Origin of the sequence: Legionella waltersii (assembly GCF_001468085.1) — a bacterium.
Classification (GTDB): Bacteria; Pseudomonadota; Gammaproteobacteria; order Legionellales; family Legionellaceae; genus Legionella; species Legionella waltersii.
The window spans coordinates 209272-266942 of record NZ_LNZB01000060.1; the positions used below are offsets into that span (position 1 = coordinate 209272).

The following is a 57671-nucleotide window of genomic DNA, read 5'->3' on the forward strand; positions in this document are numbered from 1 at the left end:
GAATCGTTAAGTACCCCACCAGTTCTTAACTGTTGTTTGATCATGTTTGTGCGTGCGTTTTGATTACTCATTTGCTCTACCGTAACAATTATAGTTTATAGGTTAAAACGTTGGGGGAATTTTAGCAAGAATTCAACGCATACGCTATGAATTCACTTGGTTACAATGGTTAAAATTTGGTATTATTTACAACTTTATCCAGAATATTGGGAGAATACTAGTGCTTGAGCGATACAGTGATTTTTTACAAAGTCAGCTTGCAACACTTAAAGAAGAAGGTTTGTACAAATCAGAGAGGGTGATTTCGAGTCAGCAACAAGCCGATGTTATGGTTAATGAAAAAGAGGTCATTAATCTTTGTGCTAATAATTACTTAGGCTTGGCTAATGACCCACAATTAATCAAGGAAGGGCAGGCTGCATTGGCTCAATACGGCTATGGCATGGCCTCAGTGCGATTTATCTGTGGAACACAAACCCCTCATAAACAGCTTGAGAAAAAAATAAGTCAATTTTTAGGTCAAGAAGATACCATTCTTTATTCTTCTTGTTTTGATGCAAATACTGGATTGTTTGAAACCTTATTAGGTGAAGAAGATGCAATTATTAGTGATGCATTAAATCATGCAAGTATTATTGATGGGGTGCGATTATGCAAAGCTGCTAGGTATCGTTATGCCAATAATGACATGAAGGCTTTGGAAGAACAGCTGATTGCCGCTAAAGGCGCTAGATTCCGTTTGATTGCCACTGATGGGGTGTTTTCGATGGATGGCATATTAGCGAATTTGCCTGCAATTTGTGAATTAGCAGATAAATACGATGCTATGGTAATGGTTGATGACTCGCATGCGGTTGGTTTTATGGGAAACACAGGGAGGGGAACGCCGGAGCATTTTGGTGTAAGTGATCGCATAGACATCATTACTGGTACTTTAGGAAAAGCGCTAGGCGGTGCTTCTGGTGGTTACACCTCTTCAAATAGCACTGTAGTAGACTGGCTGCGTCAAAGATCTAGACCCTATTTATTTTCGAACACTTTAGCTCCAGTTATTGCTCATACCTCTTGTGTGGTTTTAGATAAGCTCTCACAAAGCAATGTTTTGGCAGAAAAACTCAAAAGGAACAGCAAATACTTCCGAGAGGGAATGACTAAATTAGGGTTTAAGTTAATCCCAGGTGAACATGCAATTATTCCTGTCATGTTAGGAGATGCAAGCTTAGCAGGTAAAATGGCAAATCGTTTGTTGGAGTTTGGAATTTATGTAGTAGGATTTTCTTATCCTGTTGTACCTAAAGGACTAGCGCGTATTCGCACACAAATGTCTGCTGCTTTAGAAATACATCATCTGGATAAAGCAATCAGTGCTTTTGAAAAAGTGGGTAAGGAATTTTCTGTACTATAAATTTATTTGAGGTAGTGAATGAAATCTTTGGTTAAATCGAAACGTGAACCTGGAATCTGGATGGAAGATGTCCCCATGCCAGACTATGGCGTGAATGATGTGCTCATTAAAGTTAAGAAAACAGCCATCTGTGGAACAGATATTCATATTTATAGTTGGGATGATTGGGCTCAAGCAACTATTCCAGTCCCTATGACCGTTGGCCATGAGTTTTATGGTGAAATTGTTGAGGTAGGTAAAGAGGTTCAAGGTCTTAAAGTAGGTCAAAGAGTATCTGGCGAGGGCCATCTTACTTGCGGATTTTGCAGAAACTGCCGAGCGGGTAAAAGACATTTGTGTCGAAATACACAAGGTGTTGGGGTCAATAGACCAGGTTGCTTTGGTGAGTATTTAGCAATACCTGCAACGAATGTTATTGTATTGCCTGATAATATTTCAGGCGATCAGGCGTCTATTTTAGATCCATTCGGCAACGCGGCTCATTGTGCTTTAGCATTTGATGTCGTTGGTGAGGATGTACTCATCACAGGAGCAGGCCCAATAGGTATTATGGCCGCAGCAATTGTACGTCACATAGGTGCTAGACATGTGGTTATTACTGACATTAACGATCATCGTTTGAACTTGGCAAAACAAATGGGGGTTACTCGAGCCGTTAATGTTAAACATGAAAAACTAAGCGATGTTGCCTCAGAACTAGGGATGATTGAAGGTTTTGATATTGGCTTAGAAATGTCAGGGAATCCATTTGCACTCAATGACATGATGAAAGCAATGAATCATGGAGGGCATGTGGCATTATTAGGTATTCCTCCACACGAAACGGCAATTGATTGGAATCAAGTTATTTTTAAGGGACTAGTTATTAAGGGTATATACGGTCGCGAGATGTTTGAAACCTGGTATAAAATGATTGCTATGTTACAGAGTGGATTAGATATCTCCCCAGTTATTACCCATAGTTTTCCAATTGATGAATATCAAAAGGCTTTTCAAATCATGGCTTCTGGTCAATCTGGAAAGGTAATATTGAACTGGTAACGAGGATGGATTTTTAAGAGGATTGAAGCAGATATGGCACAATACATTTTCACCATGAATAGGGTGAGTAAAATTGTTGAAAATCAACGATTTATTTTAAAAGATATTTCTTTAAGTTTCTACCCAGGCGCAAAAATTGGCGTATTAGGACTTAATGGATCAGGTAAATCTACTCTGCTGAGGATTATGGCAGGGGTAGACAAACAATATGAGGGGGAAGCTAGACCACAACCAGGGATTAAGATTGGTTACCTTGCTCAAGAACCAGAACTGGATTTGAGTAAAACAGTTCGTCAAGTGGTTGAGGAAGGTGTGGGTGAAATTAAAGAGAAATTAAATCGTTTTGATGCCATTAGTATGCGATTTGCTGAGCCCATGTCAGATGATGAAATGAATACCCTATTAGCTGAGCAGGGTGAGTTGCAAAATGAGATTGAGGCTTGTGGTGGATGGGATCTGGATAGAAAATTGGATGTCGCTGCAGATGCCTTAAGGTTGCCTGAGTGGGATGCTGTAATAAGCCAATTGTCTGGAGGAGAGCGTCGACGTGTGGCCTTATGTCGGTTATTACTTTCAAGCCCAGACATGTTGTTACTTGATGAACCAACCAACCACTTAGATGCTGAAAGTGTTGCATGGCTTGAACTTTTCTTGGAGGACTTTCCTGGAACTGTGGTTGCTATTACTCACGATAGATATTTCCTTGATAATGCAGCTGAATGGATTCTAGAACTTGATAGAGGCGAAGGTATTCCCTATAAAGGCAATTACACTTCTTGGTTAGAGCAAAAAGAAGCTCGTTTAACCATGGAGAAAAAACAAGAAGATGCGTTGCAAAGAGCCATCAAAGCTGAATTAGAATGGGTAAGAACAGCACCTAAAGGCAGACATGCTAAAAATAAAGCACGTTTGGCTCGCTTTGAGGAGATGAATTCCAAAGAATTTCAAAAACGTAATGAAACGAATGAAATTTACATTCCACCGGGTGAGCGATTGGGAGATTTAGTCATAGAAGGTGAGAAACTGTGTAAATCCTTCAATGACAGAATATTGATGGATAATTTCGATTTTAAATTACCAAAAGGCGGTGTTCTGGGAATAATTGGTCCTAATGGTGCTGGTAAATCCACTTTCTTAAAAATGTTGACGGGTCAGGAAGAGCCTGACAGTGGGGTTATACGCATTGGGGATACCGTTAAGTTGGCTTATGTTGATCAGATGCGGGATAGCTTAAATCCGAATAATTCAGTATGGCAAGAAATATCCGATGGTCATGATATTATGCAAGTCGGCAGTTTTCAAATGCCTTCGCGGGCTTATGTTGGTCGGTTTAACTTCAAAGGAACTGATCAACAAAAGAAAATCTCTCAGCTATCCGGTGGAGAGCGCAATCGAGTTCATCTAGCGAAGCTACTAAAAAGTGGATGCAATGTTTTGCTACTTGACGAACCCAGTAATGATTTGGACGTTGAGACATTACGCGCATTGGAAGAAGCGATCTTAAACTTCCCAGGCTGCGCTATTGTAATTTCGCATGATCGTTGGTTTTTAGATAGAATCTGTACTCATTTGATGGCTTTCGAGGGGAACTCTCAAATAGCCTATTTTGAAGGAAACTACACCGAATATGAGGAAGACAGAAAGCGTCGCTTAGGTGATGAAGCTACCAGACCATCACGGATTAAATACAGAAAGTTAAGTGATTAAAAATACAATAGGCCTTAGTGGAGATCATAATTAAATGAAAAAAAAATATTGGCTTGGTTTGGTGCTATGCCTTGGTCTGACGTCATGTCTTGACTATGATGAGTCAACCTTAATTACGGATGATGCTGGATATGTGCATCGAACGATTCATTATTTGAAAGACAGAAGAGGGCGTAACTATTTTCCGATGCAAATTAAAGCAACTGGAGAGCGTTTGTTTGTTTTTGATCCTAAAGCATCTGCATGGGCTGCATATGATGAAGAAGGAAATCGCGTTATGACTGGGGCGGCATCAGGTGGAATTGATTTTTGTGAAGAAAATCCAACCCAGTCTTGCAGAACAATTACCGGTACCTTCAGGGTATATAACAAGCATGGAATAGATTGTCATTCCGGAGAATACCCCGTAGATACAAAAGGTGGAGCAAAAATGCCTTATTGTATGTATTTCTATCAAGGGTTTACAGTTCATGCGGCCTATGAAGTTCCAGAACATCCATCTAGCCATGGTTGTGTAAGGGTATTCCCAAGTGCTGCTAAGTGGCTGAATGAAGAATTTATGCGTATTGGTACTAAAGTAATTGTCTTGGCATATCCTGATCAAAATGGGGTCAAAACAATGGCAGCAATGGAACAACCTAAAAACTAAAAAAAAGATCAGCTCCTTTATCGCCAAGGCTCGGTTTTGTCAAGTACAACCGAGCCGAGACCGAAAGGGAGCGGATATTTGATCTAGCCTTCGATCTTAAACTTCAAATCCACAACAGATGCGTTAATAGTAACCTGACCCGTAGTAAATGGAACTGGTCCATTAGCAGTCATAACGCGGTTTTGAATACTGGGATGTGAATAAACCTGTCCAACCAGCAATTCAGTCGATGTGTTCTCAGTAAAATGGTAATCCCCAACGAGCCCTAAAAAGTATTGAGTGTCGGAAGGGAAAACAATGGTACGAAGATGATCATGCTCTGGCCCATCATCAATCATACCAGCAACTGCTATACCTAATTTTTCAGTCCATTGCTTACGTAAAAACACTGAATAGGCATAAGATTTGGAAAAATTCATATCAAAAACAAAATTACTGAATGGAGCAGGGGCTGCTGTATTGAAAAGTCTAGCCTTTTGGTTAGCATTCCATTCACTTTGGAATACTTGCAGGCTAATAAGCCATTTTGGATTAAAGATATGTAAGTAACTCACAATGGTGGTAGCAGGCATGCTAAATCCAAATTGAAAATTACCATTGGCTGTGGTTCCTAAATAACTTACTCCACTGGTATTTTGCTTTATTCTGGAGTAATAAGTGAGGCCAAGAAAGTTAGTTTGGTTAAGGATAAACGTCGCGCCCAAGTTATAACCTACTCCAAAACTATCTGATCGATTGACCAAGTTTGCATAGGTTGTTTGACCAGTAGGAAAAGCCCAATTTACTTCATTTTTTAAAAGGTAATTGAAGTTTATTCCACCACCAATTTGAATTTTCTGGCTTAGTGCAAATGATAATTTTGGACTAAGATCGATATCCGTTAAATAATTTTGTGTGGCGGCATAGTTTGTAAACGCATAAGTTCCCCAGTTTAAATTAGAATTAAACGGTTGGGTTACATCTATTGCAAACACGGCTTTATCATTTAAACGTTTGGCTACACGCCCATAGGGCCAGATGGTTGAGGTTCTTGAGTGATTGGTGCCGGAGCCGTACCCAAATGTGTTAAAATTTAGAACACTTCCTGTGAATTTAAGATCAGCGTAGGACGTTGTTGCACCAAAAATAATCTGGCTTTTTTTAATTTTGAATAATTCTGAAGGATTGTTGTAACTAATTCCTGCGAAATATTGAATCACATTAGCATGGGCATTTAAAGTAAACAAACATACTATACCAGTAGTCCATTTTTTCATGATTTTCCCTATTCATTATAGCGGCACTGAATTAATTCCTTCAATCAAGTGCCGCTTGAAATTATTGTCCTTGAGTTGTTGTATTGGGTGTACCAGAATTAGTGGTGGTGTTTACAGTGGGGTCTGTTGAGCTCGTATTTGTTTGTCCTGTCCCATTTGTAGGAGTATTACTTGGCGTTGCTGTATTCGGTGCTCCACTGGGGTTTCCTGTTGTGTTCTGCTGGGCCGCGCTTGCAGTTCGTGGAGTGGCAATCATTTGATTGATACCTAAGTCACCAGTCTTCTTGCGACCAATGGTAAGGCTTACAGTGAGCAACTGAGTTACTTTTTCTTTATCATTTTGATAAACAACTTGTAAAGGAACATTGACTTTCCATTGACCATCTTGAGAGTCCGTTATTAATGCTTGTCCATCAATTTGGCTGCTTACATGCAGTTTTTGTGTTTTTATGGCTTCAATATTACCCGATTTTTGCAAAGCAGAGTTAAAACCTAACCACCCTTGATCGGTAAAGCAAGCTTGTAATTTTTGCATTTGCGCATCTAGAGAGTCAGGATTAAAGTCGAATGCTTGGGTAGTGGCTGCTTGTGACCAGGTTAAGAGCAGTGTTTGATCAATTGTTTTAGTATCAGCAGGAATTTTATAATTACAATCAATGACTGGTGGTGTTTGTGGAGTAGGTGTTTGAGTAGTAGTTGATTGTGGTGTTGCCTGATTTTGTTGATTAGCTTGGTTCGTGGTAGGTTGTTGTTGATTGGTCGTATTTTGTTGTGCTGTCCCAGTTGTCGTATTGGTATTGGACTGCTGAGTAGATGGTTGCATCTGTTCAGAGTTTGGGTTTTGTTGGGGAGTTGCTGTTGATGGGGTTGTACCAGTAGTAGGGGTTGTGTTTCCCTGGTTGTTATTGCTAGTTGCTGCATCTGGTTGTTGAACAGGGTTAGTCTGTTGAGTTGCATCAGAATGGGCTTGGGTACAGATTAAAGCAATCAAGGTTCCCCACAGCAGTGTTTTCTTCATGAAATTGACTCCTCAATTAGTATCTAGTAATTCTGCGATAATCAGAGCCGCTAGTCTAGCAGTTTTTTGCTCTTGATCTAAGGGTGGTGAAAGTTCTGCCACATCAAAGCTTATTACTTTGCCACTTTGAATAATGTATTTCAACAACGGAAGTGCATGCCAAGGTGTAAGCCCTAATGGTTGTGGCGCACTTACTCCTGGCGCAAAAGCCTCTCCGAAAGCATCAAGGCAAATAGTGAGATAAATATGGTCTAAATTAAGCATAAATTCATCCAGAAAAGCCAATTGCCAGGCCAGACTTTTAGTAAAAATATCTTCTGCTAAAAGGTATTTAACCCTCAGTTCCTTTGCGCGATTAAAAAGAGAAGAGGTATTGCCAAATGCTTGAATCCCAAGACAGCAATAATGAAATGGTAATTTATTGTCTTGGCAGTAGTTTGCTATTTGAGAAAAAGGAGTTCCTGAGTGTCCTAGTTGTCCTTTTTGATAAGGTCTAATATCAAAATGAGCATCTAAATTGATGATACCTACTTTGGGAAATTGTCTGCATAGCCCTTGATAATGGGCCCATGCTATTTCATGTCCACCTCCTAAACCTACTGTTTGATGACCATGATGCTGACAAAACTGGATAGCCTGTGCAAATTGTTGCTGAGCGCTCTCTAAATCATCTTGCTCACAAACTATATTTCCTATATCCACAAATGAACGCTCACTAGAACAAGGTAATTTGGCAATGCATGTTTTGAGTTGATCAGGTCCTAATTTTGCACCAGGTCTTCCTAAGTTTCTAATCACACCGGTATCGCTGGCAAAACCTATAAATACCGTTTTTTTGTCTCCAGACATCAACTCATTTTTGCTTTGAGGGAAACTAATGTTTTGAAAAAAACGCTCACCTGGAGAGGTGTCTTGCCGACCTTGCCAGATTGAGGGGGTGGCTGCTTGGTAGTTACTTAGGTTATTAAACATTAAGATCTCCTATCTACCGATATCATCAAGTCTTTTTGTTGGTCCGTACTTTGTTTAGCCCAATTTACTATGTATATGCTATATCCTAAAAGTTGATCAATTCAAATTTTTTTTCTTATTCAATTGCTGATAGTTCCATGTAGGAGCCAGAGCTATAGAGCAATAAAAACAATGTAAAGAAATAATGTCCAAAAACCATTAAATGCACTCAAAATGGTTCTTGTATAGGCAACAAGTTGTGTATTTTTTATAACCAACGGCATTTTTTGCGACAGAGCTCAAGTTAGTATAAAATCTGTTATCATTTGCTATCCATTATCTTTTGAGCGAGGGCATAGTGCATATCATAACTGGCGGTGGAAGTGGAATTGGCAAAAGTCTAGCATTAGCTTTAGCAGAAAGAGGTGAACAAGTTTGTATTATCGGGCGTCGCGAGAATGTGCTTCAAGAGACTGCTTCTCAATCGACTAAAATAGACTATTTAAGTGCTGACGTCTCAACACCTAATGGAAGAGAATTAATTAAAACTAAATTGTCAGACTTCAAATCCATTAAATCACTCGTGAATAATGCCGGAACTCTGGAGCCTATGGCTCCTATGCAAAGTATAACTCCAGAGGCATGGCACTCTGCAATGAATACAAACATAGATGCGGCGTTATTTTTACCACAACTACTTCAAAATCAGCTAAAAAACGGACGGGTTTTAAATATAGGTTCTGGTGCGGCGTATTTTCCAATTAAAGGTTGGAGTGCTTATTGTGTGAGTAAAGCGGCGCTAGCTATGTTAACTCGTTGTTGGCAATTAGAATCAAATTCCATTGTTTTTGCTAGTGTTAAACCAGGCATTATTGATACTGAAATGCAGGCCATAGCAAGACAAGGAAATAATATGGAACCCTCTCAAACTCATTTTTACAGACGCTTGAAAGAAGCCAAACGCTTAGTTTCACCTGAAACAGTAGCAGAGTTTCTATGCTGGTTGCTATTAGAGGTTAACGAAAAACGCTATGTCTCGCATGAATGGGATATCTATGATACAGCTCACCACACTGAATGGTTGAAGTCACCCCATCAAGTTTTGCATTGGGATTTTTAGCCATGGGATGCGATAAATTATTACTTCATGCAACCACTGTAACTCATGCAGGTGAAGAAGAGCCTAATCAAGCAATAGTTGTTTATAAGGGACAAATTGTTTGGTGCGGTCCTGAATCTATATTGCCCAGACATTACCGCGAAGAGGCTAGATCTATTGAAGATTGCGGTGGGAAATTAGTAAGCCCAGGACTTATCGATTGTCATACACATTTGGTGTATGCAGGCAATCGGGCCAATGAATTCAGACAAAAATTAGAGGGGGCTACCTACGCAGAGATTGCTAAATCTGGAGGAGGGATTTTATCCACGGTTAATTTGACTCGATCTGCTAAAGTAGAGGATTTGTTAGAGCAATCTTTACCAAGAATCTTGGCATTAAAAGGCGAAGGCGTTACAACGATTGAAATTAAATCGGGTTACGGATTAGATTTAGCAACTGAACTTAAAATGTTAAAAGTTGCTAAAGAGCTGGGTAGAGTTTCTGGCATTCGAGTTCAAACAACCTTTTTAGGTGCTCACGCAGTTCCTCCAGAATACCAAGGAAATAGCCAAGCTTATGTGAATTATTTGTGTCAAGAGATGTTGCCTGCGGTTAAAGAGCTCGGGCTTGCTGATGCAGTGGATGTTTTTTGTGAATCGATAGCATTTACTTTGGAGCAAACAGAGCAAATATTTAAACGATCAAGCGAATTAAATCTACCTATTAAATGTCACGCGGAGCAATTGACTAATATGGGTGCTAGCCGACTTGCAGCCGAGTATAAAGCCTTGTCTTGTGATCATCTCGAGTTTTTGGATGAGCAAGGGGCTATGGCTTTATCGAAAGCCAACGCAGTAGCTGTACTATTGCCTGGGGCTTATTATTTCTTGAAAGAGAAACAAAAACCACCCATTGAACTATTGAGGAAAGCGGGTGTGGCTATGGCTATAGCAACGGATTCAAATCCAGGTTCGTCACCAACAACCTCTCTTTGGCTAATGATGAGTATGGCTTGCCAGTTGTTTGGCCTGTCTATCCCTGAGGTTTGGTCCGGGGTTACTTCTCATGCTGCTCGAGCTTTAGGTCTGTCGCATCTGATAGGGAGCATCGAAGTGGGTAAAATGGCAGATTTAGTCTTATGGTCTATAAAAGATAGTGCCGCTTTGTGTTATTATTTTGCATACCCTATTCCGCATAAAACCATGATTGCTGGAGAGTGGGTATCTTGAGACAATTATTTCGGAGAAAAAATGATGAATCAATTGATTAAGCAATTGAGCGCAATCACATTATTGTTGATTGGAACAACTGTTTTTGCTGGAACAATGAGCTCCGAAGTGATTAAGAAGGAAACTGCAGAATATATCTTGGATATTAAATTTCCCCAGGGTTTCCAATCTGATGCAGTGAACAACAGCATTAAAGAATTTATCACCAATACTCAAACTAGTTTCATGAAAGAGCTGTCTCTGGATGCAGATACACCTGCAGATGCTCCAGGAAAAACGGGTTTGAATATTACTTACTCCATTCCTTTTGAGTCTAAAAATGCACTTAGCGTTCAGCTCAATGTTTCCATTTACCATCGCGGAGCAGCACATCCTTCAAATCAGGTAGAAGTCCTAAATTTTATACAGGATAAGCCGGTTAAATTATCCGATTTATTTATTAAAGGTTCTGATTATTTACCAACAATCGCCAAAATCTGCAGTCAAACTATTTCAGCAAAGAAAATCTCCGATGCCGATTGGATTAAAAATGGTACAGAGCCTACTTTAGACAATTATAAGACATGGAGTTTTAGCAAAAAGGGAGTAACTATTCTATTCAATGCCTACCAAGTGGCTGCGTATGTCTATGGTGAACAGAAAGTTGAAATTCCTCTGTCATCCATTTCTACTTTAATAAAGCCAGAAATTTCTAAAGTTGTTTGGAGTAATTAATGTCAGATACGCCTTTTATAGCAGCCAATCAAAATGTACCTGAGTTAAGTCTCAGGGTCATCTTATTGGCTATCTTGCTAACCATTTTATTGGCTATGTCTAATGCGTATTTAGCCCTTAAACTAGGCATATTAACCTCGGCATCAATTCCAGCAGCAATTATTTCCATGGGAATTCTACGATTTTTTAAGAATTCCACGATTTTGGAAAACAATGCGGTACAAACGGCTGCATCTGCGGGTGAGGCCGTTGCTGGTGGTATTGTGTATACCATCCCTGCCTTAGTGATTATTGGATTTTGGAATCATTTTGATTATCTCAATAATTTTCTGATAGCTGCTTGCGGAGGAGTACTAGGAGTTCTTTTTTCTATCCCCTTGCGTCGAATTTTAGTCACGGATAAAGGGTTGAATTTTCCTGAAGGAAGAGCGATTGCGGAGGTGCTTAAAAGTACAGCCAATAAAGTAGGAATAAACGATATCTTTTTAGGAGGAGCAGTAGGGGGTGGGATTGAGTTACTGCAAGTTGGTTTTAAATTAATTGCCAGTAATTGGAGTTATTGGTTTGTTATTAAGCGATCTCTATTCGGTTTAGGTGCTGGCTTTTCTGCAACCATGATAGGGGCAGGATATTTAGTTGGTCATTCCATGGCAATTAGTATATTTCTTGGTGCTGTTATTTTTTGGTTGGTTGCTTTACCCATCGTGAGTCATTTCTATCCTGAGTTTTTAAGTCAGTACCCACCTGAGCAAGCGGCTTCAATGTTGTGGAGCAGTGAGTTACGGTATTTTGGGATAGGTGCAATGCTCTTTGCGGGCGTTTGGACTTTTATCAAGTTAGTAAAACCTTTAACTCACAGTATCAGAGCTTCTTTAGCGACGTTTTCAACCAAAAAAATTTCTGAAAAACAAGTGTTACGAACGGATAGGGATCTTTCCATGGTTTTTATCATTGGTGGAATCGGATTGGTGGCTGGAGTTCTCTTTTTATTTTTTCAATCCATATTTCCTTTGGACCAAGCAGGTTTGGATAATGATTTTTCCCCAACAATTGTGTTCTGTGGAATACTTTATGTATTGGTGATTGGATTTTTGTTTTCAGTCATAACAGCGTATTTTTCTGGGATGGTTGGAGTAACAGCAAGTCCAGGAAGTTCGGTAGTGATTTCAGGAATATTATTCGCAGCGTGGTTACTCATTAAGGCAATGAACCACCTGTTACCTTTGCCCTTTAATGCCGATCAAATTCAAGCTGCAGAAGCCATTACGATCATCATTGGTGCTGTAGTTACAGGAATTGCTGCTATTGCAAACGACAATACTCAGGACTTAAAGGTTGGGCAGTTGGTAGGAGCAACTCCATGGAAGCAGCAAGTGATGCTTTTATTGGGGGTCATTGTTTCTTCATTGGTCATCCCTCCAGTGATGCAATTATTGTTTGATGTCTATGGTATAGCCGGAGTTATGCCACATGCAGGAATGGACATATCCCAATCTCTTCCTGCGCCTACAGCGGCACTAATGGCTGCAATCACTGAGGCCGTGTTTAGGAACTCGTTGCCTTGGGCTATGATGTTATCTGGTGCTGGTGTTATTTTTGTCATAGTCATTTTAAATCGGGTATTGCGATTAAACCGACTTGTTAATCTCTCTGTATTAGGAATCGCAATTGGAATGTATCTACCTTTAGCTTCATCCTTTCCATTGTTCATTGGTGGACTTATTGCCTATTTTGTAGAAAAACGACTTAAATCTTCTTATTCAGCAGATGAGGAAGTAACATCTAGAAAGCAAAAAGGCACACTGATTGCTTGTGGTTTAGTTGCTGGATCAGCAATTATGGATGTTTTACTTGCCGTTCCTTTTTCAGTCATGCACAGTCCTGATGCTTTAATGTTAACGGGACCTTCATGGGTGCATTATAGTGAAATTCTTGGTGTTCTCTCAACAATTACGTTGGCTTGGTGGATAAGTCGACGTGTTAACAAGGTTTAGAAGTCAGAGAATAGTTGCATATATCCACTACCTGACGGCTGAGGAATAAACTCATTTTTTAAAAGGGGCATTTATACCAAAGGATGGGTGCTTCACCAAATGGCGCTGCCTAAAGCGGTGTCATTAGGTTCTTCTATACGTCCTGCATCGCTCCGCTTGCTTACGCGTGCGGCTTGGTTCCTTCTTTGCTGTCTGAATCAAATCCCAGTCATAGCAGGAAGTGAACCGAGCCGCGCGCGTTAGCAAGCGGATAGGAAACTATCCGCTTCGCCGAATGACCCTGCGTAAGGGAGCGCCATTCGGCGAAGCCCCGGATCTTCGCTTACTGACCATCAGAGAAGAGATTAGTTGGGGCACTCTAATAGGAGTCGATTCCTCAGCCCTGACGATCGCGGCTCTGTTTTGCTGCGGGCTAACCAATCAGAGACCATCAGGGAGAGGAAAAACCATCAAACAGTACTATCCGCAAGTATGGGATACAGGCCACATGAAATCATCCATAGTCTAGATGTCTCGATGTATTCATTGATCCAATCCTCATCGTTAACCCCCAAAATCATTAACAATGAGTTTGTGTATCTATTTTTCCTTCTACAATATGAGCTACCATCATGGTACTTACCGTGTTGCTTGTCACATTAAGCATTGTTGCAATGGGGTCGATGATGATACTAATCGCAGCAGCTGCAATCAGTACAGATGGGGGGAATCCATAAACTGCAAGAATAAGTAATTCTCCGAGCATGCCGCCACTGGGTATTGCCCCCATAACGCTACCTACTAGCAAAGAAACGCCTAAAGCAGTGAATAAAATTGGAAGAGTAGAAAATGGTAATTGAAACATGGCAAATAGGAATGCAATTTTAAATACACCGCCCATTACTGAACCGTCCTTATGAATCAGGGATCCAATTGGAATCGTTGTTTCATAAATTTCAGGTGAAATACCAATCGCTTTTGTGGCCGATAAATTAGCCGGTATGCTAGCAGCACTACTGCATGTGGCAATTGAAGTTAACATAGGTATGAGAATATTCTTCCAAAATAGCTTGATGCCTTTCATTCGCCCTGCAAGATAAGCGTAGAAGCTTAAAATAACGATGAAATAGATAATCGCGGAGGAATAATAGAGTATGGCAACACGTACGTAGTTCTCCATCAGCTTGGGTCCAAGCTCATTGACCAACACTGCAAAATAGGAAAAGAAACCTAATGGAGCAATGTACATGATTATATTGAACACATTCATGAATACTTCTTCACCTGACTTTAATAGAGAAGAAAACTCTTTGCCCTTTTCACGAGAGTGAATGACGGCTACCCCTACTAAAATAGAGAAAACGATTAATGCCAAGATATGTTCATGAGAAAGCAGCTTTGAAAAATCGGACACTGTAAAAACCTCAGCTAACTGATTAGACATATTAATTGTAGGCAAGGGTTTAGCAGATCCGTCACTAATGATGCTGATATTTTGTACCGGAGTAAATAACAAGGTTACAGAAATAGCAAAAATTGCTGCGATGATTCCTGTAAATAAAAAGACTAATACCATTGCATACAAGATACGTCCAAGCTTTTTTAAGGAGCTACTGCGGGCAATTGCTGAAGAGATACTAAAGAAAATCAATGGTACGATGGTTGTAAAGATTAAATTGAGAAATAGGTCTCCTATTGGCTTAAGCCAAGGCGTTATTTGCTTGCAAAAATAACCAGTAAGTCCACCAAGAACGATGGATGCAATTAAAACAAGAGAAAACGCATACGAACCAAGAGAATGACTTTTTGTTGCTTCTGAAGCTTCCATAGTGTGTCCATCCATTTACCTTGATATTCCACAAAAATTCACCCTCTCTTATTGAGAGAGGGGGTGAGAAAAGTAAGGATTGTATCCAAGCCATGCGTGAGCAAGTGGAAAATATTTACCAACTTACAAAGCCTCAATTCTTGACTGATGTTGCAATAGTTTTTCTTTAGCAGTCAAGGCATTGGATAATTTTTCTTGTTCTTTAGCTATGATTTCAGGTGGGGCTTTATCCGTGAATTTAGGATTATTCAGTTTTCCTTCTGCTAAATCAATGTCTTTCTTTAACTTAGCCAGTTCTTTGGATAGACGAGTTAACTCAGCATCTTTGTCTATAAGATCTGCCATAGGAATTAAAAGCTCAACCTCTCCTAGTACAGCGGTAGCAGACACAGGAGGTTTTTCTTTTGCTGAACTAAAATGAATTTCGCTAATTTTACCTAGAGTTCTTAATGTTGTTTCATACTTATTAACTCTATCTTTTAGCTCAGGAGTAATATTACGAATGTGCAGGGGTATCTGTTTGGCAGGAGATATAGACATTTCACTGCGAATAGCTCTTAATGCCTGGATACAGGATTTAATCCAGTCCAATTCCTCTTCAATAACAGGATTTATGAAGGCCTCATCTACTCTGGGATAGGGGCTTAACATGATGCTATTGCCATTGTCATTACTAAATTTACTAGTTCTTTGCCAGATTTCTTCAGTAATAAATGGCATTAAGGGGTGGAGGAGTTTCAGAACATGATCCAACACATGGATCAGTGTTTTTCGAGTTCCACGCTTCATAGCACTCAGTGCATCTGGATCTTGCAAAATTGGTTTTGAGAGCTCTAAATACCAATCACAGTATTCATGCCAGATAAACTCATAGAGGGTATTGGATAATAGATCAAAACGATATGTTTCATAATAATGATGAACTTTACCTATGGTGCTCTGTAAACGCGATAAGATCCACTCGTCTGCTGGACTGTATTGAAACGGTCCATCGTCAAAATCAATATGCTCTTCATCAACATTCATTAATACATATCGTGCTGCATTCCATAATTTATTGCAAAAATTTCGATAGCCTTCTACACGCCCTATATCAAAGCGAACATTTCGACCTGTAGAAGCTAGACTGCAATAGGTAAAGCGGAGAGCGTCTGTGCCGTAAGCACTTATGCCTTCAGGAAACTCTTTTTTTGTGGCTTTAATGATTCGGTCACGAACAGATGTGAGCATTAGATTTGAAGTTCTTTTAGCAATGAGAGATTCAAGATCAATTCCATCAATAATGTCCAAGGGATCTAAAACATTCCCTTTGGATTTTGACATCTTATGTCCTTCACTGTCACGAATTAGGCCGGTAATAAATACCTCTTTGAATGGGATTTTTCCGGTAAACTTCAGACCCATCATGATCATCCGTGCTACCCAGAAGAATATAATATCAAAACCAGTGACAAGAACTGAAGTTGGATAAAATTGCTCAAGCTCAGGAGTTCGCTCTGGCCAGCCTAAGGTTGAAAAAGGCCATAGTGCTGAAGAAAACCAAGTGTCGAGGACGTCTTCATCTTGTCGCAGAGGGGTTGATTCATCTATCTTATGCTTAAAACGTACATCATTTTCACTATACCCAACGTACACATTCCCATGGGTATCATACCAAGCAGGGATGCGATGTCCCCACCAAAGTTGGCGACTAATGCACCAATCTTCAATATTGTCCATCCATTGATAATAAGTCTTAGTCCATGTTTCGGGAATAAAACGAATGTCGCCCTTCTTAACCGCTGTAATTGCAGGCTCCGCTAAAGGTTTTGTTTTTACGTACCATTGATCGGTTAGCAATGGTTCTATAATGACATTGGACTTTTCACCGCGTGGAACTTTGAGTTTATGAGGTTCGGTCTTAACTAATAATCCAGCCTCTTCCAAATCCTTAATAACGTTTTCGCGAGCAACGAAACGGTCCATACCTTGATATTTAACAGGGGCATTTTTATTAATTGCCGCTTTTTTTGTGAGAATGTTGATGAGAGGAAGTTCATGTCTTTTAGCGACCTCATGATCATTAAAGTCATGGGCAGGTGTTATCTTAACGCAGCCACTACCGAATTCTTTATCCACATAGTCGTCAGCGATGATTGGAATGGTTCTATCGCATAAGGGGAGCTGAACTTGTTTGCCTATTAAGTGTTTAAAACGCTCGTCTTCAGGATGAACTGCTACGGCTGTATCACCCAACATCGTTTCAGGACGAGTAGTGGCTACGACCAAAGACTCGTTGGAATCAACAACAGGGTAGCGAATATGCCATAAAAATCCATCTTCTTCTTCAGAAAGAACCTCTAAGTCTGAAACTGCAGTCCCAAGTTTGGGATCCCAGTTAACAAGTCGAGTACCTCTATATATCAAACCTTCTTCATGCAATTGGACAAATACTTTTTGTACTGCTGCAGATAAACCTTCGTCCATTGTAAATCGTTCGCGAGTCCAGTCAACTGAGGCTCCCATGCGTCGCATTTGTTGGGTAATTGTATTCCCAGACTCGTTTTTCCATTGCCACACTTTATCTAAAAATTGTTCTCTAGTTAGATCCTTTTTAGTAATGCCTTTGGCTTCTAATTGTCGTTCAACAACCAATTGAGTTGAGATGCCTGCGTGATCAGTACCAGGCTGCCATAAGGTTTTATCTCCCATCATGCGATGGTATCTGGTGAGTGCATCCATAATAGTGTGTTGAAATCCATGCCCCATGTGAAGACTTCCGGTGACATTTGGGGGAGGCAACATGATGCAAAAACGCTTGCCATCACCACGAGCCTGAAAGTAGTGGTGACTTTCCCATTTTTTGTAGGTAGATGATTCAATTGCTTCTGGAGAATAGGTTTTATCCATTGCTTAGCCTGCGTATACTGAAATTGGTGAATCTTATCATAAATTAGGTGAGTTTAGCCATTTATGAGTGAGGTTGATTAGGTTGAATCCTTACTTGGGTTTCCGATCCCTCACCCGTGATATAAAAGGGGGACAGACCTTGAGGAATCGACTCCTATTAGAGTGCCCCAACAAATCTCTTCTCCGATGGTCTGTAAGCGTAGGTCCGGCGCTTCGTTTAATGGCGCTGCCTTAAGCAGCGTCATTCGTGAAAGCGTATGGTTCTGTATCCGCTTGCTGACGCGCGCGGCTCGGTTCACTCCCTGCTGTGACTAGGATTTGATTCAGACAGCAAAGAAGGAACCGAACCGCGCGCGACCTGGATGCGCTTATGCTAGCTCTTCTCCCTTATCATTAGCTTTAGGACGGTGATCTTCTGCAATGTACGTGTACATGGTTGGTACTACGAAAAGAGTAAAGCAAGTTCCAATGAGCAATCCAGTTGAGATGACTAAACCAATGTCAAATCGACTGACAGCGCCAGCGCCACTGGCAATGAGAAGTGGAAGTACACCAAAGACCATAGCAGCAGTAGTCATTAATATAGGTCTTAGACGAGTAGCAGCTGCTTCTTCAACGGCTGCACGCCTGTCTAGATTTTTTTCTCTTTGTATATGGTTAGCAAAGTCGACTATCAGAATCCCGTGCTTACTGATGAGACCAATAAGGGTAATTAGTCCTACTTGAGTGTAGATATTGATGCTAGCAACCCCAAGATTCAATGGTATCAAAGCACCGCAAATAGACATGGGTACACTGATTAGAACTATCAATGGGTCTCTAAAACTTTCATATTGCGCAGAAAGAACTAAAAAGATCACTATAATTGCAAATATAAATGCAAAGACCAATGCACTTCCTTCTTCAATAAACTGTCTGGACTCTCCACCATAATCATAACTAAATCCTTTCGGTAGAATTTCATCGGCTGCTTTTTGTAAAAACGCTAGGCCTTCTCCTAATGTTTTATTAGGCATCATTACCCCTTGAAGGGTAGCTGAGTTGAGTTGCTGAAAATGGCTTGCAGCATTAGGCTGTGTTTTCTCAATTGGGGTAACGACTGTTGAAAGTGGGACCATGGATCCTTTTAAGGTTTTGACATAAAGCTCACCCAGTTGCTTTTCAGTTAAACGAAACTTACGCTCAAGCTGTGGTATAACTTGATAACTGCGGCCTTCTAAGTTGAAGTAATTGATGTAATTTCCTGATAATGCGCTTGTTAAACTACTCCCGATATCTCTCATATCTAGTCCCATTTCAGAGGCTTTTGAGCGATTAATATCAAATTGAATTTGTGGTTGATTAAATTTTAAAGAGTTATCAATGAATATAAATAAACCACTGGCTTTTGCCTTTTCTAATAGCTTGTTTGATACATCCATAAGACTGCGGAAATCATTGGTTGTTTTAATAACGAACTCAACAGGAGGTCCGCCACCACCGCCTGGTAATGGTGGAGGGATAATCGCAAAGGCGTTCAGTCCAGCTATCTCTGATAATTTATTTTGTAAAGGCTCTTTAAGGGCAAATTGACTTCGCTTTCTTTCATCCCATGGTTTCAACACCATACCCGATATGGGTTGTTTCATATTAACGCTAAAATAGCTTTCGGCTTCTGGGAAGCTTTTGTAGATCTCATCAAAAGGTTTAGTGTACGCTTCGATGTAATTCAAGGTTGCATATTGTGGAGCTGTTCCTATAACAAAGAAAAACCCTTGGTCTTCTTCGGGGGCAGTTTCTGCAGAGGTGTTATTGTACAAGTATGGCAACATCATGATGATGACTGCTGCAAAAGGAAGCATAATTTCTCTGGTGTTTAATAAATTATGCAATGCGCTTTTATAAATTCCCTTTAATTTTTCAAAGAACTCATCGAGAGCATGAGCAAATTTACCGCTAGTTGAGCTCATTGATAAGAGTTTTGAACACATCATTGGAGACAGAGTAAGAGCTATTATCCCTGAGATAATAACGGCAGAAGCTAAAGTAAAGGCAAATTCTTTAAATAATGCACCCGTTAATCCTCCCATAAACCCAATAGGGGCATAGACTGCTGCAAGGGTAATCGTCATAGCGATTACAGGCGTTGCTATTTCTCTAGCACCTACAATTGCTGCATCAAACGGACTAAGTCCTTCTTCAAGATGGCGGTGCACGTTTTCGACAACCACTATCGCGTCATCAACTACAAGTCCAATTGCAAGAACGAAGGCAAGCAATGTAAGTAGGTTAATACTGTACCCTAGTATCAACATTAATGTACAAACACCTACTAAAGATAATGGAATTGTTACTACGGGGATTAGTACAGAACGAACGGAGCCTAAAAATAGAAAGATCACAATGATAACGATGACACCAGCTTCGATAATTGTTTCTGTTACTTCATGAATTGATGCTCTGATAAAATTTGTTGCATCATAGACTATGGTTCCTGACAATGATGGTGGGAAATCTTTTACTATTGTAGGGAACAGCTTTCTGGCATCATTAATAACGGTCAGAGGATTGGCAGTTGGGGTAGGTGTTATAGAGATAAAAACAGCTTTTTTCCCATTGAATGTTACCGAATTATCATACGATTGTGACCCCAGCTCAACACGGGCAATATCGCGAATTCTAATAATAGAGCCTTTCTCACTTTTCACAATTAATCTCTGGAACTCTTCGGGAGAATTTAGATCGGTTTTAGCGGTCATGTTGATTGCAACATATTCGCTTTTGGTGTTTCCAGCTGCCGTTAAAAAGTTATTATTTGCCAAAACTGTTGCCACATCTTGTGGGCTTACATTTAATGCACCCATTTTTATTGGGTCCATAAAAATTCTCATCGAATAAGTTGCACCACCTAAAATTTCAGCTTTTGCTACACCGTCAACGGTTTGTAGCTGAGGTTGTACAACCCGAGTTGCAAAATCTGTAATTTGCTGTGGAGTCATTTCCTGGCTGTCTAAACTAATGTACATTAGGGCAGTTGAAGAGTCTGATTTTTTAAGAATGACCGGCTGTTGAGCTTCCTTGGGTAATTGGTTCAGGGTTTGCTGGACTTTACTCATGACATCAGTAAACGCGACTTGAGGATCAAAATTTAACTTAATATTCAGGGTAATTGTGCTTAAGCTTTGCTCGCTGGTTGATGTCATATAATCTATACCTTCAGAGCTAGCAACTGAGCTTTCAAGAGGTGTGGTTATAAATCCAGCGATTAATTCAGCATCTGCCCCTGGGTAACTTGTCATAATTGTAATTACGGTGTTATTCATTTTGGGGAATTGACGAATTTGCATCTTGTACATGGAGTTAAGACCAAATAACAAAATCAATAAGCTGATTACTACGGATAGCACTGGGCGCTTAATGAAAAGATCTGTAAATTTCATAGAGTTTCCTGACATGTTTATTTTACTGTCCTATTTTATCTACATTAGGTGTGGAATCTAATTTAACGCTGTTATTGATTCTTACGGGTGTACCATTTTGTAGTTTTAGATCGCCAGTACTTACAATTTCTTGTCCAGCTTTGATCCCTCTTTTAATGACCGTGTAGTTACCTTCTTGCTCGCCAGTCACAACAAAAACTCGTTTTACAACCAATTGAGGTTCACCATTTTTTCCATTTTCTTTGCTTTTCTCAATCAGATAGATTGAATTTCCATACAAGCTATAGGAAATCGCAGTAGAGGGAACAATGACTGTATTAGGTTCTGGAGCTTGCTTAATTTGAATGGATGAAAACATCCCGGGGACAAAAACAAACTGATTTACTTTATTTTTGCGGTTTTCATCAGAATTACAGCTGATCATCAACTTGTCGCTTCTCTCTATCGTTTTGGTTTTAATTAAAGTCGAGTTTTTGGGATCTTTCAGCGCTTCAGTTGGGCAGTTTGCAAGTGTTGCTTGCACTTGCACATTGTGAGTAGTTAGATCGATTTTAGAGTTTATCGCAGAAATCTTTCCTTCAAACATGAAGTCTGGAAACTCCTGAACAGTAAAAGAAATGGGTTGATCAATTTTGATTTGTTTATAGTATTGTTCCGGAAGATAGAAATCCAAATACAAAGGATCCATGGATTGCAATGAAACGACTGATGTTTGTCCTGGGCTAACATATTGTCCAAGATTTACCTGGCGTATGCCTAATCGTCCAGCAAAGGGGGCCTTAATGTGTTTTTGATTAATTTGTGCTTGAATTTGTTCGACTTTCGCCTGAGCTTGCTGTAGGTTTGCTTTTGCTTCATCAACACTGGAAATAGGAGTCGCACCTCTCTTATAGAGGTCGGTTTGCCGGTTGTACTCAAGTTGTTTAAGAGATAATTCGGATTGATTGAATTTAAGTAATGCCTGGTCAATTGCATCGTCAATAGTAATCAATGGCTCATCCTTCTCGACATATTGACCTGATTCAAAATGGATTTCAATCACATTTCCGGATGCCTCAGAATTGACGTCTACTCCATCCGTTGCCACAAAGTTGCCAATGCCGTCGATTGTTGGGTTCCAATCAACTGCTTGAGCAATCGCTGACGACACAGAAACAGCAGGGGGTTGGTAACTTGCAAAAAAGCGATTAATCATGAACGCCTTGACTAGGTTAAATGCAATGATTCCACCGAAGACAACCAATAAGCTCAGTCCCATGATGGTCATTCGTTTGTTCATTATTCTCCCCTGTGCACGCTTAACCGAAATAAGTTAGTAACTATACCACAACGAACAACTTTAGCACCTGCTAGTTTTAGTAAGTTCTGTGATGTTTAGAGTATTTCTAATTATTCACACTAATCGCATTTGGAGTGCTCAGTGTCTGAGACGAGAAAGTCAGGGAGTGGATCTTTAAAGAAGTCAGAATTTAGTTTTGAAAACAAAAAAAAGTGAGTTCCCTGACGGCTGAGGAATCGACTCATTTTTTAAAAGGGGCATTTATACCAAAGATCGGGCGAAGCACCGAATGGCGCTGCCTTAAGCGGTGTCATTAGGTTCATCTATACGGCTAGCATCGGTCCGCTTGCTGACGCGCGCGGCTCGGTTCCTTCTTTGGTGTCTGAATCAAATCCTAGTCAGAGCAGGGAGTGAACCGAGCCGCGCGCGTCAGCAAGCGGATACGGAACTATCCGCTTTCACGAATGACACTGCTTAAGGCTTCGCCATACGGCTAAGCGCCAGACATAAGCCTAATGACCATCAAAGAAAAGATTAGTTGGGGAACTCTAATAGGAGTCGATTCCTCAGCCCTGAGTCGCGGCTTTGTTACGCTCATGATCCTAATAGATCTTGCTGAATGCTTACGATTATTTTATTTTTTGAGTACAAAAATATCCTATTGACTAAATTGCATACTTTGATACTATTCAGCTTCCAACTTACTAAGGGGAAACACATGAAGTTGAAGTCGTTGTTGTTTGTTGTTTGTTTTAGTTTATTTACTAATGTTTTTGCAGCTAATCTTCACCTGCATCCTAAAGCAGACGGTGAAGACAAGAAATCCATCCAAAAAGGAATTACTTATCCTGGATATTGCCAGATTGAAATCATCAATCAGAGTTTTACTGATGTCCGAGTGTTCGGAACATTTGACGATGGTTCAACTGTAGATTTTAATATTTATCGTTATGAATCTCCTCACTACATTAGTCTTTTCTATAATTTTTATTGCCATAGCGGTATGTACATCACTATCCAATCTCCTTATTACACAATCTACTCAGGTTGGACCAGTGTAAACAACACAATCCGTATTGTTCCTTATTTGAAACAAGCTAAAGCTGAACTATCAACAAGATAATTCATGCAATCGGTAAGAGGGAGCTTTCATTAACAATGGGCTCCCTTTTCTCTTTTTGAGGAGATGTAAATGAGATACCTCAAGTTTTACTGTTTAATGTTTCTACCATTAATGAGCTCTTGTATCCCTATGGAAGACAATTATTATTCCCGTCCCCCCCATGTAGAAGTAGAGCAATATTATCCGCCTCCACAAAACTACCATCATCATTCGTCTCAGCAACCCTATTATAATTACAACAGGCAAGCTTATCGTCCAAGCTCTGGCGGTAGATATCATGATCATTCAGAGAGTCGTGGTAATGTAGTTACCGTTAATCCACAACCAACTCATGGAGTACAAGAACAAGGTAACGTCCATGATCATAATTCCTCCAATGTGCATGGACATAGCTAAAAATTGTATGCTTTCCCCCTTAGTATCTGAGTGAGTTTTGTGTTAATCTATTAAGGTTTTTTTATCATTGAAGGAGCCTTTATGCGTGACTCACTCAGGATGCTTATAGTGGGATCGATATCCTTAATCATTATCGCGTGTACTGTTTCACCTAGAACTGAAAGTACAGGGGAATACCTAGATAGCTCTACAACTACCGCAAAGGTTAAAACCAGTTTGATTGATCAATTAGGAACAACAGGATTTTCTGTTAAAGTGAAGACGTATAAGGATGAAGTACAATTAAGCGGATTTGTTGATACTCCAAGAATTAAACAAAGAGCTGGACAGATTGCATCTGGTGTTGATGGTGTACGAAGTGTCCGCAATGACATTATAGTTAAAAATCGATAATTATTTCTAAAAGAGAGGGCGACTCATGTTCGACGAGAGCTATACCATTGATCAGTTTGATGAAGTTCTATATAAAGCCATGGTTAATGAGAAAAAACGCCAGGAAGAGCATATCGAGTTAATTGCCTCAGAAAACTATGTAAGCCCCAGAGTCTTGCAAGCTCAAGGTTCCGTACTAACCAATAAATACGCAGAAGGTTACCCAGGTAAACGATATTATGGTGGATGCGAGTATGTAGATGTAGCAGAAGAGTTGGCTATATCTAGAGCCAAGCAACTTTTTGGTGCTCATTATGTGAATGTGCAACCTCATTCAGGGTCGCAAGCAAATGCAGCGGTGATGATGGCTTTGCTTTCTCCGGGCGATACCTTTATGGGTATGGCTTTGCCTCATGGAGGACATCTAACTCATGGTTCAAAAGTTAATTTTTCCGGAAAAATATATCATCCTATTGAATATGGAGTTGATCCTACTACTGGGTTGATTGATTATGATGCTTTAGAACGCTTGGCAATAGAGCACAAGCCAAAATTGATCATCGCTGGGTTTTCGGCTTATTCACGAATTTTAGATTGGGCACGCTTTAGAGAAATTGCCGATAAAGTTGGCGCCTATTTAATGGCAGATATGGCCCATGTTGCTGGTTTAGTAGCAGTGGGTTTGTACCCTTCTCCAATGCCCTATGCAGATGTAGTTACGACTACAACACATAAAACGTTACGCGGTCCAAGAGGTGGTTTGATACTGTGTAAAGCTAATGAAGAGATTGAAAAAAAACTGAACTCCTCAGTATTTCCAGGAATGCAAGGTGGTCCTTTGATGCATGTCATAGCAGCGAAAGCAGTCGCTTTTGCAGAAGCATTACTGCCTGAGTTCAAAACCTATCAACAGCAAGTTTTAACAAACGCGCGTACCATGTGCGAAGTTCTAAAAAGTCGGGGATACAATATTGTGTCTGGTGGCACGGACAATCATTTGTTGTTGGTTGATTTAATCAATAAAGACATTACAGGTAAAGATGCTGATGCAGCACTGAGTAAAGCAAACATTACAGTGAATAAGAACTCAGTACCTAATGATCCTCGCTCTCCATTTGTAACTAGTGGTTTACGCTTAGGAACACCGGCAGCTACAACGCGAGGATTCAAAGAGAGAGAAATCACTTTATTATCGAATTGGTTGGCTGATGTACTTGATAATATTCATGATGAAACGAATATCACTAGAGTACAAACACAGGTTTTATTGTTATGTCGTGAATTTCCGGTATACGCTTAATCATGTACTGTCCATTTTGTCATGCACAAGATACTAAAGTGGTCGATTCTCGCTTAATTGCGGAAGGTGCTCAAGTCCGAAGAAGGCGCGAATGTTTAGAATGTCATGAGCGCTTTACCACTTTTGAATCTGCAGAACTCATTATGCCGTTAATCATCAAACGTGATGGCAGACGAGAGCAGTTCAATATAGATAATCTTCGATCTGGGATGCTCAGGGCATTAGAAAAAAGGCCCGTTAGCGTGGATGATCTAGAGAATTCAATTATCACCATAACAGAAGAGATAAGAAGAAGAGGAGACCGAGAGGTTGAATCCAGGCAGGTTGGTGAACTAGTTATGAAGGAGCTGTTTCGTTTAGATCATGTTGCCTATGTCCGTTTCGCCTCGGTTTATAAGCGATTCAAGGACGTAAGTGATTTTAGACAGACCATTGAAGAAATGAAGCACAATGATAAGGATAGCTAGGGTTAGTATTTATAGAGCTTACGTAAAACCACAAGGTCGTGGCAAAAAATGGTTTTAATGAGGGAATTTGGATAAACTAAATGAACAAGTTACAACCATTTTTTAACGATGTGATTGGCGTTCTACGAAAGTTCTACTGTTATTTGAGGTCATAGTGGAAAAGAAAATAGTTGGTGGTAAACGAAGGGCTAGAAAATTGGCTCTCCAAGCCCTTTATCAATGGCTAATGTCTGGAAGTGATATTCCTGAAATTGAGGCACAGTTTAGAGCTATAAACAACATGGCAAAGGTGGATGGAGAGTATTTTTGCCATTTACTTTATGGCGTACCTAAGAATGTACAAGAGCTTGAGACAAGTTTTTCCCCCTATCTGGATAGGGAAGTAAGTGCTCTAAATCCTATTGAGTTAACTGTTTTAAGGATTGGTTCCTTTGAACTACTTCACTGTCCTGAAGTACCTTATAAAGTGGTGCTGGATGAGTCGATATTGTTAGCAAAAGAGTTTGGCTCGCAGGATGGACATCGTTATGTCAATGGTGTTTTAAATAATCTAGCCAGACAAGTTCGTTCGGTTGAAGTCAACATGGAAAATTAAAACGCAATCAGTCAGGAATAGATTTCAAATTAAATCTGCGAAGGAGCGATTATGAATCAAACGAATTTAGTGAATCGAGTATGGCAGAATCCAATTTATTTTATTGCTTTCGGATTTGGTAGTGGGTTAATGTCTATTGCCCCTGGGACATGGGGAACCTTAGCGGCAATTCCATTGTATTTGCTTCTAATGAATTCACACTGGACTGTCTATCTAGTATGTACAATACTAGCATTTTTGTTAGGTGTTTGGGTTAGCGACAAAGTTTCCTCTGATTTAGGAGTTCATGACTATAAAGGAATTGTTTGGGACGAAGTCGTTGGCTATCTATTAACGATGTTTTTAGCCCCAAAAGGGTATGTGTGGATGTTAATCGGTTTTATTCTTTTTCGAATTTTTGATATCTGGAAGCCGCAGCCTATTCGGACGATTGATAAGCAGGTAAAAGGTGGAATAGGCATTATGCTGGATGATGTGATTGCTGCAATTCCTGCCTGGGGCATTATACAACTTATTGCTTGGAGCATTCACTAAATGAATGAAAACCATAAAGAACTTATCAGTATAGGTCTTACGGTTAGTATTGTCGTTTTCTCCATTTATATCGTTCATAAATTCCTTCCATCCATGATCTGGGCAGGAATTATAGTTATAGCCACTTATCCCATGTACAACAAGTGGACTAAACTGTTTGGAAATTACAGCAATACAGCAGCCTTTTTATTCACTACACTAATGGGTTTATTATTTTTAATTCCACTGAGTTGGCTGGTAAGCATACTGATTAAAGAATCGCAGTTATTCATTAATTTTTTACAAGAAACCAATCGTGAGGGGGGGGCTGCACCTGATTTTTTTAAGAATATTCCATTAGTTGGCAACGATCTCATTGTCTATTGGGATGAACATATTGGTAAGCCGGGTTTGATAAAAGGTTTTTTATCCAATTTGCATTTAACACTAACTCCAGCTAGCTATTATATAAAACAAATTGGGTTTAATTTGGCGCATCGTAGTTTTCAAGTAGGATTTACTTTACTGACTTTATTCTTCTTCTATCGGGATGGTAATCAATTAATCCAGCAGATCCAACATGTTGGAAAATATTGTTTAGGGAATAGATGGTCTAGATACGCGGATAGATTACCCACTGCTTTGAGAGGTACTGTAAATGGCACAATCGTTGTCGGTATAGGTGTCGGGGTATTAATGGGGGTGTGCTACGCATTAGTAGGATTTCCAGCACCTACATTAACAGGATTTATCACTGCATTAGCAGCGATGATTCCTTTTGTTGTTCCCATTGTGTTTGTGATTGTTGCCTTGGTCTTGTTGTCAGTAGGTAGTTTAGTGGGTGCGATCGTCGTGTTAGTCTGGGGGACTTTGGTCATGTTTGTCGCGGACCATTTTATAAAACCAGTTCTCATCGGTGGTGCTATAGAGTTACCCTTTTTGGCTGTTTTATTTGGGATCTTAGGTGGTGTTGAGACTTTAGGATTACTAGGCTTATTTTTAGGTCCGATGGTTATGGTTTTATTCGTAACTTTGTGGCAAGAGCCACAAGGTTACGAGAAACACTCAGGCTATTAATCATTCGCTAGCTTGAGCCTAAAAACCTTAAAGTATATGAGTTACGGATTGCAGACAATCAAAGGTCTTAGGCCAAGATCGTTGAATGGCAACTCCTAGGAAGTTGCTCTATCGAATGAACCATTCACACCAAAGTTAATGGTGTACAAACTGTATCTTTTGTTATCAAACTCAGGAAGTGCTTTGGTCGTGATATATCGAAGGTCCAAATCAAGCCAAGTATAATCATCAATCAAGTAACCCACTCCCAAAATACCCTGAGCAGCACTTGAGGTAAGAGTGTTATTAATTGATCTAGACGTTTCATTCGTTGTAAGGGTTGCAATGAATTCGTTACTGTTGCTGATACTCACCACTCCCGCACCGACTCCAAGATATGGGAAAATATCACTTGGATTCTCATTTCCAAAGATATCAAAATACACATTAAATAATCCATAAACGGCTGTACTAGTGCCCTTAAATCCTACGCCTTTAGTCACTAATTCAGAGGGGCAGTTTCCAGTAGGGGTAGCAACATCCATATTTTCAATGGTACAACCAGGAAGTTTGACCGGACCAGTGGAAATTGAGTTATAGAGTACTTGAACCTCCCCTCTGTAGTGACTGTACTTATACCCAAGAGCGGCACCACCTCCACCTGAAATATAGCTAAATTTCACTTGAGCATCATGATTTATACCATAATAAGGAATATGAATATTCTGCTCGGAAGGCCCATGACTGACCTCACCTAACAATCCAAAATAAAACCCATGGGGTTCATTAAAAGCAAAGGTTGAGTTGCTTAGGATGAAGCTTGATACCAGACCTAGTTTGATGAACTTTTTCATAGAGATGTCCTTATTTATAATTTCCTTGGTCAAAACGGTATATAGCTCCGGCACTTGCTAGATGAGCGGTGTAGCTTCTTCCAAAAAGATCGATTTGATCGGTTGCAATGAAGCGGTAAGCAACGTTGACAGCGTAGTTTTCGGCAAAATTATAAGTTAGACCAACAGTCCCTTGATACGCAAATCCTCCTTCGCCATCATTAAAATAGGTTGGTCCAAGAGGTCCTGAACTAGCTAATTTAGTTTTCAAATAGCCATAACCTATTCCTGCCCCTAGGAATGGTGCAATAGCTGGTAACATCTCTGGAGTATCGTAATAAATGTTAGCCATAATGAAATTACCGCTTGTATAACCAGTCAGGCCTGTTTGAGGGCGAAAGTTCACATTAAAGTGCTTTGCATTTGCTGTTAAATACGTATATTCTGCTTCATAACGAAGGGGATTGCTTTGAAATCCGTATCTGGCTCCCGCATTATACCCACCATTGTATCCATCATTATCACGGAAAAGACCGTATTGATATAGATAGACATGACTGGGAACATAAGTATAACCGCCAAATGCACTGGCATACCAACCATCAACAGGGGTGGCAGCTGAGGTTATACCAGAAACCAATAATGCAGTTGTAAGTAGTGTAGTTCTCATAACATCCCTTATTTTTATTATTTTTCTAAACTAAACCATGTTATCGGTTTAGCTTAAATTTGCAAGTTTTCTCTAAATCATTGTAAGGAATTTTTTAATGATTGAAAGGTAAAAAACAGTGTAGCCATCAGCAAGTAACGTGACTTGATTAATTAATAATTAATCAGGTAAGATGAAATTTAGTCTATATAAAAGGAGTTTATATATGCCTCGTCATTCCAAAAAGAAATTACGTAAGATCATTGATAATCTTGATGAATTTTCAGAAATACTGATTAATTGGATTGCAGACGAGAGTGATGAAGGCAGCAAGAAGCTAATCGCCTCAATAGAAAAAGCAAAAATTCGCTATGCCAAACCCATAGAATCATGGCTCACTGGTTGGATATATCAATTTACACGTCTTCGTGGTGATGAAATTCAAAGCGCTATTAAAGGCATTGAAGAGTATCCAGACGCTTACACCCGTATCCAAGAGTTCAAATTATTAATTAGTAAAGGTGAGTGGGAACATGGCTCATTTAATCACTATTTATTTGATGAATTGATAAAATCCATTCCTGGATATGAACCATTAGATATCGATACGGTTCATCTTGTCATTTTGCGCCTTAAAGAGCTCCTCAATAATAAAATGGATGAATTCATGAGTCAGTATGTCTCCAACCAGAAATTGATTGAAGACAGAGAAAGGGAAAAAGCGAAAATACACTCTCATGAGAAAGATGTCAGTAAGTTATTCGTTTTCAATGACTTATCAGAAGCAAAAAAGGTAAACCAAGTTCAAAATAATGATCGAGTATTTTGTTTAGAACAAAAAAACAAGCTATGGAAAGTCACTTGGATTGATCTGCAGGGTAAATCCTATGTCCTAGAGCCAACCGAAGAATTGGTTACTATTCTGAGGGAAAACAATGTAATGGATTTGAAACAAGTAAGCCCATTAAATTTGAAGCGAATCAAAAACGAGTGTTTAAAAGTACGTGAAAACTTTCTCAATAAGATAGTTTTACTGATTAATCCTGTTGATTCAAAAACAAAGGCGGAAGAATCTGACAGTGCTTTATGTGCAAAAGGAATTACATCAACCTTTGTATTAAGAGGCAAGCCAAATAATTACACCGTGTCTTGGATTAATTCTTTAGGCATACCAAATCAAGTGTTACTCAATTTATACCCAAGTTTACAAGCATTTTTAGTGGGAAAGACACAATTTGTAAAAGAAGATGATTTATTAGATCTAAAATCCCATTTATTGCAAGTCAATACGAAAAAATCGTTGACAATGGATGATTTTAAGGACGAGTTATCCAGGTGTTTAACACATACAAACAAAAAACCCAAAGCAACAGAAGCACAGACCAGTCATAAATTAGATCTCGAAAAATACGAGGCCATCAATAAATGTTTGGGAGCCAGAGTAGTTGATCAGGGTCCTAGAAACAAATTAGATCTTGGAAAGTTTAAAGCGATAGAAGAGTGCTTAGCCTCTAAGATCCAACAGGGCAATGAATTAACAGAGTTTCAAAGGCAGCAATCAGTGCCTTCAGAACCTATCAAGGTAGTTAACATTCAGCCTAATAGACCTGCACCCCAAAAAATAAATCTAGATAACTATGCCAATTTAACGCTATTTTTTGGCGCTAGATCAAACTCTACACAAAGTGAGGTGCCGCTTCAGGAATGCATCACTCATGAACTTTAAATCCATTTGTAATTGGATATCGCCAATCCTTACCAAATGCCAGGGAGCTGATTTTAATACCAGGAGCTGCCTGGCGCCTTTTGTATTCATTACGTTGAATTAATTGAACAACTTTTTTAACGTCTTGAGAGCTAAAACCTTGGGATATCAATTCATCAGGGCTCAAATTATTTTCCATATACCCTGAAATTATTGCATCAAGAACGGCGTAATCGGGTAGGCTATCTTGATCGGTTTGATTGGGTTTAAGTTCAGCAGAAGGAGCTCTTGTTAGAACCCGCTCTGGAATAATAGGGGACAATTGGTTTCGGTACTTCGCTAGTTCATAGACTTGGGTTTTTAACACGTCTTTTAAGACGGCAAATCCACCGGCCATATCTCCATATAGAGTGGCATATCCAACAGCAGTTTCACTTTTATTGCTGGTTGTAAGTACCATCTTGCCTGTTTTATTGGATAGCGCCATGAGTAACATCCCTCGAATCCTCGCTTGAATATTCTCTTCTGTCGTATCAGGATCTTTGTTTGCAAAACTAGCTTTCAATGATTCAATCATTGAATTAAATACAGGCTCAATGGAAATGCTTGAATGCTGGACATGTAAAGATTCAATCTGTTTTAAAGCATCCTCATTACTCATCGAAGCAGTATAACGTGATGGCATCATAACGGCATGGACATACTCAGGGCCAAAAGCATCCACTGCGATTGCCAATGTAAGAGCAGAGTCAATCCCCCCTGAAAGACCTATAATCACTCCTGGAAAGTTATTTTTAAGCACATAATCTCTAGTCCCGCAAACTAGCGCTTTGTAAATCAGGGGAATTTGTGGAAGTTGGGGAGCGATTGAACCAGTAATGGATTCTTTGTTAATAATGACAGTAGATAGACTTTCCTCAAAGGCTGGGGCAATAGCAGCTATTTTACCCTGCTTATCAATAGCCATTGATTGCCCATCAAATAAAATGTCATCTTGGCCGCCAATTTGGTTAACATAGATGATCGAAATACCTTGTTTGGCATAAGATGTTAAAATGTCTTCACGTCTATCCAGTTTATTGTAATCAAACGGTGATGCATTGATACTGATTAAAGAAGTGATGCCTTCATGAATTAAATCTTGTACAGGTCCTGTTTGCCATTGATCTTCACAGATACAAAGACCCAATTTATGGTCACGAATTTCCAAGATACAAGGATTCTTCTCGCCGGGTTTGAAATAGCGAACATCATCAAAAACACCGTAGTTAGGTAATTTCTGTTTATGATACTCTTTGATTTGTTGTCCGTTATAAAATACAGAAAGACTGTTATAACAAGCATCATCGTGCCATAGTGGATGACCAACAATGATAAAACATTCTTGTGCCGCGGCTTGGATTAATCTCAACTGTTTATTGACTTGCTCAAGGTATTCTTTGCGAAACAGTAAGTCTTCGGTGGGGTACCCACTAATAGCAAGTTCTGGGAAAACAATCACATCATGCATGGATTGATGCTCATGAATGATATTGATTATTTTCTCCGTATTTAACTGGAGTGCCCCTACTGTGGGATTGATTTGTGCCATTAACACAGTGAGATTTGAATTCATGCGCTTCATTTCGTTCGTTTGATTTAGTGTGAAGTGTAGCTTATTTCAAGGAAATATATCTAGACCCTATAAATTAGAACAAAAATTGAATAAAATATTCATTTTTTCTCATGTAAATTGTCTCTATGTTAAGTGAAGCAATATCCCAAATGCCTGATGCTTTTGAAGCTAAAGAATTGCTTCGGGGGCAAGATTATTTCAACAAGGGACATGTGCTTAGCATCAGGTTAAGTGATGGTCTTATAAAAGGACGAGTAAAAGGCAGCACTAGCCAAATTTATGATGTGCATATGGATTTGAAATCATGGCCAGGAAAACCCTCTCGATGCACCTGTTCCACTCAACGCAACTGTAAACATGCCGCGGCATGTTTGTTTGCTATCCGTGAAAAAGAGCAATTGAATTTAATAGAACGTTCTCCAAATAAATTGGATAGAAAACTGGATATTTGGTTAAAAAATTTGCGTGCTCAAGAAGCGTCACAAACCACTAAAATTCAAGCATCGCATCAACTAACCTATTTGATGCAATTAAAGTTCAATGGCTATGAGCATCGAGTGACCATTCGCTTGGCTCTGGCAAAGGTATTGAAACGCGGTGGTTATGGTAAGAAAACGATCATTAATAGCTTGTCTGACTCGAAAAAACAATTTTTCAGCCCAGAAGATAATGACATTGTTGCTCAATTACTTTTCAAGTGTGATGCAGCTGGCTGGTTTGATGGGTTTACAATTCGTAACTCTGAAATCATTGAAAAAATTCTATCTACTGGAAGAGCTTTTTTTACGAATAACGAAGAGAGTGCTATTCATTTAGGAAATCCTATACAAGCCTCTTGTGAATGGGTTCTGCTACCCAATGGAAATCAAACCTTAAAACTAATGAGTGGGGATCAAGCTTTGGAGCCTCTACTTTTGGATGAGACCTGGTATTTTGATACATCGCTCTCTATCATGGGACGTTTGCACTCCAAGTTTCCAGTTAAGCAGATCAGGCATCTGTTGGATGCTCCACCCATTTCAATTGAACAGGCCGAATTATTGTCCAAGAAAATGGAAACAGAATATCCTGAATTTCCAAAGCCAACTGTATTTCAAGAGCGTGAAGTTAAACAGATTCAACCAATACCGGTGCTAACGTTTGATGTTGTGACTCGAGCAGATGAGGGAACGTTCAACTTATTCGGTCAAGCCGATCTGACCTTGTACGTAGCTTCGGTTTCCTTTGACTATGCAGGGCATGTTATTCCAACAAGTGAAGACGGTCCGTCGGTCTTTACTCAGCAAAATGGTTTTTTAGTCGAATATGTTCGTGATATCGAGTTTGAGTTAAAGAAACAAGAAGAGCTTAAAACGATGATTTCCATCCGGTTGCCTGATCCATGGGAAATTCATCAATTCAAATTCGAAAAAAACTCCACTTACATACTAAGCGAGATTGCTAGTGAGACGGATGTAGAAGAGTTATACAGCAAAGCGATACCCTTATTAAAAAGCCAAGGTTGGAAATTGATTTATTCCAGTGCTCACTATCAGGAAGTGATTAGTGAGGAAGACGTTGAGTGGTTTTCTGATATACAGGAAAGTGGCACGGATTTCTTTTCTTATCAGTTGGGCATATTAGTAGAGGGGAAACCTGTCAGCATAGTTCCATTAGTTGCTGATCTTATTCAAAAATACGGTTCATCCGATTTGGATATTTTATCCGATGATCAACCCATCAAATTACCCATTCAAGAAGGCAAGGTACTGAAACTTCCAATGGGTAGAATTAAGCCCTTGGTTCGATTATTACTGCAGTTTGGTTTCCGTGAAGTAGAGTCGAGCCAGAAGCTGCAAATCAATAAATATCAACTGTTGTTGATGCAAGAAGCTGAATTAGCTCTAGCTGCAGTGAAGTCACGTTGGCAAGGGGCTGAATCGATAAGAGAAGAGCTAAGAAATTTGGTGCAATTAACCAAAGTTCCCGAGATTACTCCTCCAAAAGGTTTGGGTACACGTTTAAGAGATTATCAGCAATATGGATTAAATTGGTTACAGTTGTTACGTACAAGCCGTTTTAATGGTGTGTTAGCAGATGATATGGGCCTGGGTAAAACGGTACAAACACTGGCTCACTTACAGTATGAAAAAGAGCAAGGGAGAATTAAAGGGCCTAGTTTAATTGTTGCTCCAACCAGTCTCGTTGGCAATTGGCTGTCAGAGTCTAGGCGATTTACTCCCGAGTTAAGAGTGTTGGTTTATCATGGTATTGATCGCCATCAAGATGATTTTGCCGATTATGATTTAATCATCTCGACTTACGGCTTAATTCAGAGAGATAAACTAAAATTCATCAGCCACCATTTTTATTATTTAATACTGGATGAAGCGCAATTTATCAAAAACGCCAGGACAAAAACGACTCAGATCATCCAGCAATTAAATGCTGCGCATCGATTATGTCTTACTGGAACACCGTTAGAAAACAATTTAGGTGAGCTTTGGTCGCTGTTTCACTTTTTAATGCCAGGTTTACTAGGCGATGTTAAGCAATTCAGGCAGTGGTTTCGAACGCCAATAGAAAAACATGCCGATATGGAGCGAAGGGAGTTATTGGCAAAACGTGTAAAACCATTTTTATTACGCCGAACAAAGAACCAGGTTGCTAAGGAATTACCGCAAAAAACGGAAATTACTCGGACTATAGAATTGACTGGGACACAACGAGATCTCTATGAAGCTATTCGCATGAGCATGGAAAAAAAGGTGAGAGATGCTATTGCGAGACAGGGGTTGGGCAGGAGTCATATCGTATTACTTGATGCCTTGTTGAAGTTGCGACAGGTTTGTTGTGATCCTCGCTTACTCAGCCTTTCAGAAGCGAGTATTGCTCATGGGAACTCGGCGAAATTAGAGGCATTGATGGAGTTGCTCGATAATTTAGTAAGAGAAGGCAGAAGAGTTTTGGTTTTCTCCCAATTCACCTCTATGTTAAAGCTTATTGAAAATGTATTGATCGAAAACCAATACGAGTATTTGAAGCTAACAGGTCAAACTCAAAATCGACAAGCCTTGGTCGAGCAGTTCCAAGAAGGTAATATTCCCATTTTCTTAATTAGTCTAAAAGCGGGCGGAACGGGTTTGAATCTAACCAAAGCGGACACAGTAATTCACTTTGATCCATGGTGGAATCCCGCCGTAGAAGATCAAGCTACGGATCGAACACATCGTATTGGCCAGGAAAACCCTGTTTTTGTTTATAAGCTAATTACAGCAGGAACTGTAGAAGAAGTGATTCTAGGAATGCAAGCGAAGAAAAGGCAATTGGTTGATGGTATTTTAGGGCACGATACAGCTCAGTCTGTATCCCTCAGTGAAGAAGATTTGAATCAGTTTTTTGTACCCTTGACGGATTAGTCGCAGTTGATCTGTTCAAAATCCTAAAGGAGAAGCTTATCGAGAAGGAAATTCAATTGATCAATTCTTTAGTCACAAGGCACGTAGTGAGTCAGATTCTTTAGCAGATCCTAGGATTTTTGCTGATGTACTTCAATTTATTATAAACATATAGTTGCTAATCAACAAGAGTTAAAAAGGCCACATAGTAGTATCTCAAAAAGCCTTCTAAAAGGAATAGTCGTATTTGTAGGTTTAGTTCTAGGCATAATTCCGGGGCTATTTCTAGGTAAGCGACTGTTTGCGCAGGATAGGCCTGTTACCACAAATGAAGAATTAGTAAAACCAACTTTAGAATTAAAGAGTCTTCTAGGGCAATGATCTATTTTATTGCATGTATCCTTTAACTATATCGTTTGCAAAGGAATATTTTTACCAAGCAGTGGCAATGTATCTCATCTTAGCTTATTCTTTTATTGATACATTTTAGGAGATCATTCATGAAATTATGGAAAGTACTGTGTGGTTTTGTTGTTGCTTTTTGTTATTTACCTTTAGCTATTGCTGCATCAAATTCTCCAGCTGGTACATGGACAACCATTGATGATAAAACAGGAGCGAAAAGAGCGGTTGTGAGTCTAAGTGTTTCAAATGGTGTCTTAAGTGGAACCATTATTAAAGTGTATCCTCAACCAGGCGACACTGGAATTTGCTCAAAGTGTCCAGGTGCTTTCAAAGACAAAAAAATTCAAGGTTTGACTTTTGTTTGGGGCTTAAAGGATGATGGCAATGGAACATGGAGTGGGGGTTCTATACTCGATCCTAAAACAGGGAAAATCTATAAAGCTAAAATGACTCTTCAAGGTAATAAATTACTCGTTAGAGGGTATGTTGGAGTGTCTATCCTTGGTCGTACTCAAACTTGGGTTAGATAATCCATTTTTGTCCCCAGGCATAATCAAAAAATTCTTCCTCCGCGTAAGCGGAGGAGCTTTAGAAATCAAGTGATATCGAATATAATTTGAAATTCCCAATAGAATCCTTTTAAATAGACTAACTCTCTTATTAGATAAGACATCACTTACCATGCTCGATTTACAAGCTCCTAAAAAAAACAAGGTCGACCCATTAAAGAGACCACCACACTCATTGGAAGCTGAGCAATCCATCATTGGTGGCTTAATGTTGGATAACCAAGCTTGGGATAAGATTTCGAGCAAATTGTGTGAGACTGATTTTTATCGTACCGAACATCGTATTTTATACCGAGCAATTACGTCATTAGCAAAAAAGGATCAGCCTTTTGATGTGGTAACATTACTTGATGCTTTAAAATCTCACAATGAGTTAGATGATGCAGGTGGTGAGGCCTATCTCTTCGAATTAGCGAATAACACGCCGAGCGTTGCGAACGTGGTGGCTTATGCGGATATTGTTCGAGAAAAATCAGTACAAAGACAACTCATATCGGTAGCCACTGAAATCGCTGATTCTGCATACAACCCTGCAGGCAGAGAAGTTCCAGAACTCTTGGATATGGCTGAAACAAAAGTATTTGCTATTGGCGAGCAAACAGCAGGAGATGGTGGACCTGAGAACATTAAATCCATTTTAGTGAGGGCAGTGGAAAAAATAGATGCCCTTTATCATAATGGTGATGCAATAACTGGCTTGGCTACAGGTTTATCTGACTTAGATGAAATGACTTCAGGATTACAACCGTCCGACTTAGTGATTGTTGCAGGAAGACCATCGATGGGTAAAACCACTTTGGTGATGAACATGGCTGAACACGCAGCAATAAAAGCAGGAAAGCCGGTATTGGTGTTCTCGATGGAAATGCCATCTGACTCGCTAGCAATGAGAATGATGTCTTCTTTAGGTCGAATTGATCAACATCGCATTCGAACTGGTAAGTTGGATGACGATGATTGGCCAAGGGTTACCTCTGCGGTGCATATGCTTTCGGAAGCTCCATTGTACATAGATGACACACCTGCTATGAGTCCCAGTGAAATGAGAGCAAGGGCAAGGCGATTGGCTAAAGAAAATGGTTCTTTAGGCCTAATTGTAGTGGACTATTTGCAGTTGATGAAGGTTCCGGGTTTTGGTGCTGAAAATAGAACTGCAGAAATTTCTGAAATTTCCCGTAGTCTTAAAGCATTAGCTAAAGAATTGCATGTTCCTGTCATTGCATTATCTCAGCTAAACCGGAGCTTGGAACAACGATCAGATAAACGGCCGGTAATGTCAGATTTAAGGGAATCTGGAGCCATTGAGCAAGACGCCGATTTAATTTGTTTTATTTACCGGGATGAAGTGTATAACGAAGATAGCCCTGACAAGGGTGTAGCAGAAATAATTGTCGCAAAACAAAGAAATGGCCCAATAGGAAAAGTTCGTGTGGCATTCTTGGGTAAATACACCCGATTTGAAGATTTAGCATTTAATGGTTATCAAGGGGTAGATTAAGGTGTCTAGGCCTACAAGGTTAGTTATTGAGCAAAGTGCTCTATTGCATAATGTCTTACAAATTAAAAACCTAGCTCCTGGCAAGCAAGTAGTTGCTATGGTCAAAGCAAATGCCTATGGTTGTGGAATAAGGGAAGTTGCGCCCGTTCTTGACGGGGTAGTTGATGCTTTTGGTGTTGCTTGTATTGAAGAAGCGATGAAAATTCGTTCGTTAGGGGTAAGAACAGAGTGTATTCTTTTCCAAGGTATTTTTAGTCCTGATGAATTATCAATGGCTTCAGAAAATCATTTCTCTTGTGTAATCCATACGTTTGAACAACTGGAATGGATAAAGCAAACAACGCTTACCAAACCAATAAAACTATGGGTAAAAGTAAATACTGGAATGCATCGCTTAGGCTTTAAGGTGCATGACTTGCAACAAGTTATGGCGGTTTTGAAAGAGTGCTCATGGGTCGATAAAGACCTAGGTTTAATGACTCACATGGCTCGCGCAGACGAACCAGATCGTTATGAAAATCAGGAGCAAATTTCACTGTTTCATCAAATTAAAATTCCTGGATTTACTAAACGGAGTATTGCAAATTCTGCAGCAATTATCTCTTTGAAAGATTCGTTAGCGGACGTGGTTAGGCCAGGAATTATGCTTTATGGCGTCTCACCCTTTGTCAATCAAACGGCTCGGGATCTGGGTCTAATTCCTGTAATGCGATTTATGTCAGCAGTCAGTGCTATCCATCACAACCCTCCAAATGCTCAAGTAGGCTATGGAGGCACATGGAAAAGTGATAAGCCTTCTAGGATTGGTATAGTTGCAGCTGGATATGGAGATGGATATCCAAGGCATATTTCTGCCAATACTCCAGTTTGGCTGAGAGGACGAGAAGTGATGATAGTAGGCCGGGTATCTATGGATATGTTGGCTGTTGATTTGACTGAGCACCCAGAAGTAGAGGTAGGTGACGAAGTGGAGTTATGGGGAGCCAACATTTTAGTTGAGAGAATTGCTAAATCCGCTGGAACCATCGGCTACGAGTTACTATGTCAGATTTCTGAAAGAGTGCGAGGTCGTTAAATAGTGAAAGAGGATTTTGCCACAGTGCTGTGGATAATAAATGTCCTTGGTGTTAGAATGACAACCGAGTTTGTAACCCTTTAATCAGGTGAACTGTAATGAAAAAATTAACTGTTGCATCATTATCTTTATCCTTTATGTTAGTTGGTTGCGCAATGAACAATGAAGGTGTTGGAACCATTACCGGAGGTGTTGTCGGTGGTTTGGTGGGTAGCCAATTTGGCGGTGGTTCAGGAAAAGTAGCTGCAGCTGCAGGAGGCGCTTTACTTGGTGCATTCTTAGGCGGACAAATTGGAAAAACAATGGATAAAGTTGATCGTATGGAAATGCAACGAGCACTAGAAACTGCCCCAACAGGAAGAGCAGTCAGCTGGTCAAATCCTGATTCTGGCAATCGCTATACTGTTCAACCAACACGAACTTACTATCATGCACAACAACCTTGTCGTGAATACATTACTAAAGCGTTGATTGGTGGAAAGCCACAACAAATTTACGGTAAAGCATGCAGACAAGCAGACGGCTCTTGGAGAGTTGTTAGCTAATCATCAGAAATTTGGATAGGATTGTTTGCTTTTAAACAGCCCTATCCTTTTTTATGTTCATAATCTCACTTCCCCCGAGTTTTCAGACTTTTGCCATACCAAGAAGTTGGTTGAAACAACTGAAATTGTGCTATATTTATACAAGCAATGATCCCTATTTGTTTTCTCATGGAGAGTATCATGGCTCACCTTATTCATAGTGTACTACCTGTTCCACCCAGAAAAATTGTGTATATACATCCAGAAGATCCATTAAAGGATTGCATCAAAATCATGGTTGAAAATGACATAGGTGCCTTAGTTGTTGTTGACGACAACAGTCAATTAGTGGGTATCGTCAGTGAAAGGGATGTACTGCGCTCCTGTCACAATAAGGGATTAGATACAGATAAAGCTACTGCATCCGATGTTGTCTTCACTAAGGTCAGTATATTAAGTCCTCACGACTCTGTTGAAAAAGCGATGCAAACCATCACGGAGACAAAAAGACGACATATTCTTATTCGTGAGGAGGGGGAATTGTTAGCTATTTTGTCTATTGGTGATTTGTTATTCCATCTATTAGAAGACAGAGCTCGTGTTATAGAACACTTGGAAAATTATATTCATACGTGATTTTAATTGCTATAGTTATGTTTTTAATAACAAAATAATTTCACCCATGAAGCAATTATTACGTGTCCTTCTCGTCTATGTTTCGTTCATTAGTTTTTTATTTGCAGCCGAATCGTCTTCAATATGGTTTACAAAAAACAAAGACAATAAAGAGGTCAGCGTAAATGTTGAATTATATATCTCTTCTACTTGCCCCTATTGTCAGAAAGCAGATGAGTTTTTTAAGAGTATTGAAAGTCAAAATCCATGGATGCATGTAACTCGTTATTTTATCAATCAACAAGAATCTTCATTAAAGTTGTTCAATGAGCGATTAATTCTTCTTGATCAAACTGATTTTGCTGTGCCCTCTATTGTATTTTGTAAGTCACGTTGGGTGGGTTTTGCATCAGCCGAAACAACTGGAAAAGAACTATTAAAAGGGATTAAGTTTTGTAAAGAGCAAATTGAAAAGGATGGAAAGTTATCTTCTGCAACAATAAGCACTTTAAATCGATTGGGAAATGTGAATGTAATCAGTGCTAATATGACCGAAAACCCAACACCTGCGAAATATATTTTAACCGTTGCCTTGATTGATGCGTTCAATCCTTGTTCTTTGTTTTGTTTGATTACCTTTTTTGCTTTGCTGTTTTTAAAGGGAATGAACAAACAACCGATGCTAACTGGGTTTTTATTTATTTTAATGATCGCTGTTGTTCATTTCTTGCAACAGAAATTTATTACTGGCTATTTTATTATACTACCTTGGTTACGAATTCCTGGAGCAATTATTGGCCTAATCGGTTTTTACTCTATGGGACACTATTTCCGTGGGCGCTCTATCCGTCGTATTTTTCTACCATTGTCTTTGTTAATTGGATTAATGGTTTATATTTATCAGCAAACTTGTGTCGTTAATTGGACTTATGTATTTCAACAATGGCTAAGTACCCAAGACTCAGGCCAGGTAATAAAGGCCATGTATCAGCTGGTTTATCAACTGGTGTACGTATTACCCTTAATGTTGATAATGCTATTGTATAAACTGATATTTAGTTTGAAAATTTTTGCAAAAATGGCCAAGAAGCTTGATCTCATTGGTGTTTTAGTTATGTTAGCAATCTCACTACTTTTAATCATTTACCCTTATTCGCTGTCGAATAATGCATTATCCATGTTTATATGGGTTTTCATGGTTATTGCCGGTTGGATTTTAAGTTACTTTTACACGCCAACTATTGAAAGTGAATAAATAAGCTCATTTATTTGAAAAAAACTTATTTTCTAGCATAAACTAATAGATAAAGAACTTACGATAAACCCCAAAATCGAGACAACAATAAATGTCAATGATGGAGTTTAGATGTACTAACCGACTGAAGTGACATTTATTTTTAATGAAGAGATTGGGAGTTTTTCGTAAGTGCTTAGATAGTTATTCAGCTCTTTTTCTTACCCAGGATGGGAGAAAACTACAAAATGGATGACGAGGCAGAGTATCAATTTCTATTTCCAATACAAGTATTGATTGAAGAAGGAAAGGAATATTGCTGGTGCTCCTGTCGCAAAAGTAATAGTCAACCCTTTTGTGATAAACAGGATTGTGGTGTAAAAGCAATTTTGTTTAAAGCTGAGTTAACAGAAGATGCCTTTCTTTGTAATTGTAAGCGCACGAAAAATCCACCATGGTGTGATGGATCGCATGCTAAAGCTTTAATGGAGATTGCCAAAGCTAGACAAAAGGCGAATAAATAGGGATTTAATTCAAATGTTGGATCCGGACTTGAAGAAAAAAATTATCAATACCATTAGTCTGTACGAAGCCAAATGCAACAAAATGCAGTTGCAAATTAATTCACTCAAAAACGCAATTAATCAGTTAGTAATTAATCCCTTAGGGATTAATTACGATTTTGATGAGCATCTTTCGCAGTTTAAGGATGAGCTGGATACAGAGTTTGAACCGTCAAATATCGAAAGAAAGGTTAAACGACTTTCTGAAAAATTAGAAAAACTGCAAAAGCAGAAGTCTGATAACATTCGCCAAATGCATGGATTAATTCGTCAGGGCGCCGAATCAATTTGTCGAATAGCCAATAAATCCCAAGATAAAAGAGCAGTGACTAAATTACAAAAAATGTTGGATACTGAGATGGAAAGCCATGCCATTTTAGTCCATTTTAATGAAGTGTTGACGCAATGCATCTCATCGATCATCAGGGAGATTGACGATTTATCTGAAATGCAAAAAAAGAGCAAGAGTAAAGACAACGATCCATCTTTACTTGAAATCAGCTTCAGAGTGAATGATAGCTTGCAACAATTGCTGGAGCATCTTGCCATTCCTCAAAACTTAGATGAGAAACGTGAACAGATAAAAAATAGCTTGGAGAGTCAATTAACTGATCTCGAGTTAAGCAAAATTATTGATGGTTTAACGGAATTGGTAGTCGATGCATTTAGTGTAGAGCAAAATCGATTCAAAGGTTTCTTACAACAATTAACCAATCAGCTTACAGACTTTGAGATGTTTTTAAAGTCCTCAATCAATTCACAAAAACAATCGTCTGAAGACAGTCGTCAGTTAGAGTCGGGAATTCAGGATAATATAGATCAAATTAAGACACACATGGATAACTCTAAATCAGTCGAGGAATTATCCGCTAAGGTTAGCCAAAACCTTCAACTTATTGGTGAGCGATTAAAGGAGTTTCGGGCCAATGAGAAAAAGCGTGAGGAGGACTATGAAAAACAAATTACGGATCTACAATCAAAGCTGCGTGAATCAGAGCAAAATGCGGATGAGATTTATAATTTACTCTCTTATCAAAAGTACAAAATTAATCATGACAGTTTAACAGGACTACCTAATCGAGATTCTTATGATGAGCATATTATAGAAGCGATGCATCGCTGGAAAAGGAGTGAAAAACCACTGTCTTTGGCCGTTTGTGATATCGATCATTTTAAACGAATTAATGATAATTTTGGTCATTTAGCCGGTGATAAGGTGTTGAAAAAAGTAGCAACCATTTTTAAATCTGCAGTAAGAGCCTCTGATTTTATAGCACGAATTGGCGGGGAAGAGTTCGTGTTTATTTTTGAACACACAGTAAGCAAAGATGCAAAATCCATTTTAGAGAAACTGCGTAAATCCATTCAAGATTGTCTGTTCTATTATCGTGAAAAGAAGGTTGATGTGACTGTATCGTTTGGCTTAACAACCGTTCTTAAAGAGGATGACGTGGAAGCGTTGTTTATGCGAGCAGATAACGCGATGTATAAAGCCAAAAATGGGGGCAGGAACCGCATCGAAGTCGAATAGGAGTTTTTCGTAAGCATTTCAAGCACAAAGTGCTCCGCATCTATAAATAACTTTAAGTATTTTATGTGTACAATTTCGTGCGATGGGATCATGAACAAGAAGGCCGATTGGACATTGGTGTCATTGTACCCGAGCGTAAGCATGGTCCCAGAGGATTAACGGTAGCATCATAGGTGAGGTCTGATATACCATCCCGTTTAGAAGAGTGCCAAAATGAAAATCCTCTGTTTTATGAACCCATCATTTTCATTTAATTGACTAAAAAAGAGAATGACATGAAAAAAAGTACACGAACTACCCCTCTGGTGTCAAAGGGAATATCAAAAACTAAACCTATACCCAAGCATCTCGAGCAAATTAATCAATGGGCGGCTGGAATTGACATAGGAGCCACCTCTCATTTTGTAGCTGTACCTGAAGGATGCACAACAACATCCGTTCGTGAATTTAAGAGTTTTACTCCAGACCTTTATTCATTGGCGGAGTGGTTAAAAGAGTGTGGCATACAAACCATTGCAATGGAGTCGACGGGGGTTTATTGGATTCCCGTTTATGAATTATTAGAAGAAAAAGGATTTGAAGTTAAATTAGTTGATGCAAGACAAGTGAAAAATGTGAGTGGTCGTAAAACAGATGTATTAGATTGCCAATGGATACAACAACTTCATACCTATGGTTTATTAAATGGGGCATTTAGGCCAGATAATGAGATATGTGCTCTTCGAACTTACGTTAGGCAACGTAGCATGCTAATAAGAAGTGCATCAAGGTATATTCAACAAATGCAAAAAGCACTGACGCAAATGAATCTTCAGCTGCATCATGTGATTACAGATATTACTGGTGATACGGGGATGAGAATTATTCGGGCAATCATAAATGGAGAGCGGGAAGCTGCTATTTTAGCAACAAATAGAGACCCTAGATGCAAGAGCAGCAAAGAGGATATTGAAGCTGCATTAACAGGTAATTATCGCGAAGAACACTTATTTTCCCTGAAGCAATCGCTAGAATTATATGATTATTTCCAAGAAAAAATTAAAGCTTGTGATGATGAAATAGAAAAATGTTTATCTGGATTTTCAACCAATACCTTGGGGAAGGATTTTTCTGTCGAGAAGCCGAAGTCTAATAAAAAGAAGGTCAGTAAAAATGCACCTGCTTTTAATTTAGGAGGAGAGTTATATCGTTTAACAGGAGTAGATTTATTAGCCGTCCCTGGCATAAATAACATATCCGCTTTACAGCTATTAAGTGAAGTTGGCTTTGATATGACTCGATGGAAAAATTCAAAGCAATTTTCATCCTGGCTTGGCTTATGTCCTGGCAATAAAGTCTCTGGTGGAAAACGTCTTAGCGGAAAAACTAAGCCATCTAACAATAAAGCCGCTGCTACTCTACGCATGGCAGCCTCTACTTTATACCGCAGCCAAACCTCTCTGGGCGCCTATTTAAGAAGACTGAAATCACGAATAGGGCCTATGAAAGCCATTACAGCAACAGCCCATAAGTTAGCTATTATTATTTACAATATGTTGCGTCATGGTGTGGACTACATAGAATCAGGTCAAGATTACTATGATGAAAAATATCGTAAACGAATGATCAAAAACCTAAAAAGAAAAGCAGCTGAGTTCGGCATGAGCTTGATCGAAAATCAGATAAATTTTACTCCAAATATCAATTAGATGTTGGGAGTTATTTAGAAGTCCTGAGTATGTCAGCAACAAGCAAGTTTCCAGGAGGGACTGTGAAAATAAAACGTGCTCTAAACACTATTCTTTTAATAATTTTGTGGATTTCTCTATTCCATACCAGCCATGCAAAGAGTGGCTTATACCGTATTACAGCGGAGAGTACCAACGAACTGAGTGTTTCTGAAAATAGCTTTGCCGTAGTCAACTATAAGGTTACCAACACCTCTAAACAAGTGCTTAAGTTAACCATGCCTGAAATAAAAGGAATCGAGCAACTTACTCAAGCCAGAGATAATTGCCCCAAACCATTTACTTTACCCTCAACTGGCTCCTCTTGCATCTTGTCTTTAAAAATTGATGGCAGCAAATTATCCGAACCGATTATGCAAGGCCCAACAGTGTGTTTGTTTGACGCCCCAGATCAATGTGAGTACCCCCAAAAAGACCATCAACTAAAAATAACGCAAACAACAGCCATCACCCAAGCAACTCTTGTTGCCATGAATTCCCCAGCCGCGACTAACCCCAGCTCGTGCTTCACTTCAACACCAAGCATCGCTTGCGCGTCATTAACATTAATGACCAGTGGTCCCACCGGAAGCTTAATTATTCGCAACAACTCAATCAACTTTATTGCATACAATATAAGCTCAACGTTCACCGGAGCTCTTGTGGGCAAAGTGACTGAAACAGGCAATACTGTCAGCAATTAATGCCAAACAGCAGCTGCACGCTTACTTACACACCTGGAAGTACCCCTGTTGCAGCAACAAACTTTACCATTCAAGGGATTAATACCTTACCAATAACGGCCTCCATTGCCATTAATGCCCCCCACCAACACTGTCTAACATTGCTAATAATGTAGGCTCCACCTCAGGTGGGGTTGGAGTTACGGTTACAGGGACTAATTTGACTGGAACAAGTTCATTGACCATTGGCGGAGTCTCGGCAACCAACCTTGTGGTCATCAACAACACGACCCTAAACGCCGTTACGCCAGCCCATACCGCTGGTCTAGTTGACGTGTCGGTCACCACCCCATATGGCAGTGCAACACTGAATAATGCTTTTACTTATGTGGCCACCGCAATTGGACAACCGACGAATGGAGGGAAAGTTGCCTGTCTTATGAGCAGTGGTGGATTCGATTTAATTGCATCGACCAATGACAACTCTCCAGGTGTCATCTGGTCAACGGATACAGGGACAAATACAGGCGCCACTAGCCTTACAAACGGGGCCAACAACACCACGCTTATTGTCGCATCCGCAGGAGGAACTCCAGTGTCGGCAGCAAAAGTTTGCTCGGATTATCAAATTGACTCTCAAGGCAATTCACCTTGCATGACCGGCGCTTGTTATAACGATTGGTATTTACCCGCTAAAGATCAGCTGAATTGTCTCCACACGAATGAGGTAGCCATTGGTAATTTTTCCAATGCGGATTACTGGAGCTCTACGGAAGCCTCTGCAAGCGATGCGTGGTACCAGGTGATGATAGGAGGAGCGTTTCAAGGAACATCAAATAAACTAACAAGTCCCTTTTACGTCCGTTGTGTTCGTTCCTTCACCCCTTACCCTTAATGACCATGGCTTTCAATGCTGATCTTCAAAGGATCGCATTGAAAGTGCTTTTGAGTTATTGAAACAGCTTATCAGTTTCAGACTACCATTCCCATCCTCCCTTTCTAAAGAGAAGTTGAGTTTTATCAATTACCGTGTATCCAATTCTAGAAAATTACATTTTTAAGTAATTACTCCCCGTGAGTTTTTGTACAATACTCGGTTTTTTTGCAGGCTGAAATAGACTTGGGCGTGGCTCCAGATCACACTTGTCTTTGATTCGATTAAACACGGTCAAACTGTGTTGTTCATCTATTTTGCCAGGCAGTAGTTTTTTAAACACTTCAAACAGGACATCAGGGAATAATCCATGCATCCCACTTTGGGGTTGTCTTAGGCCTTGAAAAAGAGTTTTAATCGTGATTACGGCTAATTTCAATTGCATGTTTCGTTCAAGGTACTTATCTATTATAGTCTTTACGTCAAGATGAGTCCCTTTAGGCAACGACACTTTGGTTAAACTATAATTCGTTTCCAATGCTCTGCAAAGAGTCTGAATGGCAAAATTACAATCCGCTAATGTGCTGGCAATTTTAAGTTCTGTGGGGTGGCCGCTGAGCGCAAAAGCATTATTCACTTGTGCTTTGTTGCCAGACCATAAACCAAAATGAATGATTGTTTTTTCATCCCCTCTTTTGATAGGAATCATCCAAGGATAGTTTTCTTGAATTAATCTTAACGAGTTTGTATTCCCTGACCATGACGCATAATGCACAATTTTAGTGAACGCTTTGTCTTGTTGAGTCATTAGGTTGGGGATATTGTCAATAACCCATTGTAATGCGGCCTCGTTACCAGACCAGGCAGCAAAATGAGCTAAACTTAGACCGCTGTTGTCGAGTGCCTGTAACTGAGACGGGTAGTGTGTTTTAATCCAATCCAGAGATTCAGTGTTCCCCGACCAGGCCACGTAGTGTGCTATCAAGCATCCATGAGCATCCATGGTAGACATAAGGTGAGGCGCTTTTTCATGCACCCATTTTAATGCATCCAAATTGCCAGACCAGGCGGAATAATGCGCAATGTTTCTTTTGTTATTGCACATCAAATCCAATAATTGTGGGTGTTTTAATTGAATCCATTTAAGCGCTTCAACACGTCCTGACAAGGCAGCGTAATGCGATATCAGCTCATTGTAGTCGTCTTTAGATGCGGCAGAAATTGAGGTATTGTTGTTCACCCAATCGAGCGCTTGGGCACTGCCAGACCAAGCGGCATAGTGAAATAAATTGGCCTTATTAGGGTCTTCGGACTGTGTAAAATTGGGATAGTTTGATAGCTCTGCTGTGAGTGCTTTTAATTGCCAAGAAGCCTTTATGTCTAAGGGCTTATCCACATATCGTAGTTTTGTTTTTAAGCGCTGAAACACCAATTGATACAAATCGCTATTTATTTTGGAGCTTTTCAACATCCAGGGTTTAACTCCTATGATTTTGAGTTGCTCCAGCCAGTAGTTGGTATCTTCCTTCATCAGCTTCCCCTCATCCGCCCCTTTATGCTCCTTCTCTCCATGATTTGGGAGAAGGGATTTTAGGGTCAGAATGTTCTTTTGCTCGCCTTTTAGCATCTTGGAACTCTATGTCGCTAATGTCAATGAACGGATAGGCATTTCAAACCATCTCTTTCCTGTTTTTCATCGAGGTCAGTGTATTCTCGAAGACAGACAAAGTTGGATAGTCAGTTAGAGCAATAACAATTAATTGAGTTTTTGAGAAGCGCAATTGAAAATCATGGAAAATACAGTTGCATTAAACCAAAATCTAATTGCCTTAAAACAACAAGAAATCCCCACTGATGTTTTCCCGACCTTTTCTTTCAACCCACCCAGCCAAATCAAAAGAGATCACCGAATCAAAATGGTGATAAACACCTTGAAGACAATCCCAAAAGACTTCGTTTATAAATCAGGACTCATTTTCTGAACAAAAATCAAACTATATGGCAATTAATAGTAAATTATGATTGATTTTTTTCTTCTGTTTGGGTATAATGATTGATAATAGATAACGTACTAACCGTTGTTGCGCCATGAAAATAAACCTGATCATTATTTTTAACAGCCGATTTCCGAGCCACAAAATCATTCCTGACTTCAATTAACACTAAGCGTTAAGTGATACGCTAAAATTTTTCCAATTTTAAACCAAAATCAGAGCATTCCGCTTACTTGTCTTGAGGCATAAATCCCTCATGCACCTGGTTTTGTAAACGCATAGAGAAAATAGGAGTCATCATTATGATCACAGAAAGTAATAATTTAGAACAGTTATGGGCAAAGATCGAAAACGACACGGACATCATCACCGTGTTAAATAAATTAGGGTTTTGGGATTTATCGAAAAATAACACGGGCATTCAAGTTGAGGAGTTAGTTAAGACTCAATATCGTCAAGCTTTACTGGCTTTCCATCCTGATAAACATCCACAAACAGAGAATAGTACAAATCCATATGCCAATCGTATAACCCAGAAACTCCTCGAACTTTATGAGCGATTTAAGAACAAAAAAGCAACCAAGTTGCAACCTGAGCCCGATGAAAACCAATCGAAAAACGTTGACTCGGATTGGGATTGGACAGTGCTCGCTGCTAAAGCTGCAGGGTGTTCAGTTGAAGGAAAGAGGATAAGATACGACTTTCTAGATAGTAAAGTTAACGACGATTATGTGAACACGTTGTTTGAAAAACTACGCAACACAACTCTTTTACAGAAGTCTAATCTATTAGCATCCTTGAGTTTTATGGACTATTACGCGATGATAATTCATGGGAAACCCAGCCTATTAAAAACCATAACATCCCCCCTTCTAGAAACACAATTACCCTTTCTACAAAAGGTTTTTGAAAGTCCTGGATCGATATCTGTAAGAATCCACAATGTTCAACTCCAGTGTTTTAGAGAAGCCCTGCAAAATCCAGATAAGCAAGTGGCTAAGATGCTTGTAGTTAATGGGTTGATAAGTCACAAGAATGTAGTTAAACCAGGAAATATCAATCCTTTGAACTTGGCTTTGAAATATGGTCGGGATGATATTGTAGAAGTGTTGTTGTCAGTGGACCTGATCAAATCACAAGAGCTGGATTTCATGACTAATTGGTTGGCTAAAACCGCTGAATCTGCTTATAGCGGTGTATCTATTGGAGGTCAAGGGAATGGGCATTATCCCTTTGACGTACCAAATACGTTTAAGGAGGTTGAATTGGGCAAACCATTGTCCTTTTTTGCTTCTGAGAGCCGATTTAAAACCCATTTTGAAAATCAAGACCTTAGAACAATTCTCACGGGGCTCCTAGTGCTCGATAGAAATCGTGAATCCCAACGGGACCGCTTTACAAATGAAATGACGTTTAAAGGGGTTAATTCTCAGGATATTTTTAATTCGCTTAGCCATATCCCTGCGCTCGCTATCATGAAACAGTCGTCAGGTGGTCACTTAGCGATCGTTTTAGGGGCGGTCCCAGAACTAACGGACAAGCATCGTGAAGCATTAAGAATGCTCCAGAATAGTGTCAAGCTTGAAAACCATCATCATGGCAGCTTGTACACATACTCTTATGGTGATGCGACAATTGCCTGTGAAGCAATTGTCGGAGTCATCAAAGCCTATATTCCAGAGGAAGACTGGCCACCCCATTTGAAACATATCAAGCCCAAAAGAGGCGGTAATCAGTTTTCACTATCGAAAGATCAAGCAAGCGCATTTCTTAAAGCCATGCAGTTATACGGTCAATATCACCAAGAAGCAGCCAAACTCCGTCCTCAGGCCATACAAGCGATTGTGGAGTATGTTCAACAAGCAATAGCGAAGACGAGAGGGTTTGAACAGGCCATGTTGAGCACGCTGTATTCAAGTGTTTGCGATAGTCTATGGTCTAATCCACAGGAATTTAACGAGCGTTCTAAAAACGAAATCAACAGTCAACCCACAAAGATCGAAGCTCTTTCTCCTCCTGTGCAGGCAAAGGAAAATGCATTACCGGTGATGAGTATTGCTAAAGTTGAACTTGTGAATAAACTCGTAGGCAAGTGTGGATTAGAGAGTCAAGGAATTACAGGAGATGCGTATGTGGACACAAGGGGCTCTTTAATCATCCCAGCTGCCGGATATTATGCCAAAAAAGCGATTAAAGCTGCTTTGGGAAGCTGCGACATAAAGGGGGAAATGAGTGCCAAGGGGGAAAAAGATTTTGTACGCATCCACCCCACTGAATTTCCGAAGCTTCAAGCTCACTTTCCAAGGTTTATGGCTAAACCCTATCAGGACAGTAACCAGTCCGCTTCTAAACAGGGATCTTTGACCTCTGCAAATGGCTTTTTTGCAACCAGTACTGCTCAAAGCTCCAATAACTCCTCATCCTGTAACCCACCGCCTACTCCTTCCAGATTTAAATAATCCTAAGCGTTGGAACGTAGAGTAAGTGTTGGTAGGATACAAACACACCAGCTCAATGCATTGTGCTGGTGTGTTTAATTTCTTACAAGATCGAAAAACACAATGGCCTAGTTTTTCTTTGTGACGTCATGGAAGAGGCGACTTAGGTTGCACATCATTCTAAAAAAATTGCTTTTTTATTTTCAGCAATCAGTCATTTTGCAAACCACTTAAGCAAGCTTGATGGACACATCGTTAAAATGGAGTGGTCCAATTTTACAGGCCTTACGAAAAACCCCCATCACTTTGTTAAAAGACGGTTTTAATTCAGTCATTTAGTCCATCTAAACTCCCTTATTAAAAATGACTTTTGCCTCGAGCTTGAGGGTTTTCGTAAGTCCTGTTTTATTGATAAGGAGAAAAAGTACTTTCTTGTTCTTTTTGTTGCTCGATTATTTGTTGTCGGCTGGCAAACTCTAGTAATTGATCTTTAGATACATAAAGCGTATAAGGTTTATCCGAACAATAATTACCTTCAATCTGAAAGGAAAACGTATTATTCTCTTCTTTAGTTTTCCGTGGATTAACTGGACTTAATTTTTCCACAACATGATAAGTACTTAAAGCCTGTCTTTCCTTCTCATTAAATCCAAATTGTTTACATAGATCCACTATGTCGAGACTGGCTAAATAGTCCATTGCTAACTTCTCTTTGACTTCCGAAAATGGTTCAGTGGAGCGCATACTTTCTAAACTTTCTTTAAAATTTGCAGTTTGATGCGAATGGACTAACGATTCTGTTCCTGCTTTTGGATCGAGCTTAAACACCAGGTCTCCCCGAAATAAATCTCTTCCACCTAAAATGACTGCTTCACTATCACATTCAAGGACTGCTTTCTGTGGTGCTTTTGAATTTAACCAGCCCTCTTGATCAAAAATATATACACTTCTTACCCCCAATAAATCGGTAACCCCTGGAGTACCCTCATAAGTACTTATTAGTAAATATCATGAGAGAACGAATAAGATCTATACGGAAAAACTAAATGTCTGTAAGAGAACATAGAAGTACAAATAAGACCCAGATTAAATCATTTGAGTACAAAGATTACACCAGCGGTTACAACTCCTGCGCTTACTATTGCTTTAGCAAAGAAATTACACCATGACCCAGATGACTGCTCTGTCTTTACTAGTGGAGTTAGTTCCTCTTGCACGTGAGGGTTTTGCAACGATGTCTTAGCACCTAGCTTACCATTGAGGAAAGGACAAGCGTCTATTTCATCTGATTCCATAGCTTCATTTACCCTTGGACCGCTTGTCTTTGATGAACCGATTGGGTCTAAGGTAGTTTCGTGAGGAAGTTGTTCATATAACGAAGGAGCTAGTTTCTGAATCACTGGAATTAATCCGGCATTAATGCCCCTTGAGTTCTCATTGATACCAGAAGTTGTTTCAAGTTTCTGCAAGGTGTCACCAATTGAAACTAGTTTTTTAAGGGCATCCAGTTGGTGAGCGTTCATTTCCACTGACTCCCCATTTTCAAGTTTTTGAACAACCTCAACGAGTTGGTTAAATCCCAGCTTCTCTCTTAGTTGAGCAACAATTTCTTCACAGTAAGGTAACTGCAATCCTAAAATTGGCCCAGTCTCATTGCTTGGTAAAGACAAAGCTTGTTGCTGAAGAGCTAAAAATAATTCTTCATCGTTTAATAGGGATTTAAGCGCTTGCGCACTTGGATGCTCTATTCCGTGAAGAACAAGATCTTTTAATAATTGTTCGACAATCATTTGTTCTGAAACGAGAATCGCAATGGACAATAACGCAGCTGTATTTTTGGGGTTCGTTAAATCTGGATTAGCCAATTGGCCATTAATTCGGACGTCTATCAATTCCTCATCGATTGAAAGAGGTGTTTCCGGATCTAAATACAGCGCTGGACTGCCCTCTTGTTTCTTTAAATCAAAAGCATAAATGATTGCCTTGAGCGTGTTTTGAGTTACTTTATAGGGGTTCGTCAACTGTTTTAATAAAGGATGTCGAGTACTTTTACCTAATGTCGCTTTGAGTGGTTGGATCATTTCCATAGCAAGATTAATGGTTAATAGATCCTCTACGGTATTTTTGTCTTTTGCATCTTTTTGCATTTGCTCAAATACACGCGATGTGACGCCATCATCCATTAATTTTGAAGGGTCAAATCCATATTCCTTTTCCAGAGTTTCTAGAAGAATATCCATTGCATTAAATGATCGATTTTGCGTATGAAGAATGTGTTCATTTCCTTTCATTAGACCAAGCATTAATAATTTTCCTTGTTCCTCTGGTAGGCGTCTAAAACCACTCTTAGAAATTCGTATGACTCGAATGATGTCTTCGGCATATTCTGGATCAACCAACTTCTTATTGTTCTCTTGAAGAATCCATCCCATTGGAGCCGGTTTCTCATTAACATTAACTACAAAACCATTACTCTGATAGGTTTGTGCATGCTCGGGATCAAGATCAATTTTACTGCTGGATGGAATAGCTGATGTTTCGATTACTATACCTGAATGCGTCTTAACTAATTTTTTATCACTTTCAATGATGATTTCAAACTCACCTCTACTTAATTCTTCACTGATGCGTTTATAGTCCTCGGCCTCTATTCCGTGAGGGTGACAAAGATAAAGAAATCCTTGTTTTGACAGCTGGCTACTAAGATTGATGCCTGTTTGCCAAACAGAAAAGTGAATGGTATCCCAAATCGATTCACCCCCACGAGTCATTGATGTATTTGGGTATCTTAGGGGTTGGCTACGCTCATTTAATATTTTCCCAATACCAACAATATAATGACTTGATTGCTCTAATACTATCGTATTACGGGCGACTTCTGATGAGTCTTTTGAAAGACCAAACAAATCAGATTGGTTTTTTCCTTCAGCAGTGAATTCAGTAGAGTAATCTTCATAATGTTCTTCACAAACAGGACCTAACAGAGCAGCAAATTGAGCTAGACTGAGTTGGAATCTAATGGCCAATGCCCCCATTTCCGAAAAATTCTTTCTTAATGCTTCCATGCCATGAACAGAATCGTTTTTTTGTTGAAATTTTCTACCTGTGTATTTGAGCGTAAAACCTTTAATAGAAGAATCAGTTTTGGGATACATCGACAACCTGTTATAATAACAACCTAAAAGTATTTGTATTGTACATTTGTATTCTTAACATAGTATTAAATCAAAATACTCACAACACCTTTCATTGAGGCAATTGGTCGGCCCCCCAAATATAGGGAGTTTAATCAGAGGCAAAGTCTTTTGTTTAACTTACTGATTTTAAGGGCTGTCCTAATTGAGACATAGGTAACAAAATAGCGAGTAGGCTGGGCTTTAAGCCTGATGGATCCTCACTTTTTTATTCATATGAGGATCCCTTAGGCTTAACAGCCCAGCATTTTGCCAAGTATTGTATTTACCGTTGGAAAATAGATAGGAATCAAGAATTACTATTATTTTAAGTCTGATATTTGATGGATAGAATCTAGAAATAGTCTATTTTTTATAGCGCTTAATTGCGAAGCTTTTTCTATTAAGTCACTTCGGTGGTAACAATTTAATTTAATTTTAGATTTATTTATATGATGCTCCACTGTACGAGGAGAAATTTCCAAAGCATGTGCGATTTGTTTTAACGCAAATCCTCTTATTAAATAATAAAGACATTGCAACTCTCTTTTAGAAATAATTTGGTTATTAGAGGAGCTGACTAAAGGGGAGTAGCTAGCAATTTTGATTAAACTTAGCACACCTTCGACTGTACTTCTTACATAAACAGGTAATTTAACAGCAGTAAGACTATACTCTGTGTTTTGATGCAACATCATCTCAGTAAACTCAAACGATCTTTCTGAGGACATCACTCTTAGATCATTTGCGCGCCATGCTGATGCGCTCTCTCGCCAGGGAAAGTCAAAATTTGTTTTGTTCAATAGTTCATCTTTTGGCACTTTTAAGAATTGACAAGATTCTTCGTTACAATTGATGTATTTGCCTTCTGAATCTAAATGATATACATGCCAATTCGGTAAAGAAAACAGACTGTCCATGCTAAGTAACGGCATTAAATCGTTAATCTCAGATTTATTAGCATTGCTCAATTTATGCATATCAAAGTTCTTTGATGTCTATAAAAAACCAATCAAACTAATTATACATTAAAAAAGAATTTTTGCATATATTTTATGCATATTGTTTATTTATAATATTTGTCATGAATCCTTTGTCATTATAGATATTAATGACGAAGAACCATTAACTGATAAAGCCATTGTCAGAGCAGTTAGCAGAATTCAAAACCGGGTTGGCATTCCTCATTGGACAGCACAGGATTTGCAGCGCCCCTTTGCAACCCAATTCGAGCAAATACCAAATGTAGATCCTTTAGTAGAACATCAGTAAATGTCAATAGGTGAATTTCACCGATGTAACTATAACCAACCCAAATTACAATATTGTTCATAACTTAAACAATAGGAGTGGTAATTATGGTAGATGTATAAAAATCTCTCTTACAAGAGCACAAAAAACAATGCTAAGTGAGGTTTTTTTAGAGGAAAGATGTTCTAGAAGATTCCGGTCTGAAGCTAATGGCTATATGGGCGACTTGATTCATTGGATCAATAACTCAGGCACTCATGCTATTAACCGAGGCGATGTTGTCGAGACCCTAAAAGGTATTCATAACGAATCTTATATAGAAGCGGGTTATGTCACCGCAAAGTTTAGTCCTAAAGCTATTGGAACATTACAGAACATCATGTGTTTACAGATAAACAATTAATGCGTTTTATAACTATTTTAGAGGTGTTAGATGAAATCATTATTAGAAAGATTAAAAGAAAAAGTTTTAAATGACGAGGTATGGAAAAAATGTCCCGATGCCGAGAAGGAAGCCCATGTGAGGGGTCTTTGCGAAGAATACGCAAAAGCTACTTATTATGAGATATTAGGTATTCCTAAACCAGAAGGGGATTTAAGCACTGTGGACAGTAAAAACGTTAGGAGTGCTTACCTAACGACATCAAAAGGATGCCACCCTGATAAAACGACCGTTCCAGTTATTAAGGAGTACTTTACGACATTATTTAGGCTTGTGAAAGATGCTTATGATACTTTGAGTGAGCCTGCGCTAGAAAGAAAGTACCGTCTTACTCTTCCCGAATCCTCCGAACAAAAAGATACGAAAAGTGAATCTAAAAGTAATACATCTAGCTCATCTAGCTCATCTAGCTCATCTAGCTCATCTAGCTCATCTAGCTCATCTAGCTCATCATTTTCTCATTCTGCAAAAACTGAATCTTCTCAGAAGCCTGCTTCTAAACCAGGTCCTTCTAAACCAGCCTATTCTTCAAGTACAGCTAGTGGAATATATAACCGTGATATTGCTAAGGGAGAGAATATATCTACCGTAAACGATACTATAACTATCACCGGGGATATCCATGGGAATGTTAG

General features: G+C 39.4%; 46 protein-coding genes and 1 pseudogene (2 of these 47 only partly in view). 32 read left to right on the top strand and 15 right to left on the bottom strand.

Features of this window, described 5'->3' with window-relative positions; all coding sequences use genetic code 11:
- Positions 1-71, bottom strand: the start of a protein-coding gene (locus tag Lwal_RS14040; RefSeq protein WP_058481434.1) for a protein-L-isoaspartate O-methyltransferase family protein. 583 nt of this gene lie to the left of the window's left edge; 71 of the gene's 654 nt are visible here — the first part of the coding sequence; its start codon is at positions 69-71; its stop codon lies off the left edge, out of view.
- Positions 72-220: 149 nt separating this feature from the next.
- On the opposite strand from Lwal_RS14040, the gene Lwal_RS14045 reads away from it, so the two are divergent.
- The 4 genes from Lwal_RS14045 to Lwal_RS14060 are packed head-to-tail and all read left to right on the top strand — an operon-like array spanning position 221 to position 4802.
- A complete protein-coding gene (locus Lwal_RS14045) occupies positions 221-1405 on the top strand; it encodes a glycine C-acetyltransferase (RefSeq protein ID WP_058481435.1) in 1185 nt (394 codons plus the stop codon).
- Positions 1406-1423: 18 nt separating this feature from the next.
- Positions 1424-2446: an L-threonine 3-dehydrogenase gene (gene tdh / locus Lwal_RS14050; protein ID WP_058481436.1), complete on the top strand. Its 1023-nt coding sequence runs from the start codon at positions 1424-1426 to the stop codon at positions 2444-2446.
- 33 nt (positions 2447-2479) lie between these two features.
- Positions 2480-4153, top strand: coding sequence for an energy-dependent translational throttle protein EttA (ettA, locus tag Lwal_RS14055; protein WP_058481437.1), 1674 nt, complete (start codon positions 2480-2482; stop codon positions 4151-4153).
- Between the two features lie 34 nt (positions 4154-4187).
- Entirely contained in the window at positions 4188-4802 is a 615-nt protein-coding gene (locus tag Lwal_RS14060; RefSeq protein WP_058481438.1) for a L,D-transpeptidase, read from the top strand.
- Positions 4803-4885: 83 nt separating this feature from the next.
- Here Lwal_RS14060 and Lwal_RS14065 read toward each other — a convergent pair whose 3' ends face one another.
- From Lwal_RS14065 to hutG, 3 genes are all read right to left on the bottom strand, one after another.
- Positions 4886-6058: an OmpP1/FadL family transporter gene (locus Lwal_RS14065; protein WP_058481439.1), complete on the bottom strand. Its 1173-nt coding sequence runs from the start codon at positions 6056-6058 to the stop codon at positions 4886-4888.
- Between the two features lie 61 nt (positions 6059-6119).
- Positions 6120-7076 (bottom strand): DotI/IcmL family type IV secretion protein, encoded by a 957-nt coding sequence (locus Lwal_RS14070; protein WP_058481440.1) that lies wholly within the window; start codon positions 7074-7076, stop codon positions 6120-6122.
- Between the two features lie 12 nt (positions 7077-7088).
- Complete coding sequence (gene hutG / locus Lwal_RS14075) at positions 7089-8048, bottom strand: formimidoylglutamase (protein ID WP_058481441.1); 960 nt, start codon at positions 8046-8048, stop codon at positions 7089-7091.
- A gap of 337 nt (positions 8049-8385) precedes the next feature.
- On the opposite strand from hutG, the gene Lwal_RS14080 reads away from it, so the two are divergent.
- Genes Lwal_RS14080 through Lwal_RS14095 form a run of 4 tightly spaced genes read left to right on the top strand, consistent with a single transcriptional unit; the run spans position 8386 to position 13066 of the window.
- On the top strand, positions 8386-9147 hold the full coding sequence (locus tag Lwal_RS14080; protein ID WP_058481442.1) for an SDR family NAD(P)-dependent oxidoreductase: 762 nt from the start codon (positions 8386-8388) through the stop codon (positions 9145-9147).
- Positions 9105-10358, top strand: coding sequence for an imidazolonepropionase (gene hutI / locus Lwal_RS14085; protein ID WP_083500111.1), 1254 nt, complete (start codon positions 9105-9107; stop codon positions 10356-10358). The genes Lwal_RS14080 and hutI overlap by 43 nt, the downstream gene beginning before the upstream one ends.
- Positions 10359-10382: 24 nt before the next feature.
- Positions 10383-11072: a DUF3298 and DUF4163 domain-containing protein gene (locus tag Lwal_RS14090; RefSeq protein ID WP_058481923.1), complete on the top strand. Its 690-nt coding sequence runs from the start codon at positions 10383-10385 to the stop codon at positions 11070-11072.
- Positions 11072-13066: an OPT family oligopeptide transporter gene (locus tag Lwal_RS14095; RefSeq protein ID WP_058481443.1), complete on the top strand. Its 1995-nt coding sequence runs from the start codon at positions 11072-11074 to the stop codon at positions 13064-13066. Before Lwal_RS14090 ends, Lwal_RS14095 begins: the two co-directional genes overlap by 1 nt.
- A gap of 559 nt (positions 13067-13625) precedes the next feature.
- Here Lwal_RS14095 and Lwal_RS14105 read toward each other — a convergent pair.
- From Lwal_RS14105 to Lwal_RS14120, 4 genes are all read right to left on the bottom strand, one after another.
- Entirely contained in the window at positions 13626-14873 is a 1248-nt protein-coding gene (locus tag Lwal_RS14105; protein WP_058481445.1) for a dicarboxylate/amino acid:cation symporter, read from the bottom strand.
- 123 nt (positions 14874-14996) lie between these two features.
- Positions 14997-17762 carry a valine--tRNA ligase gene (locus tag Lwal_RS14110; RefSeq protein ID WP_058481446.1) on the bottom strand — a complete coding sequence of 922 codons (2766 nt, stop codon included), beginning with the start codon at positions 17760-17762 and terminating at the stop codon, positions 14997-14999.
- Positions 17763-18130: 368 nt separating this feature from the next.
- Entirely contained in the window at positions 18131-21181 is a 3051-nt protein-coding gene (locus tag Lwal_RS14115) for an efflux RND transporter permease subunit (RefSeq protein WP_058481447.1), read from the bottom strand.
- A 22-nt stretch (positions 21182-21203) separates the two neighbouring features.
- Positions 21204-22460: an efflux RND transporter periplasmic adaptor subunit gene (locus Lwal_RS14120; protein WP_058481448.1), complete on the bottom strand. Its 1257-nt coding sequence runs from the start codon at positions 22458-22460 to the stop codon at positions 21204-21206.
- A gap of 718 nt (positions 22461-23178) precedes the next feature.
- On the opposite strand from Lwal_RS14120, the gene Lwal_RS14125 reads away from it, so the two are divergent.
- The 8 genes from Lwal_RS14125 (at position 23179) to Lwal_RS14160 (ending at position 28303) form a co-directional block, all read left to right on the top strand.
- Entirely contained in the window at positions 23179-23583 is a 405-nt protein-coding gene (locus Lwal_RS14125; RefSeq protein WP_058481449.1) for a hypothetical protein, read from the top strand.
- Positions 23584-23652: 69 nt separating this feature from the next.
- Entirely contained in the window at positions 23653-23979 is a 327-nt protein-coding gene (locus Lwal_RS14130; RefSeq protein ID WP_058481450.1) for a hypothetical protein, read from the top strand.
- 81 nt (positions 23980-24060) lie between these two features.
- The gene (locus tag Lwal_RS14135) at positions 24061-24372 is read left to right on the top strand and encodes a BON domain-containing protein (RefSeq protein WP_058481451.1); all 312 of its coding nucleotides are present in this window, start codon (positions 24061-24063) and stop codon (positions 24370-24372) included.
- 25 nt (positions 24373-24397) lie between these two features.
- Positions 24398-25651 (top strand): serine hydroxymethyltransferase, encoded by a 1254-nt coding sequence (gene glyA / locus Lwal_RS14140; protein ID WP_058481452.1) that lies wholly within the window; start codon positions 24398-24400, stop codon positions 25649-25651.
- 2 nt (positions 25652-25653) lie between these two features.
- A complete protein-coding gene (nrdR, locus tag Lwal_RS14145; protein WP_058481453.1) occupies positions 25654-26118 on the top strand; it encodes a transcriptional regulator NrdR in 465 nt (154 codons plus the stop codon).
- A 154-nt stretch (positions 26119-26272) separates the two neighbouring features.
- The gene (nusB, locus tag Lwal_RS14150; protein WP_058481454.1) at positions 26273-26713 is read left to right on the top strand and encodes a transcription antitermination factor NusB; all 441 of its coding nucleotides are present in this window, start codon (positions 26273-26275) and stop codon (positions 26711-26713) included.
- Between the two features lie 51 nt (positions 26714-26764).
- The gene (locus tag Lwal_RS14155) at positions 26765-27247 is read left to right on the top strand and encodes a phosphatidylglycerophosphatase A family protein (RefSeq protein ID WP_058481455.1); all 483 of its coding nucleotides are present in this window, start codon (positions 26765-26767) and stop codon (positions 27245-27247) included.
- The gene (locus tag Lwal_RS14160) at positions 27248-28303 is read left to right on the top strand and encodes an AI-2E family transporter (protein WP_058481456.1); all 1056 of its coding nucleotides are present in this window, start codon (positions 27248-27250) and stop codon (positions 28301-28303) included.
- A gap of 95 nt (positions 28304-28398) precedes the next feature.
- Here Lwal_RS14160 and Lwal_RS14165 read toward each other — a convergent pair whose 3' ends face one another.
- Together Lwal_RS14165 and Lwal_RS14170 are read right to left on the bottom strand one after the other, a co-directional pair.
- Positions 28399-29136, bottom strand: a complete 738-nt coding sequence (locus tag Lwal_RS14165; RefSeq protein ID WP_058481457.1) for a hypothetical protein — start codon at positions 29134-29136, stop codon at positions 28399-28401.
- Positions 29137-29146: 10 nt separating this feature from the next.
- On the bottom strand, positions 29147-29785 hold the full coding sequence (locus tag Lwal_RS14170) for an outer membrane protein (protein WP_058481458.1): 639 nt from the start codon (positions 29783-29785) through the stop codon (positions 29147-29149).
- A 205-nt stretch (positions 29786-29990) separates the two neighbouring features.
- On the opposite strand from Lwal_RS14170, the gene Lwal_RS14175 reads away from it, so the two are divergent.
- Positions 29991-31490 carry a hypothetical protein gene (locus Lwal_RS14175; RefSeq protein ID WP_058481459.1) on the top strand — a complete coding sequence of 500 codons (1500 nt, stop codon included), beginning with the start codon at positions 29991-29993 and terminating at the stop codon, positions 31488-31490.
- Here the strand turns inward: Lwal_RS14175 and Lwal_RS14180 are convergent.
- Positions 31474-33084 (bottom strand): NAD+ synthase, encoded by a 1611-nt coding sequence (locus tag Lwal_RS14180; protein WP_058481460.1) that lies wholly within the window; start codon positions 33082-33084, stop codon positions 31474-31476. The genes Lwal_RS14175 and Lwal_RS14180 overlap by 17 nt on opposite strands.
- A gap of 125 nt (positions 33085-33209) precedes the next feature.
- Between Lwal_RS14180 and Lwal_RS14185 the strand changes: the two genes are divergently transcribed.
- The 13 genes and pseudogenes from Lwal_RS14185 to Lwal_RS14240 all read left to right on the top strand — a co-directional run bounded on the left by Lwal_RS14185 (position 33210) and on the right by Lwal_RS14240 (position 47759).
- Entirely contained in the window at positions 33210-36482 is a 3273-nt protein-coding gene (locus Lwal_RS14185) for a DEAD/DEAH box helicase (protein WP_058481461.1), read from the top strand.
- A gap of 479 nt (positions 36483-36961) precedes the next feature.
- The gene (locus tag Lwal_RS14190; protein ID WP_058481462.1) at positions 36962-37396 is read left to right on the top strand and encodes a DUF2147 domain-containing protein; all 435 of its coding nucleotides are present in this window, start codon (positions 36962-36964) and stop codon (positions 37394-37396) included.
- Between the two features lie 151 nt (positions 37397-37547).
- Positions 37548-38933 (top strand): replicative DNA helicase, encoded by a 1386-nt coding sequence (dnaB, locus tag Lwal_RS14195; protein ID WP_058481463.1) that lies wholly within the window; start codon positions 37548-37550, stop codon positions 38931-38933.
- Position 38934: 1 nt separating this feature from the next.
- Positions 38935-40008, top strand: a complete 1074-nt coding sequence (gene alr / locus Lwal_RS14200; protein ID WP_058481464.1) for an alanine racemase — start codon at positions 38935-38937, stop codon at positions 40006-40008.
- Between the two features lie 98 nt (positions 40009-40106).
- Positions 40107-40553 carry an RT0821/Lpp0805 family surface protein gene (locus Lwal_RS14205; protein WP_058481465.1) on the top strand — a complete coding sequence of 149 codons (447 nt, stop codon included), beginning with the start codon at positions 40107-40109 and terminating at the stop codon, positions 40551-40553.
- A 180-nt stretch (positions 40554-40733) separates the two neighbouring features.
- Complete coding sequence (locus Lwal_RS14210) at positions 40734-41168, top strand: CBS domain-containing protein (protein WP_058481466.1); 435 nt, start codon at positions 40734-40736, stop codon at positions 41166-41168.
- A 46-nt stretch (positions 41169-41214) separates the two neighbouring features.
- Positions 41215-42402, top strand: a complete 1188-nt coding sequence (locus tag Lwal_RS14215) for a hypothetical protein (protein ID WP_058481467.1) — start codon at positions 41215-41217, stop codon at positions 42400-42402.
- A gap of 227 nt (positions 42403-42629) precedes the next feature.
- Positions 42630-42905, top strand: coding sequence for a CDGSH iron-sulfur domain-containing protein (locus Lwal_RS14220; protein ID WP_058481924.1), 276 nt, complete (start codon positions 42630-42632; stop codon positions 42903-42905).
- A gap of 28 nt (positions 42906-42933) precedes the next feature.
- Positions 42934-44475 carry a GGDEF domain-containing protein gene (locus Lwal_RS14225; RefSeq protein WP_231951022.1) on the top strand — a complete coding sequence of 514 codons (1542 nt, stop codon included), beginning with the start codon at positions 42934-42936 and terminating at the stop codon, positions 44473-44475.
- A gap of 275 nt (positions 44476-44750) precedes the next feature.
- Positions 44751-46163 (top strand): IS110 family RNA-guided transposase, encoded by a 1413-nt coding sequence (locus tag Lwal_RS14230; RefSeq protein WP_083500112.1) that lies wholly within the window; start codon positions 44751-44753, stop codon positions 46161-46163.
- Between the two features lie 62 nt (positions 46164-46225).
- Entirely contained in the window at positions 46226-46885 is a 660-nt protein-coding gene (locus tag Lwal_RS14235) for a hypothetical protein (protein WP_133141238.1), read from the top strand.
- A gap of 139 nt (positions 46886-47024) precedes the next feature.
- A pseudogene (locus tag Lwal_RS18220) lies at positions 47025-47192 on the top strand (IPT/TIG domain-containing protein); the annotation flags it as partial.
- Between the two features lie 6 nt (positions 47193-47198).
- Positions 47199-47759 (top strand): Lcl domain-containing protein, encoded by a 561-nt coding sequence (locus Lwal_RS14240; protein WP_133141240.1) that lies wholly within the window; start codon positions 47199-47201, stop codon positions 47757-47759.
- A 154-nt stretch (positions 47760-47913) separates the two neighbouring features.
- On the opposite strand, the gene Lwal_RS14245 is transcribed toward Lwal_RS14240, so the two are convergent.
- Complete coding sequence (locus Lwal_RS14245; RefSeq protein WP_133141241.1) at positions 47914-49269, bottom strand: ankyrin repeat domain-containing protein; 1356 nt, start codon at positions 49267-49269, stop codon at positions 47914-47916.
- Between the two features lie 765 nt (positions 49270-50034).
- Here Lwal_RS14245 and Lwal_RS14255 point away from each other — a divergent pair.
- Positions 50035-52191, top strand: a complete 2157-nt coding sequence (locus Lwal_RS14255; protein ID WP_058481473.1) for a J domain-containing protein — start codon at positions 50035-50037, stop codon at positions 52189-52191.
- Positions 52192-52575: 384 nt separating this feature from the next.
- On the opposite strand, the gene Lwal_RS14260 is transcribed toward Lwal_RS14255, so the two are convergent.
- From Lwal_RS14260 to Lwal_RS14270, 3 genes are all read right to left on the bottom strand, one after another.
- Positions 52576-53130, bottom strand: a complete 555-nt coding sequence (locus Lwal_RS14260; RefSeq protein WP_058481474.1) for a hypothetical protein — start codon at positions 53128-53130, stop codon at positions 52576-52578.
- Between the two features lie 131 nt (positions 53131-53261).
- Positions 53262-55325 (bottom strand): Dot/Icm T4SS effector Ceg17, encoded by a 2064-nt coding sequence (gene ceg17, locus Lwal_RS14265; protein ID WP_058481475.1) that lies wholly within the window; start codon positions 55323-55325, stop codon positions 53262-53264.
- 341 nt (positions 55326-55666) lie between these two features.
- On the bottom strand, positions 55667-56323 hold the full coding sequence (locus Lwal_RS14270) for a PAS and helix-turn-helix domain-containing protein (protein WP_058481476.1): 657 nt from the start codon (positions 56321-56323) through the stop codon (positions 55667-55669).
- Positions 56324-57027: 704 nt separating this feature from the next.
- Between Lwal_RS14270 and Lwal_RS14285 the strand changes: the two genes are divergently transcribed.
- Positions 57028-57671, top strand: the 5' portion of a protein-coding gene (locus tag Lwal_RS14285) for a DnaJ domain-containing protein (RefSeq protein ID WP_058481479.1). 400 nt of this gene lie beyond the right edge of the window; the window shows 644 of its 1044 coding nt (coding positions 1-644); its start codon is at positions 57028-57030; its stop codon lies beyond the right edge, outside the window.

What these genes read in the sequence shown, in the direction of transcription:
- Lwal_RS14190 (WP_058481462.1), top strand. Translation starts at nt 36,962, where the DNA reads ATGAAATTATGGAAAGTACTGTGTGGTTTTGTTGTTGCTTTTTGTTAT.
- Lwal_RS14120 (WP_058481448.1), bottom strand. Translation starts at nt 22,460, where the DNA reads ATGAACAAACGAATGACCATCATGGGACTGAGCTTATTGGTTGTCTTC.
- hutI (WP_083500111.1), top strand. Translation starts at nt 9,105, where the DNA reads ATGGTTGAAGTCACCCCATCAAGTTTTGCATTGGGATTTTTAGCCATG.
- Lwal_RS14210 (WP_058481466.1), top strand. Translation starts at nt 40,734, where the DNA reads ATGGCTCACCTTATTCATAGTGTACTACCTGTTCCACCCAGAAAAATT.
- Lwal_RS14175 (WP_058481459.1), top strand. Translation starts at nt 29,991, where the DNA reads ATGCCTCGTCATTCCAAAAAGAAATTACGTAAGATCATTGATAATCTT.
- Lwal_RS14220 (WP_058481924.1), top strand. Translation starts at nt 42,630, where the DNA reads ATGGATGACGAGGCAGAGTATCAATTTCTATTTCCAATACAAGTATTG.
- Lwal_RS14110 (WP_058481446.1), bottom strand. Translation starts at nt 17,762, where the DNA reads ATGGATAAAACCTATTCTCCAGAAGCAATTGAATCATCTACCTACAAA.
- Lwal_RS14130 (WP_058481450.1), top strand. Translation starts at nt 23,653, where the DNA reads ATGAGATACCTCAAGTTTTACTGTTTAATGTTTCTACCATTAATGAGC.
- Lwal_RS14165 (WP_058481457.1), bottom strand. Translation starts at nt 29,136, where the DNA reads ATGAAAAAGTTCATCAAACTAGGTCTGGTATCAAGCTTCATCCTAAGC.
- glyA (WP_058481452.1), top strand. Translation starts at nt 24,398, where the DNA reads ATGTTCGACGAGAGCTATACCATTGATCAGTTTGATGAAGTTCTATAT.
- Lwal_RS14090 (WP_058481923.1), top strand. Translation starts at nt 10,383, where the DNA reads ATGAATCAATTGATTAAGCAATTGAGCGCAATCACATTATTGTTGATT.
- Lwal_RS14155 (WP_058481455.1), top strand. Translation starts at nt 26,765, where the DNA reads ATGAATCAAACGAATTTAGTGAATCGAGTATGGCAGAATCCAATTTAT.
- Lwal_RS14170 (WP_058481458.1), bottom strand. Translation starts at nt 29,785, where the DNA reads ATGAGAACTACACTACTTACAACTGCATTATTGGTTTCTGGTATAACC.
- Lwal_RS14105 (WP_058481445.1), bottom strand. Translation starts at nt 14,873, where the DNA reads ATGGAAGCTTCAGAAGCAACAAAAAGTCATTCTCTTGGTTCGTATGCG.
- Lwal_RS14070 (WP_058481440.1), bottom strand. Translation starts at nt 7,076, where the DNA reads ATGAAGAAAACACTGCTGTGGGGAACCTTGATTGCTTTAATCTGTACC.
- ettA (WP_058481437.1), top strand. Translation starts at nt 2,480, where the DNA reads ATGGCACAATACATTTTCACCATGAATAGGGTGAGTAAAATTGTTGAA.
- Lwal_RS14215 (WP_058481467.1), top strand. Translation starts at nt 41,215, where the DNA reads ATGAAGCAATTATTACGTGTCCTTCTCGTCTATGTTTCGTTCATTAGT.
- Lwal_RS14115 (WP_058481447.1), bottom strand. Translation starts at nt 21,181, where the DNA reads ATGAAATTTACAGATCTTTTCATTAAGCGCCCAGTGCTATCCGTAGTA.
- Lwal_RS14180 (WP_058481460.1), bottom strand. Translation starts at nt 33,084, where the DNA reads ATGAATTCAAATCTCACTGTGTTAATGGCACAAATCAATCCCACAGTA.
- Lwal_RS14125 (WP_058481449.1), top strand. Translation starts at nt 23,179, where the DNA reads ATGAAGTTGAAGTCGTTGTTGTTTGTTGTTTGTTTTAGTTTATTTACT.
- Lwal_RS14185 (WP_058481461.1), top strand. Translation starts at nt 33,210, where the DNA reads ATGTTAAGTGAAGCAATATCCCAAATGCCTGATGCTTTTGAAGCTAAA.
- nrdR (WP_058481453.1), top strand. Translation starts at nt 25,654, where the DNA reads ATGTACTGTCCATTTTGTCATGCACAAGATACTAAAGTGGTCGATTCT.
- Lwal_RS14230 (WP_083500112.1), top strand. Translation starts at nt 44,751, where the DNA reads ATGAAAAAAAGTACACGAACTACCCCTCTGGTGTCAAAGGGAATATCA.
- Lwal_RS14270 (WP_058481476.1), bottom strand. Translation starts at nt 56,323, where the DNA reads ATGCATAAATTGAGCAATGCTAATAAATCTGAGATTAACGATTTAATG.
- Lwal_RS14205 (WP_058481465.1), top strand. Translation starts at nt 40,107, where the DNA reads ATGAAAAAATTAACTGTTGCATCATTATCTTTATCCTTTATGTTAGTT.
- Lwal_RS14135 (WP_058481451.1), top strand. Translation starts at nt 24,061, where the DNA reads ATGCGTGACTCACTCAGGATGCTTATAGTGGGATCGATATCCTTAATC.
- dnaB (WP_058481463.1), top strand. Translation starts at nt 37,548, where the DNA reads ATGCTCGATTTACAAGCTCCTAAAAAAAACAAGGTCGACCCATTAAAG.
- Lwal_RS14095 (WP_058481443.1), top strand. Translation starts at nt 11,072, where the DNA reads ATGTCAGATACGCCTTTTATAGCAGCCAATCAAAATGTACCTGAGTTA.
- Lwal_RS14245 (WP_133141241.1), bottom strand. Translation starts at nt 49,269, where the DNA reads ATGAAGGAAGATACCAACTACTGGCTGGAGCAACTCAAAATCATAGGA.
- Lwal_RS14255 (WP_058481473.1), top strand. Translation starts at nt 50,035, where the DNA reads ATGATCACAGAAAGTAATAATTTAGAACAGTTATGGGCAAAGATCGAA.
- tdh (WP_058481436.1), top strand. Translation starts at nt 1,424, where the DNA reads ATGAAATCTTTGGTTAAATCGAAACGTGAACCTGGAATCTGGATGGAA.
- Lwal_RS14065 (WP_058481439.1), bottom strand. Translation starts at nt 6,058, where the DNA reads ATGAAAAAATGGACTACTGGTATAGTATGTTTGTTTACTTTAAATGCC.
- Lwal_RS14060 (WP_058481438.1), top strand. Translation starts at nt 4,188, where the DNA reads ATGAAAAAAAAATATTGGCTTGGTTTGGTGCTATGCCTTGGTCTGACG.
- hutG (WP_058481441.1), bottom strand. Translation starts at nt 8,048, where the DNA reads ATGTTTAATAACCTAAGTAACTACCAAGCAGCCACCCCCTCAATCTGG.
- Lwal_RS14160 (WP_058481456.1), top strand. Translation starts at nt 27,248, where the DNA reads ATGAATGAAAACCATAAAGAACTTATCAGTATAGGTCTTACGGTTAGT.
- ceg17 (WP_058481475.1), bottom strand. Translation starts at nt 55,325, where the DNA reads ATGTATCCCAAAACTGATTCTTCTATTAAAGGTTTTACGCTCAAATAC.